Annotated in this window: 50 protein-coding genes (1 of these 50 cut by a window edge); 31 read left to right on the top strand and 19 right to left on the bottom strand. The window is 72.1% G+C overall.

Annotated features, from left to right (window positions below; translation table 11 throughout):
- The 5 genes in view from ptsP to E0493_RS13660 are tightly spaced (at most 33 nt apart) and all read right to left on the bottom strand, a layout consistent with a single transcriptional unit that may run on beyond the window.
- Window positions 1–719, bottom strand: partial view of a phosphoenolpyruvate--protein phosphotransferase gene (ptsP, locus tag E0493_RS13680; RefSeq protein ID WP_160937538.1) — the 5' portion only. Its footprint begins 1,126 nt before the window's first position; only the first 719 of its 1,845 coding nucleotides appear in the window; it begins with the start codon at window positions 717–719; its stop codon lies off the left edge, out of view.
- Window positions 709–1,077 (bottom strand): HPr family phosphocarrier protein, encoded by a 369-nt coding sequence (locus E0493_RS13675; RefSeq protein ID WP_160937537.1) that lies wholly within the window; start codon window positions 1,075–1,077, stop codon window positions 709–711. Before E0493_RS13675 ends, ptsP begins: the two co-directional genes overlap by 11 nt.
- Window positions 1,078–1,110: 33 nt before the next feature.
- Complete coding sequence (locus E0493_RS13670) at window positions 1,111–1,554, bottom strand: PTS sugar transporter subunit IIA (RefSeq protein ID WP_160937536.1); 444 nt, start codon at window positions 1,552–1,554, stop codon at window positions 1,111–1,113.
- Between the two features lie 13 nt (window positions 1,555–1,567).
- Entirely contained in the window at window positions 1,568–2,536 is a 969-nt protein-coding gene (gene rapZ, locus E0493_RS13665; RefSeq protein WP_367614515.1) for an RNase adapter RapZ, read from the bottom strand.
- The gene (locus E0493_RS13660; RefSeq protein WP_160937535.1) at window positions 2,533–2,979 is read right to left on the bottom strand and encodes an HPr kinase/phosphorylase; all 447 of its coding nucleotides are present in this window, start codon (window positions 2,977–2,979) and stop codon (window positions 2,533–2,535) included. The genes rapZ and E0493_RS13660 overlap by 4 nt, the downstream gene beginning before the upstream one ends.
- Before the next feature lie 137 nt (window positions 2,980–3,116).
- Between E0493_RS13660 and E0493_RS13655 the strand changes: the two genes are divergently transcribed.
- Complete coding sequence (locus E0493_RS13655; RefSeq protein WP_160937534.1) at window positions 3,117–4,082, top strand: threonine/serine dehydratase; 966 nt, start codon at window positions 3,117–3,119, stop codon at window positions 4,080–4,082.
- 469 nt (window positions 4,083–4,551) lie between these two features.
- On the opposite strand, the gene E0493_RS13650 is transcribed toward E0493_RS13655, so the two are convergent.
- Window positions 4,552–6,246 (bottom strand): stimulus-sensing domain-containing protein, encoded by a 1,695-nt coding sequence (locus E0493_RS13650; protein WP_160937533.1) that lies wholly within the window; start codon window positions 6,244–6,246, stop codon window positions 4,552–4,554.
- Window positions 6,246–6,947, bottom strand: coding sequence for a response regulator transcription factor (locus tag E0493_RS13645; RefSeq protein WP_160937532.1), 702 nt, complete (start codon window positions 6,945–6,947; stop codon window positions 6,246–6,248). Before E0493_RS13645 ends, E0493_RS13650 begins: the two co-directional genes overlap by 1 nt.
- Window positions 6,948–7,153: 206 nt before the next feature.
- On the opposite strand from E0493_RS13645, the gene E0493_RS13640 reads away from it, so the two are divergent.
- From E0493_RS13640 to E0493_RS13615, 6 genes are all read left to right on the top strand, one after another.
- Complete coding sequence (locus E0493_RS13640; RefSeq protein WP_160937531.1) at window positions 7,154–7,888, top strand: HugZ family pyridoxamine 5'-phosphate oxidase; 735 nt, start codon at window positions 7,154–7,156, stop codon at window positions 7,886–7,888.
- Between the two features lie 221 nt (window positions 7,889–8,109).
- Window positions 8,110–9,723, top strand: a complete 1,614-nt coding sequence (locus tag E0493_RS13635) for a phosphoenolpyruvate carboxykinase (protein WP_160937530.1) — start codon at window positions 8,110–8,112, stop codon at window positions 9,721–9,723.
- A gap of 982 nt (window positions 9,724–10,705) precedes the next feature.
- Window positions 10,706–11,326: a hypothetical protein gene (locus E0493_RS13630; protein ID WP_160937529.1), complete on the top strand. Its 621-nt coding sequence runs from the start codon at window positions 10,706–10,708 to the stop codon at window positions 11,324–11,326.
- 473 nt (window positions 11,327–11,799) lie between these two features.
- Window positions 11,800–14,004: a polyribonucleotide nucleotidyltransferase gene (pnp, locus tag E0493_RS13625; RefSeq protein ID WP_160937528.1), complete on the top strand. Its 2,205-nt coding sequence runs from the start codon at window positions 11,800–11,802 to the stop codon at window positions 14,002–14,004.
- 142 nt (window positions 14,005–14,146) lie between these two features.
- Complete coding sequence (locus E0493_RS13620) at window positions 14,147–15,547, top strand: NAD(P)H-dependent flavin oxidoreductase (RefSeq protein ID WP_160937527.1); 1,401 nt, start codon at window positions 14,147–14,149, stop codon at window positions 15,545–15,547.
- 132 nt (window positions 15,548–15,679) lie between these two features.
- Complete coding sequence (locus E0493_RS13615; RefSeq protein ID WP_160937526.1) at window positions 15,680–16,123, top strand: DoxX family protein; 444 nt, start codon at window positions 15,680–15,682, stop codon at window positions 16,121–16,123.
- 145 nt (window positions 16,124–16,268) lie between these two features.
- Here the strand turns inward: E0493_RS13615 and E0493_RS13610 are convergent, their stop codons facing one another.
- A complete protein-coding gene (locus E0493_RS13610) occupies window positions 16,269–16,778 on the bottom strand; it encodes a cupin domain-containing protein (RefSeq protein ID WP_160937525.1) in 510 nt (169 codons plus the stop codon).
- A gap of 174 nt (window positions 16,779–16,952) precedes the next feature.
- Between E0493_RS13610 and pehA the strand changes: the two genes are divergently transcribed.
- From pehA to E0493_RS13575, 7 genes are all read left to right on the top strand, one after another.
- A complete protein-coding gene (gene pehA, locus E0493_RS13605) occupies window positions 16,953–18,485 on the top strand; it encodes a phosphoric/sulfuric ester hydrolase PehA (protein ID WP_160937524.1) in 1,533 nt (510 codons plus the stop codon).
- Window positions 18,482–20,134, top strand: a complete 1,653-nt coding sequence (locus E0493_RS13600) for an ABC transporter substrate-binding protein (protein WP_160937522.1) — start codon at window positions 18,482–18,484, stop codon at window positions 20,132–20,134. The genes pehA and E0493_RS13600 overlap by 4 nt, the downstream gene beginning before the upstream one ends.
- Before the next feature lie 3 nt (window positions 20,135–20,137).
- Window positions 20,138–21,133, top strand: coding sequence for an ABC transporter ATP-binding protein (locus tag E0493_RS13595; protein ID WP_160937520.1), 996 nt, complete (start codon window positions 20,138–20,140; stop codon window positions 21,131–21,133).
- Window positions 21,130–22,137 carry an ABC transporter ATP-binding protein gene (locus E0493_RS13590; RefSeq protein ID WP_160937518.1) on the top strand — a complete coding sequence of 336 codons (1,008 nt, stop codon included), beginning with the start codon at window positions 21,130–21,132 and terminating at the stop codon, window positions 22,135–22,137. Before E0493_RS13595 ends, E0493_RS13590 begins: the two co-directional genes overlap by 4 nt.
- Window positions 22,138–22,905, top strand: coding sequence for an ABC transporter permease (locus E0493_RS13585; protein WP_160937517.1), 768 nt, complete (start codon window positions 22,138–22,140; stop codon window positions 22,903–22,905).
- A complete protein-coding gene (locus E0493_RS13580; protein ID WP_202397123.1) occupies window positions 22,905–23,792 on the top strand; it encodes an ABC transporter permease in 888 nt (295 codons plus the stop codon). Before E0493_RS13585 ends, E0493_RS13580 begins: the two co-directional genes overlap by 1 nt.
- Before the next feature lie 144 nt (window positions 23,793–23,936).
- Window positions 23,937–26,360 (top strand): recombinase, encoded by a 2,424-nt coding sequence (locus tag E0493_RS13575; protein WP_160937515.1) that lies wholly within the window; start codon window positions 23,937–23,939, stop codon window positions 26,358–26,360.
- A gap of 181 nt (window positions 26,361–26,541) precedes the next feature.
- Here the strand turns inward: E0493_RS13575 and E0493_RS13570 are convergent, their stop codons facing one another.
- Both E0493_RS13570 and E0493_RS13565 read right to left on the bottom strand, forming a co-directional pair.
- Window positions 26,542–26,979, bottom strand: coding sequence for a SprT family zinc-dependent metalloprotease (locus tag E0493_RS13570; protein WP_160937514.1), 438 nt, complete (start codon window positions 26,977–26,979; stop codon window positions 26,542–26,544).
- Window positions 26,976–27,698 (bottom strand): DUF7168 domain-containing protein, encoded by a 723-nt coding sequence (locus E0493_RS13565; protein ID WP_160937512.1) that lies wholly within the window; start codon window positions 27,696–27,698, stop codon window positions 26,976–26,978. Before E0493_RS13565 ends, E0493_RS13570 begins: the two co-directional genes overlap by 4 nt.
- A gap of 302 nt (window positions 27,699–28,000) precedes the next feature.
- Here E0493_RS13565 and E0493_RS13560 point away from each other — a divergent pair, with 302 nt between their 5' ends.
- The 3 genes from E0493_RS13560 (at window position 28,001) to rpoD (ending at window position 30,709) form a co-directional block, all read left to right on the top strand.
- Complete coding sequence (locus E0493_RS13560) at window positions 28,001–28,273, top strand: CopG family ribbon-helix-helix protein (protein WP_160937511.1); 273 nt, start codon at window positions 28,001–28,003, stop codon at window positions 28,271–28,273.
- A 13-nt stretch (window positions 28,274–28,286) separates the two neighbouring features.
- Entirely contained in the window at window positions 28,287–28,577 is a 291-nt protein-coding gene (locus E0493_RS13555; protein ID WP_160937509.1) for a type II toxin-antitoxin system RelE/ParE family toxin, read from the top strand.
- 308 nt (window positions 28,578–28,885) lie between these two features.
- Complete coding sequence (gene rpoD / locus E0493_RS13550; RefSeq protein ID WP_160937508.1) at window positions 28,886–30,709, top strand: RNA polymerase sigma factor RpoD; 1,824 nt, start codon at window positions 28,886–28,888, stop codon at window positions 30,707–30,709.
- Window positions 30,710–30,846: 137 nt separating this feature from the next.
- On the opposite strand, the gene E0493_RS13545 is transcribed toward rpoD, so the two are convergent.
- Complete coding sequence (locus E0493_RS13545) at window positions 30,847–31,599, bottom strand: 2-keto-4-pentenoate hydratase (RefSeq protein WP_160937506.1); 753 nt, start codon at window positions 31,597–31,599, stop codon at window positions 30,847–30,849.
- A 131-nt stretch (window positions 31,600–31,730) separates the two neighbouring features.
- Here E0493_RS13545 and E0493_RS13540 point away from each other — a divergent pair, with 131 nt between their 5' ends.
- The 8 genes from E0493_RS13540 (at window position 31,731) to E0493_RS13505 (ending at window position 43,064) form a co-directional block, all read left to right on the top strand.
- Complete coding sequence (locus E0493_RS13540) at window positions 31,731–32,246, top strand: chemotaxis protein CheW (RefSeq protein WP_160937505.1); 516 nt, start codon at window positions 31,731–31,733, stop codon at window positions 32,244–32,246.
- On the top strand, window positions 32,246–33,700 hold the full coding sequence (locus tag E0493_RS13535; protein WP_235913774.1) for a CheR family methyltransferase: 1,455 nt from the start codon (window positions 32,246–32,248) through the stop codon (window positions 33,698–33,700). Before E0493_RS13540 ends, E0493_RS13535 begins: the two co-directional genes overlap by 1 nt.
- A complete protein-coding gene (locus E0493_RS13530; RefSeq protein ID WP_160937502.1) occupies window positions 33,700–34,254 on the top strand; it encodes a chemotaxis protein CheW in 555 nt (184 codons plus the stop codon). Before E0493_RS13535 ends, E0493_RS13530 begins: the two co-directional genes overlap by 1 nt.
- 5 nt (window positions 34,255–34,259) lie before the next feature.
- Window positions 34,260–35,927 (top strand): methyl-accepting chemotaxis protein, encoded by a 1,668-nt coding sequence (locus tag E0493_RS13525; RefSeq protein ID WP_202397122.1) that lies wholly within the window; start codon window positions 34,260–34,262, stop codon window positions 35,925–35,927.
- A gap of 213 nt (window positions 35,928–36,140) precedes the next feature.
- A complete protein-coding gene (locus E0493_RS13520; protein WP_160937501.1) occupies window positions 36,141–38,357 on the top strand; it encodes a hybrid sensor histidine kinase/response regulator in 2,217 nt (738 codons plus the stop codon).
- Window positions 38,358–38,383: 26 nt separating this feature from the next.
- Window positions 38,384–39,415 (top strand): chemotaxis-specific protein-glutamate methyltransferase CheB, encoded by a 1,032-nt coding sequence (gene cheB, locus E0493_RS13515; RefSeq protein WP_160937667.1) that lies wholly within the window; start codon window positions 38,384–38,386, stop codon window positions 39,413–39,415.
- Window positions 39,412–41,163 (top strand): response regulator, encoded by a 1,752-nt coding sequence (locus E0493_RS13510; RefSeq protein ID WP_160937499.1) that lies wholly within the window; start codon window positions 39,412–39,414, stop codon window positions 41,161–41,163. The genes cheB and E0493_RS13510 overlap by 4 nt, the downstream gene beginning before the upstream one ends.
- A 5-nt stretch (window positions 41,164–41,168) precedes the next feature.
- The gene (locus tag E0493_RS13505; RefSeq protein ID WP_235913773.1) at window positions 41,169–43,064 is read left to right on the top strand and encodes a response regulator; all 1,896 of its coding nucleotides are present in this window, start codon (window positions 41,169–41,171) and stop codon (window positions 43,062–43,064) included.
- Between the two features lie 67 nt (window positions 43,065–43,131).
- Here E0493_RS13505 and E0493_RS13500 read toward each other — a convergent pair whose 3' ends face one another.
- Window positions 43,132–43,443 (bottom strand): HU family DNA-binding protein, encoded by a 312-nt coding sequence (locus tag E0493_RS13500; protein WP_160937498.1) that lies wholly within the window; start codon window positions 43,441–43,443, stop codon window positions 43,132–43,134.
- Between the two features lie 127 nt (window positions 43,444–43,570).
- Between E0493_RS13500 and E0493_RS13495 the strand changes: the two genes are divergently transcribed.
- Both E0493_RS13495 and E0493_RS13490 read left to right on the top strand, forming a co-directional pair.
- Window positions 43,571–44,095 (top strand): PRC-barrel domain-containing protein, encoded by a 525-nt coding sequence (locus E0493_RS13495; protein ID WP_160937497.1) that lies wholly within the window; start codon window positions 43,571–43,573, stop codon window positions 44,093–44,095.
- Window positions 44,096–44,101: 6 nt separating this feature from the next.
- On the top strand, window positions 44,102–45,316 hold the full coding sequence (locus E0493_RS13490; protein ID WP_160937496.1) for an MFS transporter: 1,215 nt from the start codon (window positions 44,102–44,104) through the stop codon (window positions 45,314–45,316).
- A 228-nt stretch (window positions 45,317–45,544) separates the two neighbouring features.
- On the opposite strand, the gene E0493_RS13485 is transcribed toward E0493_RS13490, so the two are convergent.
- From E0493_RS13485 to E0493_RS13475, 3 genes are all read right to left on the bottom strand, one after another.
- Complete coding sequence (locus E0493_RS13485; protein ID WP_160937495.1) at window positions 45,545–45,745, bottom strand: hypothetical protein; 201 nt, start codon at window positions 45,743–45,745, stop codon at window positions 45,545–45,547.
- Between the two features lie 107 nt (window positions 45,746–45,852).
- Entirely contained in the window at window positions 45,853–46,797 is a 945-nt protein-coding gene (locus E0493_RS13480) for an alpha/beta hydrolase (RefSeq protein WP_160937494.1), read from the bottom strand.
- A 206-nt stretch (window positions 46,798–47,003) separates the two neighbouring features.
- A complete protein-coding gene (locus tag E0493_RS13475) occupies window positions 47,004–47,963 on the bottom strand; it encodes a LysR family transcriptional regulator (RefSeq protein ID WP_160937493.1) in 960 nt (319 codons plus the stop codon).
- A 102-nt stretch (window positions 47,964–48,065) separates the two neighbouring features.
- Between E0493_RS13475 and wrbA the strand changes: the two genes are divergently transcribed.
- The 4 genes from wrbA (at window position 48,066) to E0493_RS13455 (ending at window position 51,441) form a co-directional block, all read left to right on the top strand.
- A complete protein-coding gene (gene wrbA / locus E0493_RS13470) occupies window positions 48,066–48,677 on the top strand; it encodes an NAD(P)H:quinone oxidoreductase (RefSeq protein ID WP_160937492.1) in 612 nt (203 codons plus the stop codon).
- Window positions 48,678–48,839: 162 nt separating this feature from the next.
- Entirely contained in the window at window positions 48,840–49,784 is a 945-nt protein-coding gene (locus E0493_RS13465) for a ring-cleaving dioxygenase (RefSeq protein WP_160937491.1), read from the top strand.
- The gene (locus E0493_RS13460) at window positions 49,781–50,428 is read left to right on the top strand and encodes an alpha/beta hydrolase (protein ID WP_160937490.1); all 648 of its coding nucleotides are present in this window, start codon (window positions 49,781–49,783) and stop codon (window positions 50,426–50,428) included. The genes E0493_RS13465 and E0493_RS13460 overlap by 4 nt, the downstream gene beginning before the upstream one ends.
- 74 nt (window positions 50,429–50,502) lie before the next feature.
- Window positions 50,503–51,441, top strand: coding sequence for a dihydrodipicolinate synthase family protein (locus tag E0493_RS13455; RefSeq protein ID WP_160937489.1), 939 nt, complete (start codon window positions 50,503–50,505; stop codon window positions 51,439–51,441).
- A gap of 63 nt (window positions 51,442–51,504) precedes the next feature.
- On the opposite strand, the gene E0493_RS23910 is transcribed toward E0493_RS13455, so the two are convergent.
- From E0493_RS23910 to E0493_RS13435, 4 genes are all read right to left on the bottom strand, one after another.
- Window positions 51,505–53,631 carry an HWE histidine kinase domain-containing protein gene (locus E0493_RS23910; RefSeq protein ID WP_160937488.1) on the bottom strand — a complete coding sequence of 709 codons (2,127 nt, stop codon included), beginning with the start codon at window positions 53,629–53,631 and terminating at the stop codon, window positions 51,505–51,507.
- Between the two features lie 133 nt (window positions 53,632–53,764).
- On the bottom strand, window positions 53,765–54,505 hold the full coding sequence (locus E0493_RS13445) for a pyridoxine 5'-phosphate synthase (RefSeq protein WP_160937487.1): 741 nt from the start codon (window positions 54,503–54,505) through the stop codon (window positions 53,765–53,767).
- Window positions 54,502–55,491 (bottom strand): 4-hydroxythreonine-4-phosphate dehydrogenase PdxA, encoded by a 990-nt coding sequence (pdxA, locus tag E0493_RS13440; protein ID WP_160937485.1) that lies wholly within the window; start codon window positions 55,489–55,491, stop codon window positions 54,502–54,504. Before pdxA ends, E0493_RS13445 begins: the two co-directional genes overlap by 4 nt.
- Window positions 55,492–55,654: 163 nt before the next feature.
- Window positions 55,655–55,867 (bottom strand): hypothetical protein (locus tag E0493_RS13435; RefSeq protein WP_235913772.1); only part of this gene is annotated, 213 nt, incomplete at its 5' end.

The following is a 55,867-nucleotide window of genomic DNA, read 5'->3' as shown; positions in this document are numbered from 1 at the left end:
GGGCAGCCGAGCACGCTCGGGATGCCGAGCGCCCGCAGCATGATGGCGGTATGGCCGTCGGCGCCGCCCTCCTCGGTGGCGACGCCGGCGATCCTGGTGGGGTCGAGCAGGGCGGCGTCGGCCGGCGTCAGCTCCTCGGCCACCAGGATGGCGCCGGGCGGGACGCCTTTCAGGCTGCGGAACGGCATGGCGGTCAGGTTGCGGGTGAGGCGGCGGGCGATCTCGCGCACCTCGCCGGCGCGGCGCCGCAGGCCGGGCTTGTCGTCGTCCTTGGCGGCGAGGATGGTGCCGGCGATCGATTCCGCCTCGTCCTGCACCGCCGTCTCGGCGGCCAGCAGCTCCTCGGCGATTCGGCGGCGGGCGCCACGCAGCAGGCGGCTGTCGCCCAGCATCATCGAATAGGCGTCGAGCAGCGGCTCCAGCTCGTCCTGCGCCTCCTCGGGCAGGACCGCGAGGCGGCCCTTGAGCTTGCCGACCTGCTTGCGGCTGGCGACCACGGCGGCGGCGAGGCGGGCCTTCTCCGCCTCTACCTGCCCGGCCGGGACGCTGCGGCGCGGCGCCTCGGTCGGCGCCTCGCTGGTGTCATAGACGGCGCCGATGGCGACGCCGGGGCTGATGGCGATGCCGCGGATGGCGACCTCGCGCGTCTTCCGCCCGGCGCGGCGCGGCGGCTCGGCGGACTTGGCGGCTTCGGTCCTCTCGCTCTTCTCAGTCTTCATGGAAACCGGCCTCGATCAGGCCGGCCACAGCATCAAGCGCCTCCCTGGCGTCCCACCCTTCGGCTTCCACCACGACCTCGCTGCCCTTTCCGGCTCCCAGCATCATCAGCCCCATGATGGAGCAGGCAGGCACCTTCTCGCCATCACGGGAGACGGTCACGCAGGCGGAAAACCGCTCGGCGCAGGACACCAGCTTGGCGGCGGCGCGGGCGTGCAGCCCGCGGCTGTTGGGCACCACGACCACCCGGCGCAGCAGCAGCGGGTTGCCTGCCTCGGCCGAGGCCTGCGCCGCCGCCTGGGCCCGGAACACGTCGGAGGGGGCGCGCAGCGGCACGGTGCGGTGGAACAGCAGGGTCATCGGTAGCCTCCGTTGGGTGCGCCCGGCGCCGGGTCAGGCAGGCTTGTCCGGGACGGCTCCCGCGGGGGGAGCGCAGTTCATATGGGTGGGGCAGGCGATATATTTGCGTCCCGCCGCCAGCGCGTGCTCGACGGCCGGGCCCAGCGTCTCGGCGCCGCGGATGCGCGCCAGCTTGACCAGCAGCGGCAGGTTCAGCCCGGCGATTACCTCCACCATGCGCTCGGGAGCCGCGCCCTGCGCCACGGCGGTGGCCAGGTTGGAGGGGGTGCCGCCGATCATGTCGGTCAGGATCACCACGCCGTCGCCGCGGTCAACCGCCACGATGCGGCCGAGGATGTCGCGCTTGCGCGCCTCCAGGTCGTCCTCCGGCCCGATGCAGACCGTCTCGACCTGGGGTTGCGGCCCGACGACGTGCTCCATCGCCAGGCGGAACTCCTCCGCCAGGTGGCCGTGGCTGACCAGCACGAGCCCGATCATGAGAGATAAGCCATCATAGTTTGCAAGAAGGGGCCTCCCGACCCGGTAGGGAATGCGGCGCGCCCGGCGATGCGGCGCCGCGTTGCGCACCCGCGAGGCCGCGGGTGGCGGTCAGTTCACGATGCGTCAGGTCAACCCGCCAGCCCTGCGCCGCCAAATGGGCAGTGAGCATCTCGGCCAGCAGGACGGAGCGATGCCTGCCGCCGGTGCAGCCGAAGGCCACGGTGAGGTATTTCTTGCCCTCCGCCGCGTAGCGGGGCAACAGCGGGTCCAGCAGCGCCGTCATGCGCTGCCAGAATGGGGCGAAGTCTTGATCCTCGCGGATAAAGGCAGCCACCGCCGCTTCCTGCCCGGTCAGTGGCCGCAGCGCGGGGTCGTAGTGCGGGTTGCGCAGGAAGCGCAGGTCGAACACCAGTTCCGCCTCGCGCGGCAGGCCGCGCGGAAAGGCGAAGGACAGCACGGCGACGCCCAGGCCATGCCCCTCCGCCTGCCGGAAGCGGCGCTCCACCATCCGGCGCAGCTCGGGCAGCGGCAGCTCGGTGGTGTCCACCACCCAGTCCGCCGCGTCGCGCAGCGGGGCGAGCAGCGCCTCCTCCCGCGCGACGCCGTCGGCCACCGAGCCGCCGAGCGAGCCGCCCGGCGCCAGCGGGTGCCGCCGCCGCGTCTCGGAGAAGCGGCGCAGCAGCACCGTCTCCTCCGCCGTCACGTAGAGGAGCTGCGGCGCCACGCCGGGAACGTTGTGCAGCCGGTCCATCAGCGCCAGCAGGCCGCCGGCGTCGAAGCCACGGGTGCGGGCGTCCACGCCGACGGCGAGCGGCACGCCGCCGGCCTCGCGCACCACTTCCTCCAGCACCGAGAGCGGCGGGTTGTCGACGCTTTCAAAGCCCAGATCCTCCATGGCGCGCAGGATGGAGGCCTTGCCGGCGCCGGAGAGGCCGGTGACCACCACCACCGGACGCGCCGAGGGAGCGGGCGTGCTCACGCGACGAAGGCTCCGGCGCGCTGCGCCAGCCGTGCCTGCGCGGCGGCGAGGGCCAGCTCCAGCTTGGCGGGAGCGGAAGCTTCAAAGGCATGCAGCGCCAGGCGGGGCAGCGGGCCGCCGGGGGCGGCGAAGCGGCGCGGCTCCGGCAGGCGCGGCACCGCGGCCTGGGGGGCGAGGTCCACCACCAGCCGCAGCGGCGCGGGGCCATGCGGCAGGCCCTGGAAGATGCCGACGCCACGGACCTCCAGCAGCCCGGCCAGCGGCGGCGGCGCCTCGGCCTCGGTGCCCGCGTTGTCCCCGCGCAGCACCACCTGGTCGTCGGCGACCAGCTGCCAGCCCCGCTGCATCAGCCGCAGCACCAGATCGGACTTTCCGGATCCCGGAGGACCCAGGAACAACACGCCTGCGCCTTGCGACGCCGCGCAGCTCCCATGCAGCAACATTTCTGCTCCTGGCCTCCCCGGAACCGGGGCGCTCTGAAACCTGCTGAAATATGGCATTCTGAAGGCGGGTGTGAAAGCTCCCCCCCTCCACGCTGCCAGGTTGCGGCTCCGGGCGGGTGATGCCACCGTTCGCCGCCATGACCCAATCCGCCTCTCCCGCTCCGGGGCCCGTTCCACCGGACGCGGCCGCCATCCGCGCCGCCGCGGCGCGCATCGCCTCCAGGATCCGCCGCACGCCGCTGCTGCGGCTGAGCGCCGCCGACCTCGGCACGCCATGCGACGTGACGCTGAAGCTCGAACTTCTGCAGGCCAGCGGCTCCTTCAAGCCGCGCGGCGCCTTCAATCGCCTGCTTTCCGGCCCATTGCCGGCCTCGGGGGTGATTGCCGCCTCCGGTGGAAACCATGGCGCCGCGGTTGCCTATGCCGCGCGGGCGCTGGGGGTGAAGGCCGAGATCTTTGTGCCCGAAATCACCGGCCCGGCCAAGCTGGCCCGTATTCGCGCCTATGGCGCCACCCTGGTGCAGGGTGGCGCCAGCTACGACGAGGCCCGCCAGGCCTGCGAGGCCCGCGCCGCCGAGACCGGCGCCCTGATGGTGCACGCCTATGACCAGCCCGAGGTGCTGGCCGGCCAGGGCACGGTGGCGCTGGAGCTGGAGGAGCAGGCGCCGGAGCTGACGCATGTGCTGGTGGCCACCGGTGGCGGCGGGCTGATCGGCGGCATGGCCGCCTGGTACGGCGAGCGCGCCGAGGTGGTGAGCGTGGAGCCGGAAGGCTGCCCGACGCTCTACACCGCCCTGCGCGAGGGGCACCCGGTGTCGGCGCCCGTCGGCGGCGTGGCGGCCGACAGCTTGGGCGCGCGGCAGGTCGGCGCGCTGATGTTCGAGGTGGCCCGCCAGCATATCGGCACCGCCGTGCTGGTGCCGGACGACGCGATCCGCGCGGCGCGGCAGGCGCTGTGGGAAGCCTGCCGCATCGTCGCCGAGCCGGGCGGCGCCACCGCCCTGGCGGCGCTGCTCTGCGGCGCCTTCGTGCCGCCGGATGGCGCGCGGGTGGGCGTCCTGGTGTGCGGGGGGAACACCGACCCGGCGTCGCTCAACGGCTGAAAGGTGAAACGGCTGGGGGAAGGAATTCCCGCAGACCCCCATCTTCCTTCTTCGAGTCCGCAGGCTTGGAGGGGTGATCCTCTTGGGGGCAATGGCGGCGCAGCTGGAAGATGCCTTCCGCTGACTGATGCCACCGACCCGAGCCAGGCCCGAAGGGTGTGGCCTCGGCCTCGGCCTCGTCGCGGCGCGGCAGGGTTCCGCCGCAAGGCCGGGCCGGAGCCACTGAGGGAAGGTCCAGGAAACTCAGTTTCCTGGCCGGAGAGCGCGAGAGGGCGGAGCTCTCTCGCAATTTTCTCCTGGCCGGAGAGCGCGAGAGGGCGGAGCTCTCTCGCAATTTCCTCCTGGTCGGAGCGCGAGAGGGCGGAGCTCTCTCGCAACTTCCTCCTGGCCGGAGCGCGAGAGGGCGGAGCTCTCTCGCAATTTTCTCCTGGTCGGAGCACGAGGGGGTGGGGCCCTCTCCCGGCTCGCCTCAGCCCAGCGGCAGCCGGACCACGAAGCGCGCGCCGATCACCTTGCCGCTCTCGTCGCGCCGGTTCTCGGCGCTGATGCGCCCGCCGAGGCCCTCGACGATCTGCCGGCTGATCGAGAGCCCGAGGCCGGAATGCTGGCCGAACTGCTCGCCATGCGGCCGTTCGCTGTAGAAGCGGGCGAAGATGCCTTCCAGCTTGGCCTCGGGAATGCCGGGGCCCTCGTCCTCCACGGTGAACTCCATCATGGCGCCGGTCGGCCGCGCCCGCATGCGCACATGGCCGCCGGGCGGCGAGAAGGAGATGGCGTTGCCCAGCAGGTTGCGGAACACCTGCACCAGCCGCCCCTCCACGCCGCGCACCACCAGCGGCCCGGACGGCATTTCCAGCTCCACCACGGGCGCGTCCGGCTTGCGGGTGGCGTTGTGCAGCTCGGTCAGCGCCGGCAGGATGGGGGCGATGTCCACCGGCTCGGAGGCGGTGCGGGAAAGCTCCGCGTCCACCCGCGAGGAGTCGGCGATGTCGGCGATCAGCCGGTCCATCCGCACGGCGTCGTCGGCGATGATGGCGAGCAGGCGCCTCTGGTGCTCCGGGTTCTCGATGCGGCGCAGCGTCTCGATGGCGGAGCGCACGCTGGTCAGCGGGTTGCGCAGCTCGTGCGCCACGTCGGCGGCGAACCGCTCGTTCTGGTCGATGCGGGCCCAGAGGGCGGTGGCGGAGGATTGCAGGTCGCGCGCCAGCACGCCGATCTCGTCCTCCCGCTCCAGCAGAGGTGGCGGCACCGAGCCGGCGCGGCCCTTGCCCTGGCGCATGGCCGCCGCGGCGCCGGCGAGCGCCAGGATGGGCGAGGCGATGGTGCGCGACAGGTAGAGCGAGGCGGCGACGGTCAGCAGCAGCGCCAGCAGGAACAGGCCGAGGACGGAGGAGCGGATCTCCAGCAGCCGCTCGTCCACCTGCCGCGCCTCGCGGGTCAGCAGCACGATGCCGATGCTCTGGTTGCCGCGGCGGGCGGGCTCGGCCACCGAGACCAGCAGCCGGCCGTCCGGGGTGCGGCGGATATAAGGGCGCACGCCGCCTTCCAGCGCCAGGCGCAGCTCCTCGCGCCGGTCGGGGCCGAGGGCGGGCTGCCAGTCGAAGGAGCCGGCATTCGGGCCGACATCCACGAAAACGTCGTCATCGGCGCTGCGCGGGCCGAAGACGCTGCGCGGCAGCAGGGCGAGAATGCGGTCGTAGAGGCCGCCGATGGTGCCGGCGAGAAGGCTGCGGTGCTCGGGCGGCGGCAGCGGCTCGGTTACAATGGCGCCGCCCTGGCCCTCGCGCACGCGGCTGTCGGCCACCAGCAGGCCGGTGGTGTCGAACAGCTTGGCCTGGGTGTTGGGGCTGGGCTCGACGAGGCGCCGGAGCAGCGGGCGGGCGGTGTCGGGCACCAGCACGGCGCGGTCGTCCTGGATGCGCACCGCCGCCTCGGCGATGCCGCCGGCATAGATGCGGGCCTGGGTGCGCAGCGCCTCCACCTCGGCGGCGATCAGCCCGTTCTGGTACTGGTCGAGGTAGAGCAGGGCGGCGGCCAACAGGGCGGGCGCCATCATGTTCAGCAGCAGGATGCGGCGCAGCAGCGGCGAGACCCGCTTGCGCGGGTGCCGCTCCTTCGGGGCCGGGGCGCGGGCCTCGGCGGCGGGGCCGCTGGCGTCGGGCATCAGGCTTCCTTGTAGCGGTAGCCGATCCCGTAGAGCGTCTCGATCATCGAGAAATCCTCGTCCACCTGGCGGAACTTCTTGCGCACCCGCTTCACGTGGCTGTCGATGGTGCGGTCGTCCACGTAGAGGTTCTCGCCATAGGCGGCGTCGATCAGCTGGTCGCGGTTCTTCACCATGCCCGGGCGCTGCGCCAGCGCCTTGACCAGCAGGAACTCGGTGACGGTGAGCTGCACCGGCTGGCCCTTCCAGGTGCAGGTGTGCTTGGTCTCGTCCAGCACCAGGTCGCCGCGGGTGATGACGCCGGAGGGCGGCGCGCCGGAGCCCTCGGCGCGGCTGGCCTCGTTGCGGCGCAGCAGGGCGCGGATGCGCTCCAGCAGCAGGCGCTGGGAGAAGGGCTTGGTGATGTAGTCGTCGGCGCCGAGGCGCAGGCCCATCAGCTGGTCCAGCTCGTCGTCCTTGCTGGTCAGGAAGATGACGGGGACGGAGGAGCGCTGGCGCAGGCGCTGCAGCAGCTCCATGCCATCCATGCGCGGCATCTTGATGTCCAGCACGGCGAGGTCCACGGGGCGGGTGAGCATGCCCTGCAGGGCGCTCTCGCCATCCGTGAAGGTGCGCACCTGGAAGCCCTCCGCCTCCAGCGTCATGGAGACGGAGGTGAGGATGTTGCGGTCGTCGTCGACCAGGGCGATCGTGGCAGGCATGGGCGCGGAGCTCCTGAGGCGTCCACTCGGGTTGTGTCCAACGGGCATAGGTCCACTGGGCATCGGGCCACTGGGCATAGGTCCATTCGGCATATAGGTCCGGCGGAGCGCGGTTCCGTGGGGCGAGGGGCCCCCTGGCACCCTGATGGCCGGAGATTGTGGCGCAAGCCGGGCCGCCGGATGCGCATTAGGGCTTCGGAGGGATGATGGACAAGGCCGAACCGGTTCGCCAGGCGCGCGCATTGCTGCGTGGCGCGCGCGCCGCCACGCTGGCCACCCAGCAGGAGGGCCAGCCCTTCGCCAGCCTGGTGACCCCTGCCGCCGCGCCGGACCTTTCGCTGCTGCTCTGGCTCTCCAGCCTTTCCGAACACACCCGCCAGCTGCTGCGGGAGCCGCGCTGCGCCCTGCTGGTGCAGGGAGACGCGCCCGAGGCGAACCCGCAGACCGCTCCTCGCGTGACAGTGACCGGCGTGGCGGAGCGGGTGGAGGGCGATCAAAAGGCCGCGCTGAAGGCACGCTGGCTGGCCCTGCACCCCTATGCAGCGCCGTATGCCGGATTCGCGGACTTCGCCCTTTGGCGCGTCCGACCCGTGGCGGCGTTGCTGGTGGGCGGTTTCGCGGCGGCCACGCGGCTGCGGGCGAGTGAGCTTCTGCCAACCCCCGGGGAGGTGGCGGCGATCGCTGCGGCGGAGGCGGGAGTTTGCGCGCACATGAACGAGGATCATGCCGAAGCCGTTGAAAACATTGTGGTCAACCTGCTGGGGCAGGCGCATGGCGAATGGCGGATGGTGAGCCTGGACGTGGATGGCTGCGACTTCGTGGCGGAGGAGCGCCGCTGCCGGCTCGACTTCCCGGCGCCCGCCGGGGAGGTGCAGGAGGTCCGGGAGGCGCTGGTGCAGGCGGCCCGGCAGGCGCGGGCTTCGTCTCTAAAACGTGAATGATCGCGTGCCGCGAGATGCCTCTGTCGTCGTATAATATGACGAGTGCACGAACGTTGACCGCGTCCTCGGCGCTGCCCTAGGGTCCATTCGCCTGCGCCGGCCATGCCCATGCGGTACGTTGTTGTACGAGATGCGGATCCCGGCCTGGGCAATTCAATGGCCACTACCCCGGCGGAATCACTCCCCGGAGGCATAGCGCCTTGACTGGAGAACAGACTCGTATGACTGCGCCGAATGCCGCGTCCACCGGAGCCCTCGCCGGAACCGGCGTGACCTCCACCGCCGACATCCACGCCAACCTGACCGCCGCCGGGCTCTATGCGCATGCGCTGCGGCGCGGCGAGGGCCGGCTCTCGGCGGACGGCGCCTTCATCGCCGTGACCGGCCAGCACACCGGCCGCTCCGTGCAGGACAAGTTCGTGGCGGAGGACCCGGAGGTCTCCCAGGAGATCTGGTGGGGCAAGGTCAACCAGAAGCTCGACCCGGCCAAGTTCGACGCCTTCACCGGCCGCGTGCGCAACTGGCTGGGCCAGCAGCCCGAGCTGTTCACCGAGGACCTCTATGCCGGCGCCGACCCGGCGCACCGCATCAAGGTGCGCCTGGTGACGACCCACGCCTGGCACGCCCTTTTCGCCCGCAACATGTTCATCCGCCCGCCCGTCGAGGAGCTGGGCAGCTTCGAGCCGGACTTCGTGATCCTGCACGCGCCGGGCATGGAAGCCGACCCCGAGGTGGATGGCGGCCGCGCCGGCTCGCCGACCATGATCGCGCTCTCCTTCGCCAGGAAGGTGATCGCCATCGCCGGCACCAGCTACGCGGGCGAGATCAAGAAGAGCATCTTCACCGTGATGAACTGGCTGCTGCCGGCCAAGGGCGTGCTGCCGATGCACTGCTCGGCCAATGTCGGCAAGGATGGTGACACGGCGCTGTTCTTCGGCCTCTCCGGCACCGGCAAGACCACCCTCTCCTCCGACCCCGAGCGCGCGCTGATCGGCGACGACGAGCATGGCTGGTCGGACAAGGGCGTCTTCAACTTCGAGGGCGGCTGCTACGCCAAGGTCATCAAGCTCAGCCAGGAGGCCGAGCCGCAGATCTGGGACGCCTCCCACCGCTTCGGCGCCGTGCTGGAGAACGTGATCGCCGATGCGCGCGGCAACCTCGACCTCAACGACGGCTCGCTGACCGAGAACACCCGCTCCTGCTACCCGATCGAGTTCATCCCGAACACGGTCGAGGGCGGCATGGCCGGCCTGCCGAAGAACGTGGTGATGCTGACGGCCGACGCCTTCGGCGTGCTGCCGCCGATCGCCCGGCTGACGCCGGCCCAGGCGATGTACCACTTCCTTTCCGGCTACACCGCCAAGGTGGCGGGCACCGAGAAGGGGCTGGGCAAGGAGCCGCAGGCGACCTTCTCCACCTGCTTCGGCGCCCCCTTCCTGCCGCGCCATCCCGAGGTCTATGGCAAGATGCTGGCCGAGCTGATCGCCAAGCACGGCGCCCAGGTGTGGCTGGTGAACACCGGCTGGACCGGCGGCGCCTATGGCACGGGGAGCCGCATGTCGATCAAGCACACCCGCGCCCTGCTGCGCGCGGCGCTGGACGGCTCGCTGAACAACGCGACCTTCGCGACCGACCCGTTCTTCGGCCTCGCCGTGCCGCAGGACGTGCCGGGCATCCCGGCCAACGTGCTGAACCCGCGCGACGCCTGGGCCGACAAGGCCGCCTACGACAAGACCGCCAAGCACCTGGTCTCGCTGTTCGAGAAGAACTTCGAGACCTTCGCCGGCGCGGTCAGCGACGACGTGAAGGCCGCGGCCCTGCGCGCCGCCGCCTGACCGGCAGCATCCTTCGCGATTGAAGAGGGCGGGGCCGGATACGGCTCCGCCCTTTTTCTTTGGGCACCCCTGGGGAAGGCGCCGCCTTCCCCAGGCCCCATCCGCCGGGGTGGCAGGGCCACCCCGGACCCCGCCTCGAACGGCTCTGGCACAGGCAGCGCCGGCACGGTGTGAGCCTGAGCTTGGCTTTTGAGCCGAAATAGGAATAAAGTCCGCAAGACAGGAGGTGGCGCAGGAACCTTGTTCCCGTCACCGAGGCCGGCCTCAAGCCTGCCATGGCGGAAAAGCGCCATTGGCAGAGCGGACATCCGGAGCGCCCCGCCTATGTCGGCTGGGTCACGGAAGGCTGGCAGGCTCTAGGATCATCATCCCATGGCGGTGGAACCGGCGGGCTGGTTTTCGTCCGGGCCTATGACCGCAGCCGGAATGGGAAGGCGGAGCATGTCTCCGCCTATGTGCGAGGCGCGGGAACGTCCGGCAGGGGGACGAGCCAGCCCGCTGCCGTGCTTCCGGTTGCCGCGGGGCGCTATCCCGGCAGTGGCCGGAGCGCCCTCGATGGTCCACCTGGGCCGGAGGATCTCGATGCAGGCGGCGGCGGGTTCCGGCCCTCACCGCCGCCGGTCACGCTGCCGCTCAGAGCACCCAGCGCTGCCGGCCCGCTGCGGCCCTCGCCCGGCACCGTGGAGGAACTGACGGCGGCCACGCCGCGCGTGCAGGCGCGAGCCGGGGGTCGGTACACAGGAACGCCTGAATACGACCGAGGCGGCGGTGTGGCGCAGCGACAGGCCGACTTGGAGGGACTTGCCGGCCGTTTCGAACGAGAGGTTGGACAAGGATATCAGATGTATTCTCTGCCGGACGGGCGATGGGCCCTGATCCGCCCAGGTACTCTAAGCAAGGAATTAGCGATGGAGATCCAGGTTCCAAAGCCGGATGGCCGAGGCGGCATCCGAACCCATAAATTCCGTTATGGACCGGTTGAATGACCCAGTCTCCCAGCGGATTACGGGCCCTCGATCCCGATCTGGATCGCCATGTTCCCCGGGCAGGCGATGACGCAGAACAGCGCCGTCTTGGGCTTCTGGCGTGGGAAATGGCGGAAATCTGGACGGTTCCGCCGCCACATGGCGAACGCGCGACACGCTTCTCGGCGGATTGGCTGCGGCATAAAGGTTGGTGTGTGGCCTTTGTCTCAGATCAGTTGTCCGCAACAGATGAGGCTAGATTATTCCAAGCTGTACGCAGCCGGGGTCACAACGGATGGTTCGGTACGGCAGTCGATCCTAGAGGGGCAGAACTGACCGCCGTGTGGAAGTGGGGATTTGCCGAAGGCGATTTCGGCTGGTTTCACACTGCGCATAGCGGCGTCTGGGTGATGGGCTTCACAGCGGAACGGGACTTCGCCTTCATCGGCGATGGCGACGGGCTCGTTACACTGGCCGGCCCAATGGCGTTTCTGTGTGAAGCTCTGGGCGATCTCCGGAAACGGTGGACAGACTTCGAGGAAGAAGTTCGGATTCCACAATCCGAACGGTACCCTCCCGCCAAGGCCTATTTTGACGCCTTCATGGCCCACTACGAACCCATCATCGCCCATGCGTGAGGCTGGTGCCCTCTGATGTCGGGGTCCGGGGTGGTTCAACCACCCCGGCGGGGGCGTTTCAGAGGGGGCGGCGCCCCCTCTGGCCCAGGCTTGGCCTTGAGAAGCCGACGAAAAAACCCGTGGCGTCCTGGCCCGGTGCGGTCCATAAGGCGCACCGGGCGGCCTGCAAGCCGGGCGCCCGGACCCGCGAGCGTGCGGGATGTCAGCGTCTGCACCGGGCGCCTCCCGAGACTGCCCTGGGGTGTTCCCCCGGGGATCGGGGCGGCGGGGCGGCGTTTCCGGCCACATGGTGCGACCCGCGGTGCTCCCGCGGCCAGCCATGCCGCCCGAGACGCCGGTGGGCCTCCTTCACGGGGCCTTCACATCCGGTCTGGGCCTGGGCGTCCCGTGCCGCTCTTTCGGCCTCCGGCCAAGCCGGGGAGAGCAGGGCCCGCCGCCAGGGATGGCGTGGGCCGCGATGCCAAGGACGATCCATGTTCGACAATTACTTCCGCAAGGACATCGCCTGGGGTGGCAAGACCCTGACGCTGGAGACGGGCAAGGTGGCCCGCCAGGCGGATGGCGCGGTGATGGCGCGGCTCGGCGACACCATTGTGCTCTGCACGGTGGTCGGCGCCCGCTCGGTGAAGCCGGGGCAGGACTTCTTCCCGCTCACCGTGAACTACCAGGAGAAGGCCTTCGCGGCCGGCAAGATCCCGGGCGGCTTCTTCAAGCGCGAGGGCCGGCCCTCCGAGGCGGAGACGCTGATCTCCCGCCTGATCGACCGGCCGATCCGCCCGCTCTTCCCCGAGGGCTTCCGCAACGAGGTGCAGGTCATCGCGACGGTGCTGTCGCATGACATGGAGAACAGCCCGGACATCGTCGCGCTGGTCGGCTGCTCGGCCGCGCTGACGCTCTCGGGCATCCCGTTCTTCGGCCCGGTGGGCGCGGCGCGCGTCGGCCTGATCGAGGGCGCCTATGTGCTGAACCCGACGCTGGAGCAGATGAAGTCCAGCAAGCTCGACCTGGTTGTCGCCGGCACCGCCGAGGGCGTGCTGATGGTCGAGTCGGAGGCGCATGAGCTGTCCGAGGACGACATGCTCGGCGCCGTGACCTTCGGCCATCAGGGCTTCCAGCCGGTGATCGAGGGCATCATCGAGCTCGCCGAGCGCGCCGCCAAGGAGCCCTGGGACCTGCCGGAGCCCTCCTCGGAGGAGGCCGCGCTGAAGGCCAAGCTGGCCGAGCTGGGCAGCGCCCCGATCGCCGAGGCCTACAAGGAGACCCAGAAGCTCGTCCGCCAGGGCAAGGTGGGCGAGGCCAAGAAGGCGATCCTGGCGCAGCTGACGCCGGAGGAGGCCGAGAAGGCCAAGGGCCTGCTGAAGGAGCTGGAGGCGGACGTCGTCCGCAACGCCATCCTCGACACCGGCATGCGCATCGACGGGCGCGACACCAAGACCGTGCGGCCGATCCTGGCCGAGGTCGGCGTGCTGCCGCGCGCGCATGGCTCGGCGCTGTTCACCCGTGGCGAGACGCAGGCCTTCTGCGTGGCGACGCTCGGCACCGGGCAGGATGAGCAGATCATCGACCAGCTCGCGGGCGAGTACCGCGAGAACTTCATGCTGCACTACAACTTCCCGCCCTACTCGGTGAACGAGACGGGCCGGATGGGCTCGCCCGGCCGCCGCGAGGTCGGCCATGGCAAGCTGGCCTGGCGCGCCCTGCACCCGCTGCTGCCGGAGAAGTCGACCTTCCCCTACACGCTGCGCGTGGTCTCCGAGATCACGGAGTCGAACGGCTCCTCCTCGATGGCGACGGTCTGCGGCACCTCGCTCTCCCTGATGGACGCCGGCGTGCCGCTGAAGCGCCCCTGCGCCGGCATCGCCATGGGCCTGATCAAGGAGGAGAAGGGCTTCGCCGTGCTGTCCGACATCCTCGGCGACGAGGACCATCTCGGCGACATGGACTTCAAGGTGGCCGGCACCGAGCAGGGCATCACCGCCCTGCAGATGGACATCAAGATCACCTCCATCACGCCGGAGATCATGAAGATCGCCCTGGAGCAGGCTAAGGGCGGCCGGCTTCACATCCTCGGCGAGATGGCCAAGGGCCTGACCGGCGCCCGCAGCGACGTGGCCGCCAACGCGCCCAAGATCACTGTGATCAACGTCCCCAAGGACAAGATCCGCGAGGTGATCGGCACGGGCGGCAAGGTGATCCGCGACATCGTCGAGACCACCGGCACCAAGATCGACATCGAGGATGACGGGACGATCAAGATCGCCTCGACCAGCCCCGAGGCGACCCAGGCGGCAATCGACCGCATCCGCGGCATCACCGCCGAGCCCGAGATCGGCGTGATCTACAACGGCACCGTGGTGAAGACCGCCGATTTCGGCGCCTTCGTGAACTTCCTCGGCGCCAAGGACGGCCTCGTGCACATCAGCGAGCTGGCCAACGAGCGCGTCGCCAAGACCACCGACGTGGTCAAGCAGGGCGACAAGGTGAAGGTGAAGGTGCTCGGCTTCGACGACCGCGGCAAGGTGAAGCTCTCCATGCGGGTTGTGGACCAGGCCACGGGTGCCGATATCAGCGAGCAGGTCGGCGCCCGCCGGCCGCGCGAGCAGGGTGAGAACGGCGGCGAGGGCGAGGAGCGGCGTGACCGCCGCCCGCGCCGCGACCGCGGCCACGCCGCGGATTGACGCAGGCTTGAGGGGGCGGCGGAAACCCACCGCCCCCTCACGGCGTATTTCCGTAAATTTCAGGGCTGGCCCTAAGAAGCTGGTATTGCCGGCCCTAAATGACGATACTGTGAAACTCGGTTCCTGAGGGCGGTAGGCTGCGGTGAAGGCAATCAACGCGATTCGGATGGGCGGTGTGGACGTGCTTCCGCTGGTGGAAGGCGGCAAGGGTGTTGCCGTTTCCACGGGGACGTCCTGCGGGGAATGGGCGGGTGCCGGCGGCATCGGCACCTTCTCCGGCGTCAATGCCGACAGCTACGACGCCGAAGGCAACCTCGTCGATCAGGTCTATCACGGCCGCACGCGCCGCGAGCGGCACGAGGAGCTGGTGGCCTACGGCATCGCCGGCGGCATCGCCCAGGCGCGCGAGGCCTATGAGCGGGCCGATGGCCAGGGCCGCATCCACATGAACGTGCTGTGGGAGATGGGCGGCGCCGAGCGCGTGCTGCGCGGCGTGCTGGAAGGCGCGCGGGGGCTGATCAACGGCGTCACCTGCGGCGCCGGCATGCCCTACAAGCTCGCCGAGATCGCCCGCGAGTTCAACGTCTTCTACTACCCGATCGTCTCCTCCGGCCGCGCCTTCACGGCGCTGTGGAAGCGCAGCTACTCCAAGGTTTCGGAGTTGCTGGGAGGGGTGGTCTACGAGGATCCCTGGCTCGCCGGCGGCCATAACGGCCTTTCCAACTCCGAGGACCCGAACAAGCCTGAGGCGCCCTATGCGCGGGTGCTGAAGCTGCGCGAGCAGATGCGCCAGTTCGGCCTCGGCGACGTCCCCATCATCATGGCCGGCGGCGTCTGGTGGCTGGAGGAGTGGGAGGACTGGATCGACAACCCGGAACTGGGCCCGATCGCCTTCCAGTTCGGCACCCGCCCGCTGGTGACCAAGGAAAGCCCGATCAGCGAGGCCTGGAAGCAGAAGCTGCTTTCGCTCCAGCCCGGCGACGTGCTGCTGCAGCCCTTCTCGCCCACCGGCTTCTATTCCTCGGCCGTGCGCAACGAGTTCCTGCGGGACCTGGAGGCGCGCAACGAGCGGCAGGTGGCGGTCAGCCCCGAGCCGGTCGGCGAGCACACCGCCGAGTATGGCGTCGGGCCGCGCAAGCGGCTGGTCTGGCTGGCGCCGGGCGACCTGGAGCGCGTGCATCACTGGGAGGCGCAGGGCTTCACCGAGGCGCTGCGCACGCCGGACAGCACGCTGGTCTTCGTCACGCCCGAAAGCGCGAAGCTGATCCTGAAGGACCAGACGGACTGCATGGGCTGCCTCAGCCATTGCCGCTTCTCCAACTGGACGCAGCACGGGCCGGACTACACCAACGGCAAGAAGGCCGATCCGCGCTCCTTCTGCATCCAGAAGACGCTGCGGGACATCGCGCATGACGGCGACATCGACCACAACCTGATGTTCGCCGGACACAACGCCTATCGCTTCGGCGCCGATCCCTTCTACTCGAACGGCTTCATCCCGACGGTGAAGCAACTGGTCGAGCGGATCATGTCGGGCCGCTGAGGCCGCCCTGGCGCGCCCCGGCCCGGGGGCGCGCACCTTCCCGCGCGCATATTTCCTAGCGCATATTTCCTCCGGCATCGAAACGAGTTAAGCCATGGCGTGGCGCTTCGCGCGCCGTTGGAGGGGAAGACCATGGCCCGCGCAATCGAGACTTTTCTGTGCCAGCCGGCGGTGGAAGTCATCGCCCGCATCCTGCTGACCTTTCCCTTCTGGGGCAGCGGGCTGGCGAAGCTCATCGACTTCCAGGGCGGGGTGGCGGAAATGGCCATGTTCGGGCTCAACCCGCCCGCCGCCTTCAACGCCGCCGTCATCATCACCCAGCTCGGCGGCTCGGCGCTGATCATCCTGGGCCGCCATACCTGGCTGGGCGCCGGGGCGCTCGGCGTGTTCACCGCGCTGACCATCCCGCTGGTGCACCATTTCTGGAGCCTGGAGGGCGAGCGCGGCATCGTCGCCTTCCATACCGCGACCGAGCATGTCGGCATGATCGGCGCGCTGGTGGTGGTCTCGATCCTGGCGGCGCGGCGCGACCGCGGCCGCAGCGGGGCGCGGATGATGGGCGTGCCCGCCGAGTAGCCGGCGCGAGGCCGGGGAAAGGAGGGCCTGTCCTCCGATCCGCCCAGGGGCGGGAGCATGGGCAGGCAGGGGGGAGTTCTCTCCCCCGGCCTCCGCTTCAGTCAGGGGTCCGAGGGCGCGCTCGTGTCCCCCCGACTTTTTTACCTCAGGCGCCCGGCGCCTTGTGGATCGGGTCCACCCAGGGGACGTTCTCCGGCTTCTCCACCGGCTCGATGTCGAGGTTGACCACCACCGCCTCGTTGTCGCTGCGCACCAGCACGCATTCCAGCGTCTCGTCGGTGGAAGCGTTGATCTCCTGGTGCGGCACGTAGGGCGGCACGTAGATGAAGTCGCCCGGCCCGGCCTCGGCGGTGAACTCCAGGTGCTCGCCCCAGCGCATGCGGGCGCGCCCCTTCAGCACGTAGATCACGCTTTCCAGCGGCCCGTGGTGGTGCGCGCCGGTCTTGGCGTTGGCATGGATGTGCACGGTGCCGGCCCAGATCTTCTGCGCGCCGACGCGGGCCAGGTTGATCGCCGCCTGGCGGTTCATGCCCGGCGTCTGCGCCGTGTTGGCGTCGAGCTGGTCGCCCGGGATGACCCGGACGCCGCTGTGCTTCCAGCCATCCTGCGGGGTGCCGGCCGGCAGGTCGGAATGGTCGTGGCCGTCATGCGGCATGGGCGGTTCTCCCCTTCTGGCGCGTGCGATGCCGGATCATGTCGCGCCGTTGTCCGGACGCGTCAAGCGAGGAGGGGCGGCGCGGTTGTCATCGCCCCGCCATGCAAGCGTCATCGGCCTGTCGCCGCCGCGGACTAAGCCGTCGCGCCATCAAGGCCGGAAGACGGGATGCCCATGGCGCGCCGGAAGAACGTATTGCTGATCGTGGTGGACCAGTGGCGGGCGGACTTCGTGCCGGCGCTGGGCGCGGATTTCCTGCGCACGCCGAACCTGGACCGGCTCTGCCGGGAGGGCGTGACCTTCCGCAACCACGTCACCACCACCGTGCCCTGCGGCCCGGCGCGGGCCAGCCTGCTGACCGGCCTCTACCTGATGAACCACCGCGCCGTGCAGAACACGGTGCCGCTGGATGCCCGGCACATGAACCTGGGCAAGGCGCTGCGGCAGATCGGCTATGACCCGGCGCTGATCGGCTACACCACCACCACGCCCGACCCGCGCACATCGGGCGCGCGCGACCCGCGCTTCACCACGCTGGGCGACCTGATGGAGGGCTTCCGCGCCGTCGGCGCTTTCGAGCCCAGCATGGACGGCTATTTCGGCTGGCTGGCGCAGAAGGGCTACGAACTGCCGGCGAACCGCGAGAACATCTGGCTGCCGGAGGGCGAGGATTCGGTGCCCGGCGCCACGGACCGCCCGAGCCGCATCCCCGCCGCGCTGTCGGACACCGCTTACTTCACCGAGCGGGCGCTCACCTACCTGAAGGGCAAGGGCGGGAAGCCCTGGTTCCTGCATCTCGGCTACTGGCGGCCGCACCCGCCCTTCATCGCGCCCGCGCCCTACAACACCCTGTACAGCCCGGCCGCGATGCCGGCGCTGCGCCGGCGCGAGACCTGGCAGCAGGAGGCGGCGCAGCACCCGCTGCTCGACTTCTACCTGAAGGGCATCAGCCAGGGCTCCTTCTTCCACGGGGCGGGCGGCGCCGCCTCGGAGCTGGACGAGGCCGCCATCCGGCAGATGCGCGCCACCTATGCCGGGCTGATCACCGAGGTGGACGCGGCGCTCGGCCAGGTCTTCGCCCATCTCGACGAGACCGGGCAGTGGGACGACACGCTGGTCATCTTCACCTCCGACCATGGCGAGCAGCTCGGCGACCACTACCTGCTTGGCAAGATCGGCTACCACGACGAGAGCTTCCGCATCCCGCTGGTGGTGAAGGACCCGGAGAGCAGGCTCGGCGCCGGCCGCATCGAGGACAGCTTCACCGAGAGCGTGGACGTGCTGCCGACCATCCTGGACTGGCTCGGCGGCGCGCCGCCGCGCGCCTGCGACGGCCATTCCCTGGTGCCGCTGGTGCAGGGCCGGAAGCCCGCCGGCTGGCGCGACCATCTCTTCTACGAATACGACTTCCGCGACGTGCACTACTCGCAGCCCGAGACGGCGCTCGGCCTCTCGATGGACGAGAGCGCGCTCTGCGTGGTGCAGGACGCGCGCTGGAAATACGTCCATTTCGCCGCCCTTCCGCCGCTGCTCTTCGACCTGGAGCGCGATCCGGACCAGTTCACCAACCTCGCCGAAGACCCGGCCCATGCCGCCGTGGTGGCCGAATACGCGCGGAAGGCGCTCTCCCACCGCATGCGCCACGCCGAACGCACCCTGACGCATTTCCGCGCCACGCCGCGCGGCCTCGAGGAGCGCACGCCATGATTCTCGCCCCCCCTCCTTCCCTGCAGCGCCGTTCCCTGCTGCTCGGCGCCGGCGGCACGCTGGGCCTTTCCGCCCTGCCGCGCTTCGCCATCGCGCAGGCGGACCAGCGCCCCGCGATCACCATCGCCGTGCAGAAGATCAGCAACAGCAACACGCTGGAGGTGTTGCGCGAGCAGTCTAACGTCGGCGAGCGCGCCTTCTCGATGCTCTGGGAAGGGCTGATCGGGCGTGACCTGCTGGGCGGGCTGAAGCCCATCCCGCGCCTCGCCACCGCCTGGCGCCGCGTCAGCGACAGCGTGGTCGAGCTGGACCTGCGGCGCGGCGTGAAGTTCCACAACGGCGACGAGATGACCGCCGAGGACGTCGTCTTCTCCTTCGGCCCCGAGCGGATGTTCGGCGACACCCGCCCGACCGCGCAGGGCCGCACCATCGAGATCGGCGGCGACCGCATCCCGACCCGCGCCGGGCGCGACCTGCCCCCCGAGGTGCCGGCCGTCGCCCGCCGCTCCTGGCCGGCGCTGGAGCGCGTCGAGATCGTCGACAAGTACAAGCTGCGGTTCCACAACGCGACGCCCGATGTCACGCTGGAAGGCCGCCTTTCGCGCTATGGCAGCGAGATCATCAGCAAGCGCGCCTTCATCGAGGCGGAGACCTGGTTCGACTGGGCGCGCAGGCCCGTGCTCACCGGCCCCTACAAGGTGGTGGAGTTCACCGCCGACCAGTCCCTCCTGCTCGCCGCGCATGACGAGTACTGGGGCGAGCGGCCGCCGCTGAAGTCGGTCCGGCTGATCGAGATCCCCGAGGTCTCCTCGCGCATCAACATGCTCCGCTCGGGCGAGGTGCAGTTCGCCTGCGACATCCCGCCGGACCAGATCGGCACGGTGGAGGGCGACAAGCGCCTGCAGGTGCAGGGCGGCACCATCCTCAACCACCGCCTGACCTGCTTCGACAAGACGCACCCGCAGCTCGCCGACGCGCGCGTGCGCCGCGCCTTCACCCATGCGATCGACCGGCAGGCCATCGTGGACAGCCTCTGGGCCGGCCGCACCGAGGTGCCGAAGGGCCTGCAATGGCCCTACTACGACGACATGTTCGTAGCCGACTGGTCGGTGCCGGAATACGACCCGGCCGAGGCGCAGCGCCTGCTGAAGGCGGCCGGCTACAAGGGCGACCCGATCCCCTATCGCCTGCTCAACAACTACTACACCAACCAGGTGCCGACGGCGCAGGTCCTGGTCGAGATGTGGAAGCAGGTCGGCCTGAACGTGCAGATCGAGATGAAGGAGAACTGGTCGCAGATCCTCTCGCGCGAGCCGGGCCGGGCGGTGCGCGACTGGTCGAACAGCGCGCCCTTCAACGATCCCGTCTCCTCCATCGTCAACCAGCACGGGCCGAACGGCCAGCAGCAGCAGGTCGGCGAATGGAGCAACGAGGAGATGAACAAGCTCTCCGTGGAGATGGAGACCTCGACCGACCACGCCCGTCGCAAGCAGATCTTCCGCCGCATGCTGGCGATCTGCGAGCGGGAGGACCCGGCCTACACGGTGCTGCACCAGAACGCGACCTTCACCGCGCTGCCGCGCCGCCTCGGCTGGAAGGCGGCGCCGGCCTTCGCGATGGAGTTCCGCGCGCACAACTGGAAGGCCTGAGGCATGGCGGGGCCCCTCGTCGAGATCCGCGGCCTCGCCGTCAGCTTCGACGGCGTGCCGGCGCTGCGCGGCGTGGACCTTGCGGTCGGGCGCGGCGAGGCGGTGGCGCTGGTCGGCGAATCCGGTTGCGGCAAGTCGGTCACCTGGCTGGCCGCGCTGGGGCTGCTGCCCGCCAGGGCGCGGGTTTCCGGCAGCGTGCGGCTGGAGGGCGCCGAGCTGCTCGGCGCCGCCCCCGCCACCCTGGACAAGGTGCGCGGCGGCCGCGTGGCGATGATCTTCCAGGACCCCGCCAGCAGCCTCAACCCGGTGCACCGCATCGGCCGGCAGATCGTGGAGGCGCTGCGGCTGCATCGCGGGCTGGACGGCGCCGCCGCGCGCGAGGCGGCGCGGCGCCTGCTCGACCAGGTCGGCATGCCGGATGCCCGGCGGCGGCTGGAGGCCTATCCGCACGAGCTCTCGGGCGGGCAGAACCAGCGCGTGATGATCGCCATGGCCCTGGCGGGACAACCCGAGCTGCTGGTGGCGGACGAGCCGACCACCGCGCTCGACGTCACCATCCAGGCGCAGATCCTGGAGCTGCTGTCGGAGATCCGGCGCGACACCGGCATGGCGCTGGTGCTGGTCAGCCACGATCTCGGCGTGGTGGCGGAGACCTGTGACCGGGTTTGCGTCATGTATGCCGGCCGCATCGTCGAGGAGACGGCGGCCGACCGGCTGTTCAGCGGCCCGGCGCATCCTTATGCGCAAGGCCTGCTCGCCGCGCTGCCGCCGATGCAGGGGCCGCGCCGCCCGCTGGCCGCGATTCCCGGCGGCGTGCCGGAACCCTGGGCGATGCCGCCCGGCTGCGCCTTCGCGCCGCGCTGCCCCAAGGCCAGCAGCGCCTGCGAGGCCGGCGTGCCGGGCCTCGCCACCGTCTCGCCCGGCCACCGCGCCGCCTGCATCCGCCCCTTCGCCCCGGCCGTGGCGGCGGCGCGGGCGCCTGAGCTGCAGCCGGCATGAGCGCGCCGCTGCTGCAGGCCGAAGGGCTGGTGCGCCGCTACGCCATGCGGCGCGGCTGGCTCGGCCGGCCGGTCGCGGTACGGGCGCTGGACGGCGTCTCCCTCACCCTGGAGCGTGGCCGGACCCTCGGCCTGGTCGGCGAATCCGGCTGCGGCAAGTCCACCACCGGGCGGCTGGTGCTGGGCGCCGAGACGCCCGACGAAGGCAGCGTCCGCTTCGAGGGCGCGCCGCTGCCGCCGCCCGGCACCGCCGCCTGGCGGGCGCAGCGGGCGCGGATGCAGATGGTCTACCAGGACCCGCTCGGCGCGCTGGACCGGCGGCTGACCATCGGCGCGCAGGTCGCCGAGCCGCTGGAGATCCACCGCCTCGGCGCCGGCGCGGAGAAGGTCGCGGCGCTGTTGCGCGCGGTCGGGCTGCGGCCGGACCAGGCGGCGCGCTACCCGCACGAGCTGTCCGGCGGCCAGCGGCAGCGCGCCGTGTTGGCCCGCGCGCTCGCCACCGACCCCGCGCTGCTGGTCTGCGACGAGCCGATCAGCGCGCTCGACGTCTCCATCCAGGCGCAGGTGATGAACCTGCTGGCCGAGGTGCAGGCGGCGCGCGGCGTCGCGCTGCTGTTCATCAGCCACGACCTGCGCGCGGTGCGGCAGGTCAGCCACCGCGTGGCGGTGATGTATCTCGGCCGCATCGTCGAGGAGGGCGAGCCGGACGCGGTGCTGCACGATCCGGCCCACCCCTATGCCCGGGCGCTGGTCTCGGCCATCCCGCATCCCGGCCGGCGCGGGCGGCGCATCGTGCTGCAGGGCGACCCGCCCAACCCCGCCGCGCGGCCGACCGGCTGCGCCTTCCACCCGCGCTGCCCGGTGGCCAGCCGCCGCTGCGCCGCCGAAAGCCCGGCCTTGAAGCCGCGCCCCGGCGACGGCCGCCTTGTTGCCTGCCACGTGGCCCAGGGGGAGATCCCGGCCGGGCAGGGCATCGCCACCCCGTCCATCCGGGAAGCCGCCTGAATGCTGCGTTTCCTCGCCTTCCGCCTGGCCCGCGCGCTGCTGACCCTGGTGCTGGTGGTGACCTTCGCCTTTGTCGTGCTGCGGCTTTCCGGCGATCCGGCGCAGATCATCATGTCGCCCGACGCGCCGCCCGAGGCGGTGGCCGCCTTCCGCCGCGCCTGGGGCCTCGATGACCCGCTCTGGATGCAGTACCTCCGCTACTTCACCGCCATCCTGCACGGCGACCTCGGCAACTCGATGCGCGACGGGCGCAGCGCCATCGCGCTCGTCGCCGAGCGCATCCCGGCCACCCTGGCGCTCACCCTGCCGGCGCTGGCGCTGAAGCTCGGCCTCGGCATCCCGGCGGGCATCTACGCGGCGCTGCACCGCAACTCCTTCGCCGACCGCGCGGTGATGCTGCTGGCGGTCGCCGGCTTCACCGTGCCCTCCTTCGTGCTCGGCCTGCTGCTGGTGCTGGTGTTCGCGGTGCAGCTGGGCTGGCTTCCCTCGGGCGGGCAGGACAGCTGGATGCACGCCATTCCCACCGTCACCATCATCGGCTTCATGGTCGGCTCGCTGCTGGCGGGCGCGGTGGTGGTGGAGAGCGTCTTTTCCTGGCCCGGCGTCGGGCGGCTGCTGGTGGTGGCCGTCGCCAACCGCGACCTGGCCGTCGTGCAGTGCATCCTGCTGCTGGTGGCCGCCACCATGATCACCGCCAACCTGGTGGTGGACCTGCTCTATGGCGTGCTGGACCCGCGGCTGCGGCTCGGCGCGCGGGAGGCCGCGTGATGTCCGGCGCCACCGCCGCCACGCCGCCGCCGGCCGTCGTCGCCGCGCCGCTGGCCCGCAAGGGCGGGCGCGTGCCGCCAATGGTCGCCTTCGCGCTGTGCTGGATCGCGCTGATGCTGGGCATCGCCCTGCTGGCGGACTGGATCACGCCGTTCTCCCCCACCGCGCTCGACCTGCGGGCGCGCCTCGCGCCGCCGGCCTTCATGGGCGGCTCCTGGCTGCACCCGCTGGGCAGCGACGAGCTGGGGCGGGACGTGCTGAGCCGCCTGATCGTCTCCATCCGCATGTCGCTGCTGATCGCCTTCGGGGCGGCCATCATCGGCGCGGTGCTGGGCGTCACGCTGGGCTTCCTGGCGGCGCATTTCCGCGGGCTGGTCGAGCAGGCGGTGATGGCGCTGGCGGATTTCCAGGCCTCGATGCCCTTCCTGATCCTGGCGCTTTCCGTCCTCGCCTTTTTCGGCAACGCGCTGCCGCTTTTCGTCTGCCTGCTCGGGCTGCATGGCTGGGAGCGCTATGCCCGCATCGCCCGCGGCCTGGCGATCAGCGCCGGCAGCCAGGGCTATGCCGCCGCCGTGCGGCAGCTCGGCGCCACGCCCTGGCGGACCTATGCCCGGCACGTGCTGCCCAACATCGCCTCCACCCTGATCGTCTCCATGACGCTGGCCTTCCCGGAGATCATCCTGCTGGAAAGCGGCCTTTCCTTTCTGGGCCTGGGCGTGCAGCCGCCGGACAGCTCGCTCGGCAACATGGTGGGCTATGGGCGGGAATACCTGACGCGGGCGCCCTGGATCCTGCTGGCGCCCTCCCTGGTGATCGTGCTGACCACCCTCTCGGTCAGCCTGCTGGGCGACTGGCTGCGCGACCGCCTCGACCCGACGCTGCGCTGAGGCGGCGGGGCAGGGCAGCAGCTTGGTCATGGCCACGGGAAAACGAGGTCTGGTGTTACGAAGCGAAGCTCCATACCATATCTGGTAGTGGCGCCGGCCGATTCGCAGGGCTGGCGCCGGCACGCCTTGCCCACCGGAGCCTGCATGGACGGATACAGCCACCCCTTGCCCCGCCTCCTCCGCGCGGAGGCCGATGCCCCGCCGGGCGCGAGCTTCGGCGAGGCGCCGCTGCCCGCGCGCCCGCTGGATGCCGGCATGGGCCTGGCGGTGGGCCGCCGCACCGTGTTCCGCCCGGAGGATGGCGAGAGCTTCGGGCGCGTGGCGGACCGGGTGGCGGAGGGCAACCTCGGGCTGCTCGGCGCCGGGCCGGAAGGGGAGCGGGCGCGGCTGCGCAACGCCATCGCCACTGGGGCGCTGCTCACCTCGGGGCGCCACCTGCAGCACGGCGATGCCGGGCAGGGCGGGCGCAACCTGGAGGTCTTCACCAACTGCGCCACGGCGATCGCCTCCTTCGCCAAGTTCTACCTGCTGCTGAACGGTTCCGGCGTCGGCCGCGCCTATGACGACGCGCTGGCCACGGTGGACTGGGGGCGGGCGCCGGCGCTGCGCCTGCACCTTTCCCCGGAGCATCCGGACTACCCGAGGGACCGCGCCGCCCTGCGCCGCTTCGGCACCGAGATGGGCCTGCTGCCCTGGGACAGCACCGGGGAGAGCTTCGACGCCGCCGCCGAGGCCGGGCTGCGCGGCTTCCTGGCCCGCGAACTGGTGGCCGATCTCGCGGAACTGCCGGCGACGGCCGTGCTGCACCGCGTGGCCGACAGCCGCGAGGGCTGGGCCAAGGCGGTCGAGGTGCTGGAGGCGATGGCCTTCCGCGGCGAGGCCGACCGCGTGCTGGTGCTGGACCTTTCCGCCATCCGCCCGGCCGGCAGCCCGATCCGCGGCATGCAGGGGCGGCCTTCCTCCGGCCCCATCTCGCTGCTGCGCGGCCTGCTGAACATCCGCCGCCATGTGATCGAGCCGGCCCGCGCGCGCGACTCCGAGGGCGAGGCGCTGCAGCCCTGGGAGCAGGCGCTGCTGGTGGACCACTACCTTTCCGTCGAGGTGCAGGTGGGCGGCGCCCGCCGCGCCGCGCGCATGGCCACCAAGTCCTGGCGCGACCCGGGCATCCGCCGCTTCATCCGCGCCAAGTCGGAGGGTGGGCTGTGGACGGCCAATCATTCCGTCATGGTGGACCGCACCTTCTGGGCGCTGGTGCGCGGCGAAGCGGAGGGGCCGCTGGCTCGGCATGCCCGCATGGTGTTCGAGGAAGTCACGGCCTGCGCCTACATCAACGGCGAGCCGGGCTTCATCAACGGCGACCTGCTGGAGGACCACCGCACCGGCAGCGCCTGGGACAAGCCCGTCCACGAGGATGGCCGCGACTTCCGCAGCGACCGCTACCAGGTGGACGCCGCCGCCGGGCTGCTGGCCGAGGCCTCCCGCCGGGCCGCCGGGGCGCGCTTCCCGGTGACCACCAACCCCTGCGGCGAGATCACGCTGCACGTCACCGGCGGCTATTGCGTGATCGCCGATTTCGCCCCGCTGCTGGCCTGCCCGGCGGCCTTCGACAGCTTCGCCCCCGGCGCGGCGCCGGAGGCGGTGGCCGATCTCTGGGACCGCCGGGTGGAGGACGCGGTGCGGCTCGGCGTGCGCTTCCTGGTGCGCGCCAACCGGATGGACGCGCTCTATGGCGAGGAGGTCGCGCGCACCAATCGCATCGGCATCGGCCCGACCGGCTTGCACGAATGGGCCTGGATGCGCTTCGGCCTGGGCTTCCGCGACCTGCTGGACGAGAGGCGCGCGGCGCCCTTCTGGGCCGCGCTGCGCCGCCTTTCCGCCGCCGCCAAGGACGAGGCCGACCGCTATGCCGACGAGCTGGGCGTCGCCCGCCCGGTGACGGTGACCACGGTGAAGCCCGCCGGCACCACCAGCAAGCTTTTCGGCCTCACCGAGGGCGCGCATCTTCCCGCCCGCCGGCAGTACCTGCGCTGGGTGCAGTTCAAGGGCACCCGCGACCCCGGCACCGGCGAATGGCACCGCGGCTCCGACCCGCTGCTGGCTGACTACGCCGCGCGCGGCTACCCGCTGCGCGAGCTGCGCAGCTTCCCCGGCATGACGGTTGTCGGCTTCCCCACCGTGCCGCTGGCGCAGCGGCTGGGGATGGCGGAGAAGCTGGTCACCGCGCCGGAGGCGACGCCGGAGGAGCAGTACCAGTGGCTGCGGCTGCTGGAGCGGCACTGGATCGGCGCCGAGCGCGGCAACCAGGTCAGCTACACGCTGAAGGTCTATACCGACCGGCACGACCTGGACGCCTTCCGCGCCATCGTCGCCGCGCACCAGCCGGAGGTCCGCTGCTGCAGCGTGCTGCCCAGCCTGCCGGACGGCAAGCTCGGCTATGAGTACCTGCCGGAGGAGGAGGTCTCGGCCGGGCGCTTCGCCGCGCTGGTGGAGGGCATCGCCGACGAGGCCAGCCGCGAGGCGGTGGACTGGGCGCATCTGCAATGCGCCAGCGGGGTTTGCCCGATCTGAGGGCGCAGGTCGGGGGAGAATGAATTCTCCCCCGGGCCCCCTCTTCTTTTTTTCTTTCAGTTTCATCGCGCTGGTGGCGCGCGCTCGCGCCGGGGCTGGAGCAGCCCCGGCGACTGCGGCCGGACCCTCAACGGACAAAAAGAAGAAGGGGGTCTGGGGGAATTTCTTTCCCCGGCCTTTTTCAGCCGACGAACACGGGCCTGGCCGAAAGCTCCGCGCGCAGCCCGGCTTCCGCCAGCGAGGCGGCGAGCCTGTCCGCCGGCAGGCGCAGGTAGCGTTCCAGCAGCTGCACATAGAGCCCGGCGAAGACAGGGCCATGCCCGTCGGAGGCGCCGTCCTGCGTGCTGCTGAGCGCATGGGCCAGCTCGTGCAGCAGCACCCAGGGCGGGAACGCGGCGGGCAGGCGCAGGCGCAGGCGGTTGGCATCGGCCATGCGGCGGGTGGCCTGCCGGGGCAGGGGCTCGACGCGGGGCGGGTAGCGCAGGCCCAGCTCGGCCCAGATGGCGTCCACCATGCCCTGGGCGGCGGCGAAGGGGAGCGGGGTGCCGCCATGCGGGGCCACCACGCGGTCTTCCCAGGCGTAGAGGCGCTGGCGCTGGCTGTCGCGCCCGCGCTTCATTCGATCAGGCCGGGGGCGCGGCCATGCACGGGGCGGTTCAGGTTGACGCGGTCCCCGGCGGCATAGCCGTGGTGGTAGGCGCCATCGGCCCGCACCGCCTGGCGCCGGCTGGAAACCAGCCGGATGGCGGCTTCCCGGAAGGCCTCCTCGACCACCTGCCGCTTGGCGACCACCAGCGCCGTGCCGGTGGCGGGCCGGGCCGCCATGCCGGCCTGCCGCTCGCGGACCATGGCTTCCAGGCGCTCGGCGAGGCGGCCGGCCATGCCCTGCTGGAAGCTGGTGGAGGCACGGCGCAGCGACAGGCCGCGCAGCGCCGGGCGGGCGGCGCGGAAGCCGGCGAGTTCCGTGCCGATGCTGCGCTCCACCACGGCGAAGAGGTAGGAAGCCAGGGCTGTGTCCGGCTCCAGGCCGAAGAAGACGTAGTGCGGGCCCTTGGCCTCGCGGGCCAGCCAGACCTTGCAGTCGCAGAAGCGGGCGATGGCCGGCACGCAGGCGTCCACCGGGCGGCGCCGCCGGCCGGCAAGCGGCACCTCGACCTGGATGCAGCGGGCCTCGCGCAGCTCCACCTCGTCCATGCTGAGGGCATAGCGCTCCAGCAGCCGGCCCACCATCTCGGCCGCGGCCAGCGCCTCCGCCTCGGTGCAGCCGTTGGAGACGGTCTTTTCCGTCAGGGCGCGGATGCGGGCCTTCACCCGCGCCAGTTCGGCAGCCTGGTTCATCGCATTCCTTTGTCCATGGGCGGTCCATAGCATGCGGAGGCGGCGGCCGGCAGCGGCCCGGCCAGCGCTCTGGCGCCCCGGATCGTCTCGTGCGGTGAGAAAAACAACAGGGCAAGGCTGGGACTCGGGGGATTTCCCTTCCCATCCGGGTGCCGGAGGGGAGTAGAACGTCGCCCCTGCGCGCTTTCCGGCGCTTCCGCACCGCCGCGCCTGCGGCAGGGCTGCCCTTTGGAGATTTCATCCCTGTGACAGGCCCGTGCGGTATAGAGAGGTATGACCGATCACCACCGCCGGAGCCTGTGTTGTCGAGCAGCCTCGCGCTCAAGCTGGATGAAGCGACGCGTCAGCGGCTCCAGGCGCTTGGCCGGGCGCGCGACCGCTCGCCGCACTGGCTGATGAAGAAGGCCGTGCTCGAGTTCCTGGCTCGCGAAGAAGGCTATGAGCAGGAAAGGCGGGAGGATCTGGCGCGCTGGGAGCGGTTCCGCCTTTCGGAGGAGGCTGTGGCCCAGCAGGCCGTCGAGGAATGGCTCGACAGTTTCGGCACGGAAGGCAGCCGCCCCCTTCCGGGGCGGTGATCGGCCGGATCCCATGGCAAAGCTGGTATGGCTGCCCGAGGCGGTGGCCGATCTCGACCGTCTTCTCGATGACCTGCGCGCCCGCAGCCCGGAGGCCGCGCGCCGCGCCGCGCAGGCGGTCATCCGCGTGACACGGCGCCTCGCGGAGGAGGCGATGCTGGGCCGCCCGATGGGCGACGGCACCGGGCGGCGCGAGCTGCTCGTGCCGCTCGCCGGGATCGGCCTGGTGCTGCGCTACGCCCTGGATGAGGCCGGCCGGGTGGCGCTGATCCGCATCGGCGGGGGCGGGGAGCAACGGGCATGACGGTGCTGCTGCGCTTCTTCCCCTCCGCCGGCTCGCGGCAAGCCGCCTCCGGCCAGCTCGAGCTTCGTTACGGCCTCTCCCCTTGAGGCGGCAACGCGCCGCCCCGGCAAAGGGCGGCAGGGGGGGTGTTTCAAAGGCGCTACACTCCCTAAATCATGCGGCGGCCACCTGGCGGTGACGCCAATCCCCTAGCCTGTCCCTCGCTCGCTCCGCGCTTTCCGGCGTGGTGCGGGGCTCTTTGTGGGGCAAGGACGAGGGCAGGGTTCCGGGACCTGTGCGGTCCCCCAGAATGAAGTGCAGGTGAATCAATGGACGGGATGTTTACCTACGGCACGGCGGATCAGGGCGAGTCGGAGAACGCCACGCTTAAGGCGCGGGCGGGGTTCGGCGACATTCTGACCCAGGATGGCCAGGACAATACGGACCGCCTCGATTCCAACGGCAGCCCCAGCCATGCCTGGCGCCAGAAGTTCGCAGAGGAGTTCGACGGCTTGGAGGAGGAGACCCGCCCGGCCGCCGAGGAGGACGAGAGGGAGGACGGCGAGCGCGCCGAGGCTTCCGAGTCCGACGAGGAGCGCGAGGAGTCCGAGGAGGAGGGCGGCAACGTCAACGGTGCCAGCCTGGCCCGTTCGGACGATCCCGTCCGCATGTTCCTGCGCGAGATGAGCGGCACCGAGCTGCTTTCGCGCGAGCAGGAGATCGCGCTGGCGCAGCGGATCGAGGCCGGGCGCGACGCCATGCTGGCCGGGCTGTGCGAGAGCCCGATGAGCTTCGCTCACCTCGCCCAGTGGAAGGCCGCGCTGGAGCAGGGGCAGATGCCGCTGCGCGACGTGGTGGAGCTGGAGGCGATGGCGGCCGATGCCTCCTCGGAGCCCGAGGAGACGGAGGAAGGCGGCGGCGAGGCGGCGCCGCATGCGACGCTGGACGAGAAGATGAAGCCGGAGGTGCTCGCCTCCTTCACCGCCGCGCTGGACGCCTTCGCGCGGCTGCGCGCGCTGCCGCCCGGCGGCAAGGAGGCGATGGCGGAGCGGCAGGAGATGGTGGGGCTGTTCGGCGCCCTGCGCCTGCGCCCGGCGCGCCTTGACCTGCTGGTGGCGCAGGTGCGCGAGACGAGCCGCCGCCTGCTGGCGCTGGACGGCCAGGCGCTGCGCCTGGCCGTGGCGGCCCGCATGGAGCGCGAGGACGTGCTGCGCCTTTGGGACGGCAGCGAGAACGGTGCCGATGCGCTGCTGGTGGCGGCGCAGAAGGTCCGCACCTCCTCGGCGCGCCGCGAGGCGGCGCTGCGCGAGCTGGCCGAGAAGCTGCCCGGCATCCGCGCCGCGATCGCGAAGCTGGAGGTGGAGAGCGGCCTGGTCGCCGTGCAGCTGCGCCGTGTCTGCGCCGAGGTCGCGCAGGGCGAGCGCGACATGCGCAAGGCGAAGGAGGAGCTGACCCGGGCCAACCTGCGGCTGGTGGTGCACATCGCCAAGCGCTACCGCAACCGTGGCCTGATGTTCGGCGACCTGATCCAGGAGGGCAACATCGGGCTGATGCGCGCGGTGGACAAGTTCGACTGGCGCCGCGGCTTCAAGTTCGCGACCTACGCCACCTGGTGGGTGCGGCAGGCGATCACCCGCTCGCTGGCCGACCAGGCGCGCACCATCCGCGTTCCCGTGCACATGACGGAAACGGTGGGCAAGGTGGCGCGCATGAGCCGCCGCTTCGCGCAGAAGGCCGGCCGCGAGCCGACGCCGGACGAGCTGGCGGCGGAGCTGGGCATGTCGGTGGACAAGGTGCGCGCCGTGCAGCGGCTGGCGCGCGAGCCGGTCAGCCTGGAGAACCCGGTGGGCGACGACGATGACGGGCGCCTCGGCGACTTCATCGAGGACGAGAACGCGGTGATGCCGTTCGACGCGGCGGCGCGCTCCTCGATGCGCGAGGCGACCATGCGCATCCTCTCCGACCTGACGCCGCGCGAGGAGCGCATCCTGCGCATGCGCTTCGGCATCGGCGGCGAGAACGACCACACGCTGGAGGAGGTCGGCAAGACCTTCAACGTGACGCGCGAGCGCATCCGCCAGATCGAGGCGAAGGCGCTGAAGAAGCTGCAGGGCTCGAAGCGCGGCAAGTCGCTGCGCAGCTTCCTGGCCTGAGGAAAGAGTTTGGGGGGCAGGAATTCCCCCCGAGCCCCCCATCTTCCTTTTGCCAGTTGGGGCTGCGCTTCCCGCCCGCGCGGGAAACGCGAAGAGAAAAGATGGGGGTCCGGGGGAATTCCTTCCCCCGGGCTTTTTTACTGGATCTCGGTTTCCACGCTGCCGACGCCCTGGAACTCCGCCCGCACCCTGGTGCCTGGCGGGACCAGGATGTTGCCCGTGCAGCTTCCGGTGGTGATCACCATGCCGGCCTTGAGCCCGCCGTAGCGCCGGGCGCCGGTGTTGGCGAGCCACTGCACCAGCCGGATCGGCTCGCCGGCGGAGTTGCCGCCGGTGTGCTCCACCGCCACCTCGCCGTTGAAGGTCAGCCGCACCGGCACGGCGGGCGGGTCGATGCGCTGCCAGTAGGCCAGCGCCGGGCCGACCACCAGGGCGCCGTGGCTGGTCTGGTCCGCCGAATGGCTCAGCGGGTCGAGGCCCAGGCTGACGAAGCGCGTGTCCACGATCTCGATGGTGGGGTGCATGGTGGCGATGGCGGCCATCACCTCCTCGCGCGAGTAGGGCGCGTCGCGCGGCGGCAGGTCGGCCCCCATGCGGTAGCCGATCTCGGCCTCGATGCCGGTGATGTTGAAGTCGGCGGCGCGGAAGGGCGTGGCGTCGAAGCGGAGGTTCTGCGCGTGCAGCGGCGCGCAGCCCGGCTCGGCGTCCGGGCTGGCGGCGCCGACCTTCCAGCCCGCGAGGGGGCCCAGCTCCGCCGCCACCAGGGCCTGGATGGCCTGGACCTCCTCCATGTCGGCCGGCCGGGCGCCTTCGGGAAGGGCCTCCAGCCAGATGCGGGTCCGGCGGGCCTGTAGCAGGGCGGCGGCGGCGGCGGCGGCGTCAAAAGCCATGGGGCGGGTCCTCCGGGAACTGGCGCGCCATCCTGGCGAGGCCCGGCGGCGGCGTCGAGAGGGGCGGCCCGGATGGCTGGCGGCTCTCTTGCGGCGGTGATAACCAGGACGCCGTCCAGGATTCGTCGACCGTGAGCCTCGCCGTCCCTTCCGCCGAACCTTACCTGTTGCTGCGGCTTGGCAGCCGGACCTGCGCGCTGCCGGGCGCCGAGGTGCGGGAGATCCTGCCGCTGCCCCGGCTGTGGCGGCCGCCCGGCCTGCCGCGCCCGCTCGCCGGCTTCCTGAACCTCGGCGGCGGGGCGCTGCCGGTGCTCGACCTGATGCGGCTGTTCGGGCTCGCGGCGGAAGGCGCGGAGGGGGAGGCGGCGCTGTACCGGCATGTTGTGGTGGCGGCGGGGCGGGAAGGGCCCCTCGGCCTGCTGGTGGACCGCGCGCTCGACCTCCAGCGCATCCCGCGGGGGCAGCTCCGGCCGCTGGCGCCGGAGGCCACGCCCAATGGCTGCGCCGTGGCCGAGATCGAGATGCCGGAAGGCTTCGTGCACCTGCTGGCGGTGGAGCGCATCCTGCTGGCGCAGGAAAAGGCCGCCCTGGAGGCCCTGCGGGAGAACGCCCAGGCCCGGCTCGCCGAATGGGCCGGCGCGGGCTGATGCCCCGCGCGCCCGGTCCCTTCACCCCGGCCTTCATCCCGGACGCGGATTTCCTGCGCCTGAAGTCGATGGTGATCGCCCGTACCGGGCATTTCTACTACCAGGACAAGGACACGCTGCTCTGGGAACGGGTGCGGCGCCGGCTGCGCGAAACCGGCCTTCCCGGCACCGCGGCTTATGTCGAGCGGCTGAAGGACCCCGTCGCCGGCGAGGAGGAATGGGCGGCGCTGGTTGCGGCGATCACCATCGGCGAGACCTTCTTCTTTCGCTATGCCGAGCAGTTCGCGGCGCTGCAGGGAACCATCCTGCCCGACATCATCGCGCGCAACGCGGCGACGCGCCGCCTGCGGATCTGGAGCGCCGGCTGCGCCAGCGGGGCGGAGCCCTATTCCGTCGCCATCCTGCTGCGCCGCCTGCTGGGCGAGGCGCTGCCGCAATGGCGGATCAGCCTGACCGGCACCGACCTGAACGAGGCGGTGCTGCAGGTGGCCCGGCGTGGCCTGTACAGCCGCTGGGCGCTGCGCAGCCTGCCGCCCGAGGAGGTGGCGCGCGACTTCACCCCCGATACCGATGGCCGCCACTGGGCGCTGCGCCCGCAGCACCGCGCGATGGTGCGTTTCGAGCGGCACAACCTGCTGAGCCTGCTCGACGCCGGCGCGCCGCTGCAGCTCACCGAGTTCGACCTGATCCTGTGCCGCAACGTCCTCATCTACTTCCATCCCGAGGTGGTGGAGCGGCTGGTGCACGCCCTGGCGGAGCGGCTGAACGCGGGCGGCTGGATGCTGCTTGGCCATGCCGAGCCCAACCCGGCCTTCACGCGGTTCCTGGAGGTGGTGAACCTGCCGGGCACCATCGCCTACCGGCGTGGCGGGGGGGCGCTGCCATCCTCCCCGCCTGCCGCGGCGCCGCTGGCCGCCTCGCCCGTCGCGCCGCCTTTCGCGCCGCCCGTCGCGCCGTCTGTCTGGGCTCCCCTGGCGGTCCCGCCCGTCCCGCACCCCTTGCCGCCCCGGCCTGCCGCGCCGCAGCCGGCGGCGGCGCCCGCGGTCGGGGCGCTGCTGGAGGAGGCGCGCCTCCGGGCCGACCGGGGGGATCTGGCCGGCGCCCAGGAGGCCTGCCGCGCCGGGCTGGCCGTCGAGCCGACGCATCCCGCGCTGCACTACTACGAGGGTCTGGTGGCGCGTGCCCTTGGCCGGCCGGCGGCGGCGGAGCAGGCCTTCCGCCGCGCCCTCTACCTGCGCGGCGACTTCATCATGGCGCATTACCAGCTTGGGCTGTTGTTGCTAGATGAGGGCCGCGCCGCCGCGGGCCGCAGGGCCCTGGCGGTGGCGTCGCGCATCGCCATGAGCCTGCCGGGCGATGCGGCGCTGGAGGAGGGAGATGGAATGACGGCGCAGGAGCTTCGCACCGCGGCGCGGCTGCACCTTGAGACGCTTGGCCCGGTGCGGAATTCCTGATGCCGAACCGCGGCGTCATCGTTCCTCCCCAGCGGGCGGCGCGCATCCTGGAGCAGCGCACGCGGCTGCTCGCCGCGCGCGGGGCGGCAGCCCCGGCCGGGACCCGGCTGCGGGTGCTGGCCTGCCAGCTCGGCGACGAGTTCTACGGCCTGCCGCTGGAGGCGGTCGCGCAGGTGCTGCCGCCGGTGGCCTGGGCGCCGGTGGCCGGCGCGCTGCCCGCGGTGCTCGGCCTGTTCAGCCATGCCGGGCAGATGGTCTGCCTGCTCGACCTGGCGCTGGCGCTCGGCCGCGCGGCACCGCAAGCGGAGGGCGGCCATGTGCTGCTGCTGCGCGCGGCCGGCTCCCGCCGCTTCGCCCTGCGGGTGGAGCGCGTGGCCGCCGTGGCGGAGGTCGCGCCGCTGCCGGACCCCGGCCGCCCGGTCGAGCGGGCCGTCACCGGCCATGCCCTTGCCCCTCCCGAACTGGCCGGCGGCCGGCACGCCCTGCTCGGGCTGATCGACCCCCACCGGCTGCTGCAACCCTTCATGGCGCCTGCCGTACCCTCCGGAGCGTGACGAACTTGAGCATCGCCAACCGAATCCTCGCCGGCTTCATGGCCATCACGCTGCTGCTCATCGGGCTCGGCCTGTACAGCCTGAACCAGATCAGCGTCGTCACCCAGGCCACCGAGACCATCGTCACGCGGGACCTGGGAATGCTGCGCCACCTGATGGAGCTGCGCGACGCCGAGAGCGCCATGCAGGACAGCCGCAGCCGCAACCTGTCGCGCTTCCTGCTGCGCGGGCTCGGCCGCGAGGTGCCGGCGGACGACCTGTCGCAATCCTGGGCGCGCGCCGCGGCGGAAGGCGAGACGATCCTGCAGCAGATGCAGGCGGCCGCCAGCCGCAACGCCGCGCAGGCGGTCTCCAGCGACCGGGGGGGCGGCTGGCAACGCATCGGCCAGCAGCTGAACCAGGCGGCCGCGGCGCTGCGGCAGATCCGCGACCACACGCAGACGCAGCTCCAGGCCATCCGCGCCAATGACCTGGCCGCCGCCGTCGCCGCCGGGGAGGCCATCGTCGCCAGCCGCACCGCCTTCGACCGCCTGACCGAGGCCGTGCAGGAGACGCTGAACGCCGTGATCGCCGACGGCCAGGCGCGCGGGCGGGAGATCTACCAGGACAGCCGCTTCTCCGTGATCCTGGTGCTGATCGGGGCGGTGGTGCTCGGCATCGCCATCACCCTGCTGATCCGCCGCTCGATCACCCAGCCGCTGGCCACCTTCATGAGCTTCGTCGAGCGCATCGGGCGCGGCGACCTGACCGGCGAGGCGGCGGTGACCGGGCCGGACGAGCTGGGACGGCTCGGCGTCACGCTCAACGCCATGGTCGAGGGGCTGCGCCAGCTCGCCCGGCAGAGCCGCGAGGCGACCGAGAACCTCAACGCCTCGGCCGCCGAGATCCGCGCCAGCACGCAGGAGCAGGCGGCGAGCGTCGAGGAGCAGCTCGCCGCCGTGCAGGAGACCGCCGCCACGGTGGACGAGATCACCCATTCCGGCGTGCAGATCGGCAAGCGCGCGCAGGAGGTGATCGCCTCCGCCCAGGCCACCGCGCAGACCTCCACCGCCGGCCTGAAGGCGGTGGACGAGACGGTGCGGGCGATGGAGCAGATCCGCGAGCAGGCGGAGGCGGTGGCCAGCAACATCGTCGCGCTCTCGGAGAAGACCCAGGCGATCGGCGAGATCATCGCCACGGTGAACGACATCTCGGAGCGCAGCCACCTGCTGGCGCTGAACGCGGCGATCGAGGCCGCCGCCGCCGGCGAGCAGGGGCGCAGCTTCGCCGTGGTCGCCGCCGAGATGAAGACGCTGGCCGACCAGGCCAAGGAGGCCACCGGGCAGGTGCGCTCGATCCTGGGCGACATCCAGCGCGGCATCAATTCCTCCGTCATGCTCACCGAGGAGGCGGTGAAGCGCGTGGCGGCGGGGCGGCGGCGCACCGACACCACCCACACCACGATCACCGAGATCACCGGCCGCATCCAGGAGAGCGTGCAGACCTTCCAGCAGATCGTCGCCAGCACCAACCAGCAGCAGCTCGGCATCGAGCAGGTGATGAGCGCGCTGCAGAACATCCGTCAGGCAAGCCAGCAGACGGCCGCCGGCACGCGGCAGCTCGACACCGCGGCGGCCAACCTGTCGCAGCTTTCCGAGCGGCTGGTCGGGCTGGCCGACCGCTACCGCTTCTGAACCGCCCCATGCGCCGCCCCATGCGCCGCCGCCCCGCCATGGCCCCGATGCCCGCCGCCCCCCGCCCGGTGCGGCATGGCCGGTTGGGGCATGGCCGGTTGGGGCATGGCCGGTTGGCATATGGCCGGTTGGGATATGGCCGGTTGGGATATGGCGGGTTGGGGCATGGCCGGTTGGGATATGGCCTCGGCGGCATGGCCCGGAGGGTTGCCCATGAGCGATGACCTGCGCCAGGAGTTGCTGGCCGCCTTCGGCATCGAGCATCAGGAGCACCTGCAGGCCATCCGCGCCGCGCTGGCGGCGGTGGAGAGCGGCCAGCCCTTCGACCTGCGGGACGTGTTCCGCCGCGCGCACAGCCTGAAGGGCGCGGCGCGGGCGGTGGACCTGCCGGCCGTGGAGGAAATGGCGCACCGGCTGGAGACGGTGTTCAGCCGCGTCGGCGAGGGCGGGCTGACGCTGGGTCCGGAAACGCTGGCGGCGATCCAGCTCGGGCTGGACGGCATCGAGGGCCATGTGGCGGCGTTGCAGGGCGGCGCGCCTTCCGAACCGCCCCGGGCGGCCGAGCAGGCGCTGGACCGGCTGCTCGGCCGCGAGGAGGCCCCGCCGGAGCAAGCCGTGCCCGCGGCGCCGGCGCCCCTGCCGGTTTCGCCCCTGCCGGAGGCGCCGGCCGCCGCGGAGGCGGGCGGCGCCGCGGTGGAATACCTGCGGGTGAATGCCGGGCAGGTGGAAAGCCTGGCGGGGGCCGTGCAGGCGCTGGCCGAGGCGCTGGAGGGGCAGGCGGTGCTCGGCGGTGAGCTGCGCGCGCTGGAGGCGGAGATCCGTGGTCTCCGGCGTGCCTGGGAGGCCCGGCCGCGCGAGGCGGCGGCCGGTGGCCGGGCGCGCGACTTCGAGCGGGACCTCACGCGCCTGCAGCGCCACGTGACCCGGCTCGGGCGGGAGCAGCGCGGCCGCGCCTGGGACGTGGAGGCTGCCCTCGGCGCCCTGCGGCAGCGGGTGGAGCGCATCACCCTGGTTCCCGCCGAGGCGGTGCTCGGCTCGCTCGGCCGCATGGCTCGCGAGCTGGTGCGCGAGGCCGGGCGGGAGGCCGCGGTGCGGCTCGAAGGGCTTGACCTGCAGGTTGACCGCCGGGTGCTGCAGGCGCTGAAGGACCCGGCCACCCACCTTCTGCGCAACGCTGTCAGCCACGGGCTGGACGGGCCGGAGGAGCGCGCCGCCCGGAGCAAGCCGGCGGAGGCCGAGATCGGCCTGCGGCTGGCCACGCGCGGCGGCCTGCTGGTGCTGACGGTGTTCGACGACGGCCATGGCCCGGACCTGGAGCGCATCGAGGCGGTGGCGGTGCAGCGCGGCCTGTTGCCGCCGCGCACCGCCGACCAGCCGCCGCCGCCGCCCGACCGCGTGCTGTCGCTGGTGTTCGAGCCGGGCTTCTCCACCAGCCTGGCGGTGGACCGGCTTTCCGGCCGCGGCATGGGGCTTTCGGTGGTGGCGGAGACGGCGCGCCGCCTGCGCGGCAGCGCCACGCTGCGCCCGCGCCGCCCCTGGGGCGCCGAGATCGAGATCGCCGTGCCGCTTTCCGCCGCCCGCGAGCCGGTGCTGCTGTTCGGCGCGGGCGGGCAGACCTACGGGCTGCCAAGCCGCGGGATCGAGCGCCTGTTGCGCCTGCGCACGACGGCGGTGGAAACCGTCGAGGGCAAGCCTGTTCTGCGCATCGAAGCGGGGGGACGCGACGTTATCGCCCCGATGATCGCTCTGCCAAACCTGCTCGGCCAGGCCGCAAGCCCCATCCCGGTGGAGGATGCGCATGTCACCGCCGTGCTGCTGCGCAGCGGCGAGCGCCGCTGCGCGCTGGCGGTGGACGCGCTGTACGACGTGCGCACGCTGATGGTGGATGCGGTGGATGCCCCCGGGCTGGAGGGCGACCTCGTGGTGGGCGCCGTGCCGCTGGGAACGGCGGCGCCGGCCCTGGTGCTGAGCCCGGAAGGGCTGGTGGGCCGCTGGCTGCGCGACGAGGGGCGGCTCGCCGCCGCCGGGCTCGGCCTGCTGCCGGCGCAGGAGACGCGAGAGGCGGCCACGATCCTGGTGGTGGACGATTCGATCACCACCCGCACGCTGGAGAAGAGCATCCTGGAGGCGCAGGGCTTCCGCGTGCTGCTCAGCGTGGACGGGCTGGACGCGCTGAACCGGCTGCGCGGCGGCGAGGCGCTGGTGGACCTGATCGTCGCCGATGTCGAGATGCCGCGCATGGACGGCTTCAGCCTGCTGCAGGCGCTGAAGAACGACCCGCGGCTGGCGCCGATCCCGGTCATCCTGATGACCTCGCGAGCCAGTTCCGAGGACATGCGGCGCGGCCTTGAACTGGGCGCCGGCGCCTACATCACCAAGCAGAAGTTCGACCAGCGCGAGTTGCTCGCAACCATTGGCCAGATGCTGTGACACTTCCGACCGATCCTGTCCGTGTCATGATCGTCGAGGATTCGCTGGTGGTGCGGCGGCTGCTCGCCCACATCGTCTCGCGCGATCCGCGCCTGACGCTGGTGGCCGCCGTCGCCTCGGCCGAGGAGGCGCTGCGCGAGCTGCCGCGCGTCCGCCCCGACGTCATCTCGATGGATATCCGCCTGCCCGGCATGGACGGGCTGGAGGCGACGCGGCGGATCATGGCCGAGCAGCCGACGCCGATCGTCGTCATCGCCGACAGCGTCGAGGACGCCTCGCTGCGCATCTCGATGAACGCGCTGCGCGCCGGCGCGCTGTCGGTGGTGGAGAAGCCGGTCGGCATGGAGACCGGCGGCCACGAGCGCATCGCCGGCACCATCTGCACGCAGCTCTACATCATGAGCCAGGTGCCGGTGATCCGCCAGCGCAGCCTGGGGGCGGCGCGGCCGCCGCAGGCGGCGCGGCCGGAGGCGCTGGCGGCGCCGCAGCCGCCGGCCCTGCTGGCGATCGCCGCCTCCACCGGCGGGCCGCCGGCGCTGGCGCAGGTGCTGGGCGCGCTGCCGGCCGACTTCCCGCTGCCGGTGCTGCTGGTGCAGCACATGGGCAGCGCCTTCATGGAGGGCTTCGCCGCCTGGCTGGACGGGCTGGTGCCGCTTGCCGTCGGCATCGCGCAGGAGGGCGAGGCGCCGCGCCCGGGGCGGGTCTATGTCGCGCCGGGGGACCGCCACCTGCTGATCGGGCCGGGCGGCCTGCTGCGGATCAGCGGCGAGCGGCCGCTGGCCAGCCAGCGCCCCGCCGCCACCCTGCTGTTCCGCTCGGTGGCCGAGGTGGTGGGGCCGCAGGGCCTTGGCGTGCTGCTCACCGGCATGGGCGAGGATGGCGCGGCGGGGCTGGCCGAGCTGCGCCGGGCCGGCGGCCTGACCATCACCGAGCATGAGAGCACCGCCGTGGTCTATGGCATGCCGGCGGCGGCCGTGCGCATGGGCGGCTCCAGCCTCAGCCTGCCGCTGCCGCTGATCGGGCCGCGCCTGGTGCAGCTCGCGGGCCGGCGGCCATGAACAGCGCCACCCTGCCGAACAGCGCCAGCTTTCCACCGGGGCCGCCGGTCCTGCTGGTCGAGGACTCCGACACCCAGGCCCTGCAGATGCAGCGCCTGCTGGAGCGGCAAGGCTTCGCCGCCGCCCGCGCGGCGACGGCGGAACTGGCGCTGGAGGCGCTGAACCGCACGCTGCCCGCCCTGGTGATCGCCGACTACCACCTGCCCGGGATGAACGGCGACGAGCTGGTGCGGCAGATCCGCCTCAACAGCCGCACCCGCGCCATTCCCGTGCTGATGCTGACCGAGGCGCAGGAAGGCGACCTGGAGCGCCAGGGGCTGGAGAGCGGCGCCGACGCCTATGTGCCGAAATCCGCCGGGCACGACCTGCTGCTGCTGCGCATCCGCGCGCTGCTGCGCAGCCGCACGGCGGCGGCGCCGGGCGAGCAGGCGCCAGGGGTGCTGGCCTTCCGCCGGGCGCAGGTGCTGGTGGTGGACGACAGCCTGACCTACCGCACCTATCTCACCGGACTGCTCGGGCGCGACGGCTACCGGCTGGAGGCGGCGGAAAGCGCCGAGGCGGCGCTGGCCGCCGTCACCGCCGAGCCGCTGGCCTGGGACTGCGTCGTGCTGAACGCCTTCAGCGCGGGTTTCGACGGCGCCGCGCTCTGCGCCCGGCTCAACGCGCTCCGCGGCGCCGGCACGCCGGGCGGGGAGGGGGCGAGCTTCCAGATCGTGGCGCTGGGCACCGACAGCCCGGTGGGGCGGGGAACGCTGGCCAGCGTCTTCGAGGCGGGCGCGGACGACCTGATCCCCGCCACGGCGGAACCCAAGGTGCTGAGCGTGCGCATCCGCGCCGCGCTGCGCCGCAAGCTGCTGCAGGACGAGGACCGGCGCGTCGCCGCCGAGCTGCGCGCGCGCGAGCTTTCCATGCAGCGCGCCCAGGCCGAGGCCGCCGCCGCGCAGGCCAAGGCAGCGCTGGCCGAGGCGCTGGCGCGCGCCAATGGCGAGCTGGAGGAAGCCAACCGCCAGCTCCGCGAGACCCAGACCAAGCTGGTGCAGGCCGCCAAGATGGCCTCGCTCGGCGAGCTGGTGGCCGGCATCGCGCACGAGATCAACAACCCGCTGGCCTTCATCCTGGCGCATCAGGGCACGGTGGCGCGGCTGCTCGGCCAGGTGGAGGGGATGCTGGAGCAGAACGCGGCCGCCCGACCGCTGGTCGCCAAGTGCCGCGAGCGCTCCGGCTCGATGGCGCTCGGGCTGCGGCGCATCCAGGACCTGGTGCTGAAGCTGCGCAAGTTCTCCCGCCAGGACGACGCCTTCCAGCGCGTCAACGTGCCGGATGCGCTGGACACCGTGCTGACCCTGCTGGCACACAAGCTCGGCGACCGCATCACCGTCGAGCGGCGCTACGAGGCGGTGCCCGAGCTGCGCTGCTCCCCCGCGCTGCTGAACCAGGTGGTGATGAACATCGTCAGCAACGCGGCGGACGCCATCCCGGCCGAGGGCACCATCACCATCGAGACCTCGAACGATGCGGGCATCTACCGCATCGCGATCAGCGACTCCGGCCCCGGCGTGCCGCCGGGCTTGCAGGAGCGGATCTTCGAGCCGTTCTTCACCACCAAGCCGGTGGGTTCCGGCACCGGCCTGGGGCTGGCCATCGCCTACAACGTGATCCAGGCGCATGATGGCACGATCTCCGTCGGCAACGGGCCGGCCGGTGGCGCATCCTTCGTGATCAGCGTACCAATGCAGGCGGAACGCTGAGCACGATGGACCCCATGCCCGAGCTGTCGCCGGCGACGCTGCTGCTGGTGGACGATGAACCGGAGATCCTGGTCGCCCTCGCCGACCTGTTCGAGGGCGAGTTCCGCGTCCTGACCGCCCCCTGCGGAGCCGACGGGCTGGCGCTGCTGGCGCGCGAGCCGGCGGTGGACGTGATCGTCTCGGACCAGCGGATGCCCGGGATGACGGGGGACGCCTTCCTCGCCCGCGCGCGCGAGGTGTCCGGCGCCGAGGCGCTGCTGCTCAGCGGTTACGCCGACCTGGAGGCGGTGATCAGCGCGGTGAACAACGGGCGCATCGCCGGCTACGCGCCGAAGCCCTGGGAACCGGCGGCATTGCTCAGCATGGTGCGCAACGCCGTCGAGCGCCGCCGCCTGGCCCGCGCGCTGGACACCGAGCGGGCGCTGCTGCGCGGGCTGCTCGAGTCCTCGACGGATGCGCTGAGCTTCAAGGACGTTGGCGGCCGCTTCGTGCGGCTGAACGCGGTGAAGGCCTCGGCGCTCGGCCGGACGGTGGCCGAGTGCGCCGGCCGCGCCGAGGCGGGGCTGCTGCCGCCCGGGGCCGGCGCGGCGCTGCTGGCGGCTGAGCGGACGGTGATGGAGAGCGGCCGGCCCGCCGAGGTGACGGAGCAGCGCAGCGCCGAGGGCGCCCCGCCGCGCTGGGTGCGGGTCAACCGCATCCCGATCTTCGACGGCGCCGGGCGGGTGACCCATCTCGCGACCATTGAGCACGACACCACCGAGCAGCGCGGGCTGGAGGAGCGCCTGCACCAGGCGGAGAAGATGCAGGCGCTCGGCACCATGGCCGGCGGCGTGGCGCACGACTTCAACAACCTGCTGACCGCCATCCTGGGCAGCCTGGACCTGCTGACGCATACCGGGCTCGCGGAGCCGCGGCAGCAGCGGCTGGTGCGCAACGCCATCACCGCGGCGGAGCGGGGCTCCACCCTGACGCAGCGGCTCCTGAGCTTCAGCCGCAAGCGCGAGCTGCAGTTGCGCGCCAGCGACATCAACCAGCTCGTGCGCGAGATGGACGACCTGCTGCTGCGCAGCCTGGGGGAGGGCATCGAGCTGCGGCACCAGCTGGAGGCGGAGCTCTGGCCGGCGCTGGTGGATCCGGAGCAGCTCGGCCTCGCCCTGCTCAACCTCTGCATCAACAGCCGCGACGCCATGCCGGAAGGCGGCGCCATCAGCATCATCACCCGCAACCTCGCGGTCGGCGAGGACATGGTGCACGACCTCGCCGCCGGGGACTATGTGTCGGTGGCGGTGGCCGACACCGGCAGCGGCATGCCGCCGGCCGTGCTGGCGCAGGCCTTCGAGCCCTTCTTCACCACCAAGGAGGTGGGGCGCGGCACCGGGCTCGGCCTCTCGATGGTCTATGGGCTGACCCGCCAGTCCGGCGGCACGGCCACCATCGTCAGCGCGCCGGGCGAGGGCACCACCGTGGAACTGCTCCTGCCGCGCGCGCAACAGGAGGTGGACCGAACGCCGGAATGCCGCGGCGCGGCGGCGCCCCTGGTGGCGCCGGTCAGCGTGCTGGTGGTGGATGACGATCCCGGCGTGCGGGGCGTGACCGAGACCTTCCTGACCAATCTGGGCCACCGCGCCGTGGCGGTGGCGGATGGCGAGGCGGCGCTGCAGATGCTGGAGAAGAGCGACGATATCCGTGTGGTGGTCACGGATCTGGCGATGCCGCGCATGACGGGGCGCGAGCTGGCGGGGCGCGCACAGGCGCTGCGCCCCGGCCTGCCGGTCCTGCTGCTGACCGGCTATGCCGATCCCGAAGTGGTGCCGGAAGGCTTTCCGGTGCTGCGCAAGCCCTTCCGCCAGGCGGATCTGGCGCGTTGCATCGCGCTGCTGCTGAAGCCACCCTCCGCCTGAAGGCCAGGGGATGGCGTTGCCTGTTTCGCGGCGGCGCCCCGCCGGCGCGGCCGGCGGGGCTGCGCAATCAGGCCTTGGCGGCCTTGCGCTTGCTCTTCTTCATGGCCGCGAAGGCGGCCTCGCGCAGCGCCGGGGAAGGCTTGAAGCGCACGGTGGCGCCGGCCTTCACGGCCACCTTCTCGCCGGTGCGCGGGTTCATGGCGGTGCGCTTCGGCGTCTCGCGCACCATGAAGGCGCCGAACTCGGGGATGGTGAAGCGGCCGGTGCGGATGATCTCGGCCTTCATGGCCTCGATGATGTCGCCGGCCAGGGCATTGGCGCCGACGCCGGTGATCTCGATGGAATTCTGGATCGTGTCGGCGAGGAACTTCTTTGACATGGTCTTGCCTTTCGAGCGATTCCTTAGGCAAAGCACAGCCAGAGCCCGGCGTGAAGTCCCTCGCATTGCTGTGGTTGCAAGAAGCCGCTGCGATTTGCAGGAAAGCCGCAGTTGCGCGCGGCAAGAGATGCGTGGCGCCCGCGGCGGCGCAAGCCTCGCCGGCGCGCCCGGCCACCCGATCCAGGAGGAGGACACCGTGCCCATCGCCCATGCCATTTCCGGACGCAGATCCCGTGTGACATTGCCGGCCCTGCTCCTGCTGTGCGCGGGCCTTTCGGCTCCGGCGCTGGCCGCGGCGGACGACGAGGAGGCGGCCGAGGCCGCGCCAACGCCCCTCGCCAACCAGGAGCCCCTGCCGAAGGACTCCACCTTCCGGGTGCTGGGCTCGGATGTGAAGGGGCCGACCGGCATCGTCGTCGGCCAGGTGGTGAACGTGCTGGTGGACGACGGCGGCAACCCGCGCGCCGTGGTGCTGGACTATGGCGGCTTTCTCGGCGTGGGCAAGCGGCGCGTCGCCGTCGCCTGGCCGATGGTGCGGTTCGGCGCCAAGGGCGCGCTGCTGTCCCTGACGCGCGAGCAGCTCAAGGGCTTCCCGGAATATCGCGATGGTGAGGACGCGGTGATGGCGACCACCGTGGCGCAGCCGCATTAGGCCGGCATGACAATCTCACGGCAAAGCCAGCGCGGGCTCGATTGGCTCAACTTCTTCGTCGCCGACGTGCAGACCGGCTTCGGCCCCTTTGTCGCGGTCTACCTGACCACGCAGGCCTGGACGGAGGTGCAGATCGGCTTCGCGCTCAGCCTGGGCACGATGACGGCGATGCTCAGCCAGGTGCCGGCCGGCGCGCTGGTGGATGCCACGCGGCACAAGCGGCGGGCGGCGATGGGAGGGCTGCTCGGCATCCTGCTGGCCGCGATCCTGCTGGCGGCCTGGCCGGCGACCCTGCCGGTGCTGCTCTCCGAGGTGCTGCACGGCTTCGCCAGTTGCGTGCTGACGCCTTCCATCGCGGCCATCAGCCTGGCCCTGGTGGGGCGCGCCGCGCTGGGCGAGCGGCTCGGGCGCAACACCCGCTTCGCCTCGCTGGGCGGCGCCATCGCGGCCGGGGTGATGGGGCTGATCGGCACCTATCTCGCGCCGGCGGCGGTGTTCTGGCTGACCGCGGCGCTGACCGTGCCGAGCCTGCTGGCCCTGCTGAGCATCCGCGAGAGCGACATGGCGGCGAATGTCGCGGCGCTGCAGTCGCAGGCGCATGCGCCGCGCGGCAGGCTGCGCGACCTGATGCTCGACCGCGGCATCCTGGTCTTCGCCGGCTGCGCCCTGCTGTTCACCCTCTCCAACGCCGCCATGCTGCCGCTGGCCGGCACGGCGGTGACGCGGGCGGCGGGGGACGAGGCCAACCTCATCATCGCCGGCTGCATCGTCGTGCCGCAGCTCATCGTGGCCGGCATCTCGCCCTGGGTGGGGCGGCTGGCGCAGGACCAGGGGCGCCGCGTGGTGCTGCTGATGGGCTTCAGCATGCTGCCCCTGCGCGGCCTGCTGCTGGCGGTGGTGCAGGAGCCCTACATGCTGCTGCTGGTGCAGGCGCTGGACGGTGTCAGCGCCGCCACGCTGAACGTGATGCTGCCGCTCACCGCCGCCGACCTGACGCGCGGCACCAACCGCTTCAACCTCTGCATGGGCTTCTTCGGGCTGGCCGTGGGCGTGGGCGGCACCATCAGCACGGGGCTGGCAGGCTCGGTGGCGAGCTGGGCAAGCCCGGAGATGGCCTTCATGATGCTGGGCGGGATCGGCCTGCTCTGCGTGCTGCTGACCCTGTTGGCCATGCCGGAGACGCGGCCTTCGCTTCCGGCGGACGCGCTTGCGGCGGATTAGAGCAGATCCCGTTCCGATGGCATCATCGGGACGGGTGAAGATGCTCGTCGAAACAAACGGCTAGAGCGTTTTCCGTGAGCCAGAGCGAACGGAAAACGCTCTAACGCGGCTTCCGCCCGCCTTGGCTCGCTGCAAACGCCGCGGCTTCCTGGCTTGACGCGCCTCTCAACCCGATCAGGCGAGGCCGCCTGATCGGGATCTCGCTCCGGCCGCGCCGCCGGAGGGCGGTCAGCCCTCCTCCTCGCGCTGGTTCTTGAGCAGGTTGCCCATGTCGCCGGGGCCGGTGGTCTTGTTGCCGGGCCGGGTGGTCTCGGCGTCGCGGGTCGAATGCCCCGTCATCATGCCGGTGAGGGTGCCGAGCTTCGTGCTGTCGTCCGGGGTGCCGTCCTGCTTGCGGGCATCCTGCCGCTTCTTGGCGTCGTTGGTCATCGGGTTCCCTTTCTCCAGCGAGTTCTCCCGGGGGAACGGGGCTGCCGCGCAGGGGTTGCGGTCTGCCCCTGCCGCCGCCCCGGCGCCAACCGGCGGGAGGCCCTTGCCTAGCCGAGCGCCCGCCGCAGCGCCGCCACCACTTCCGCCCGGGCCGCGCGCGCCTTCTCCAGCACGGCGGTCTGTCCGATGAAGCCGTGCGGCACGCCGGGATAGACCGTCATCGCGTGCGGCACGCCGGCGGCGGTGAGGCGCCGGTCGAGGTTCAGCGTGTCGTCCAGCAGCGGATCGAGCGCCGCCGCCTGCAGCAGCATCTCAGGCAGGCCGGCGAGCTCGGCGTGCAGCGGCGCCGCGGCCGGATCCTGGCGCAGGGCGGCATCCGGCAGGTAGCGCGTCCAGAACCAGTCGAGCTTGGCGGTGGAGAGGCCGAAGCGGCCGTCGCCGAGCTCGCGGTGGGACGGCGTGTCGTGCGCGGCGGACAGCATGCCGTAGATGATGGCGCCGAGGCGTGGCCCGGCCTCGCCGGCGTCGCGCAGGCGGAGCAGCGCGCCCAGCGCCAGGTTGCCGCCGGCGGAATCGCCGCCCACCGCCAGGCGGCGGCCATCCACGCCGAACTCGGTGGCTCCGTCGCGCAGCCAGCGCAGCGCGGCGAGAACCTGGTCGATGGCGGCGGGGTAGGGGTGCTCGGGGGCCAGGGCGTAGTCCAGCCCGACCACGATCATGCCGGCCTCGGCGGCGATCTCGCGCTTCCAGCGGTCGAGCGCGTCCAGGCTGCCGAGCGCGAAGCCGCCGCCATGGATGTGCAGGTAGGTCGGCAGCGGCCCCTCGGCCGCGGGGCGGTAGATCCGCAGTTGCAATGGCGGCGTGGTGCCGAGCACATGCTCGGTGACGCTCGCCACCTGCGGGCCGCCCTGGTTCAGCCAGGCCTGGAAGCGGCGCGTCGCGGCGCGCGCCTCCTCCACCGGCTGGGTCAGCACGTCGCCGGCGGCGAGGCCCTCGCGCTGGAATTGCTCCTGGGCGGCGAGAACCTCGGGATCGGGCTTGGCGTTCGTCATGGGCGTCGCTCCCTGCTGGACGAGGGTTCAGCGTGCCGGAAAAGACTGGGGGAATGAATTCCCCCAGGCCCCCTTCTTTTTTCTGTCAGTTTTTTCGGCTTCGCCTGGGACAAAGGCACCCCTGATGATCCGCCTGGCAGCAGTCGCCGGGGCTGCACGCGCCTCAAACCGACAGAAAAGAAGGAAGAGGGGGGCCGGGGGAGAATTCATTCTCCCCCAACACTGCCTCCGGGCTTCAGGAAACGCTCGAAAGGCTCATCCCAGGCGAAGGGCTCGCGGATGGCGCCGGCCAGGTGCTCGATCAGCGCCCGCACCTTGAGTGGCATGGCCGGAGTCGGCGGATAGACGAGCTGGATGGTGTCCGGCACCGGCTCCCAGCCCGGGATGCGCAGCGGGATGAGGTCTCCGGCGCGCACGGCCTCGGCCACCAGGAAGGTGGGCAGCACGACGAGGCCGATTCCGGCGCGGGCGGCGTCCAGCAATGCCTCGCCGCTGTTGGCGACCATCCGGCCGCGCAGCACTAGGGAGCGCGGCTCGCCGCCGCCGACGGGAGCGAAGCGCCAGATATGCCCGGCGGCGGCATTGGCGTAGCCGAGGCAGGAATGCGCGGCGAGCGCCTCCAGGCTCGGGGGCGGGCCGTGCCGGGCGGCGTAGTCGGGGCTGCAGCACAGCGCCCGGTTGCTGGTGCCGAGGCGGCGCGTGCGCAGCTCGGAATCGCCGAGCCGGCCGCTGCGCAGCGCCAGGTCGTAGCCGCCGCTGAACAGGTCCACATGCCGGTCGTCGAGGTCCAGCACCACCTCGATGCCCTCGTAGCGCCGCATGAAGTCGGCGATCAGCGGGCCGAGGTAGCGGATGCCGAAGCTGAGCGGCGCGGCGAGGCGGATCATGCCCTGCAGCGCGCCGGAGCGGGCCATCACCTCGTCGGCGACGGTGTCGAGCTGGCCCAGCAGGGCGCGTGCGCGCTCATAGAGCAGGCTGCCCGCCTCGGTGGGCGTCACCCGGCGCGGGGCGCGGTGCAACAGCCTGGCGGAAAGCTGCGTTTCCAGCACCGCCACGCGCTTGCTGACCACGGATTTCGCCAGGCCGAGCCGCGCCGCGGCGGCGGTGATGGTGCCGCTGTCCACCACCTGGACGAAGGTGGCCAGCGCCTCGATGTCAGGCCGCATCGTTCGCGTCTAGCGAACGATGCGTTTCTCCGCAACGTGTTGCGCATCGGCCGCCGAGAACGCACCTTCCCCGCATCGCTTCCCCGAGCAAGGAACCGCCCCATGAGCAAGATCCTGGTCCTCTACTATTCGAGCTATGGCCATATCGAGACGCTGGCCAGGGCCATCGCCGAGGGCGCCGGGCAGGTGGCCGGCGCCGAGGTCACCGTGAAGCGCGTGCCGGAGCTGGTGCCGGAGGAGGTGGCGAGGAAGAGCCACTTCAAGCTCGACCAGGCGGCCCCCATCGCCACGGTGAACGAGCTGGTGGACTACGACGCCATCATCATCGGCACGCCGACGCGCTACGGCCGCATGACCGCGCAGATGGCCAACTTCCTCGACCAGACCGGCGGTCTGTGGTTCCAGGACAAGCTGGTCGGCAAGGTGGGCTCGGTCTTCACCTCCACCGCCAGCCAGCATGGTGGGCAGGAGACGACGATTACCTCCACCATCGTCAACCTCATGCACTTCGGCATGATCATCGTCGGCCTGCCCTACAGCGAGAAGCGGCTGACCGACATCAGCGCGGTGAGCGGCGGCACGCCCTATGGCGCCTCGACCATCGCCAATGGCGACGGCTCCCGCCAGCCGAGCGAGGCGGAGCTGGAGATGGCGAAGTACCAGGGCCGCCACGTGGCCGAGGTGACCGCCGCGCTGGTGCGCGGGCGCGGCTGAGGCGCCCCGGCGCCAACCATGCTTGCCCGGTCGCCGCCGCCGATCCTCGGCGGCGGCGCGAACCGGGCCTGACAGAGACGAGGCTGGAGGCGCAAGCCCCGCCGCGGAGGGCCGGTGCCCGCCGCGCCGGCCGCGCCATGCGGCCCGCGAAAGGAGGCAGCCATGCAGCTGCACGGAATTCACCACCTCACCGCCGTCTCCGCCGATGCGCGGGGCAACCACGACTTCTACACCCGCGTGCTGGGCATGCGGCTGGTGAAGAAGACGGTGAACCAGGACGACACCAGCGCCTATCACCTGTTCTACGCCGATGGCGAGGCCAGCCCCGGCACCGACCTGACCTTCTTCGACTGGCCGGTGGAGCGCGAGCGGCGCGGCACCCACAGCATCACCCGCACCGCGCTGCGCGTGAACGGCGAGGCGGCGCTGCGCTTCTGGGCCGAGCGGCTGGCGGCCGAGGGCGTCAGCGCCGAGCCGGTGCGCGAGATCGACGGCCGGCTGCAGCTCCTCTTCGAGGACCCGGAGGGGCAGCGGCTCGCGCTGGTGGACGATGGCGGCGCCGGCGAGGCGCATCCCTGGGCGCGCAGCCCGGTGCCGGCGGCGCAGCAGGTCCGCGGCCTCGGCCCGATCACCATGAGCGTGCCCGACCTGCGCCGCTCGGACGCCTTCGTCACCGAGGTGATGGCGATGCGGCGCGGCCGCAGCTACCGCAGCGATGAGCCGAGGCCGGTGGACGTCCAGGTCTACGAGATGGGCGAGGGCGGGCCGGCGGCCGAGCTGCACATGCGGGTCGAGCCGCATCTCGCGGCGCACCAGCCCGGCGCCGGCAGCGTGCACCACGTCGCCTTCCGCGTGCGGGACGAGGAGTACGGCTATTGGGTGGACCGCTTCAACCAGTTCCGCCTGCGCTCCAGCGGCCCGGTGGACCGCTACTACTTCCGCTCGCTCTACGTGCGGGAGCCGAACGGCATCCTCTACGAGATCGCGACGGACGGCCCCGGCTTCGACGCCGACGAGCCGAAGGACCAGCTCGGCGAGCGCCTCGCCCTGCCGCCCTTCCTGGAGCCGCGGCGCGAGGCCATCGAGCGCGGGCTGAAGCCGCTGTGAGCGGGCTGCGGACCGGCGGGGCGGGACCGCATGCCGGCCGCCCCGTCGCCCAGGCCGGCACCCCGCTGGAGAGCGCGCGGGCGGCGCTGATCCTGGTGCATGGGCGTGGCGGCGGCGCGGCCGACATGCTCGGCCTCGCGCGCCACGTCGCGGCGCCGGGCATGGCCTGGCTGGCGCCGGAGGCGGCGGGCAACACCTGGTACCCGCACCGCTTCCTGGAGCCGGTGGCGCGCAACGAGCCCTTCCTCTCCTCGGCGCTCGCCGTGCTGGAGGACCTGGTGGCGGGCAGCGGCCTGCCGCCGGAGCGGGTGGCGCTGCTCGGCTTCTCGCAGGGCGCCTGCCTGGCGCTGGAGTTCCTGGCGCGGCGGCGGGCGCCGCTGGGCGCGGTGATCGGCCTCAGCGGCGGGCTGATCGGCGACCGGCTGCCGGCGCCGGAGACGGTGGATGCGCTGGGCGGCACCCCGGTGCTGCTCGGCTGCGGCCGGCGGGATGCGCATATCCCCGAGCCGCGCGTGCTGGAGACGGAGGCGGTGCTGCGCGGCCTCGGCGCGGCGGTCACCACCCGGCTCTACGAGGGCGACTTCCACGGGGTGAACGCCGAGGAGGTCGAACTGGCCCAGGCGATGCTGGAAGGGCTGGCCTGAGCCGGCAAAGGCCGCCGGTTCCCGCCCGGCGGCTTCTCCGGTAAAGCAGGGCGTCGCGTCAGCCGGAGGAAGCCATGCCGCTCGACCACACCGCCCGGGGCGTCTACCCCATCGCCCCCACGCCCTTCCATGCCGATGGCCGGATCGACTTCGACTCGATCGACCGCATGACCGACTTCTACCGCGAGGTCGGCAGCACCGGCATGACGGTGCTCGGCGTCATGGGCGAGGCGCCCAAGCTCGACCAGGCCGAGGCGCTGGAGATCGCCACCCGCTTCATCCGCCGCGCCGGGGGACTGCCGGTGATCGTCGGCGTCTCCGCCCCGGGCTTCGCCGCCATGCGCGGCCTCGCCCGCGCCGCGATGGACAAGGGCGCCGCCGGGGTGATGATCGCGCCGCCCAACACGCTGCGCACCGACGACCAGATCGCCACCTACTACCGCCAGGCGGCGGAGGCGGTCGGCGAGGACGTGCCCTTCGTCATCCAGGACTTCCCGCAGACCTTCTCCGTGGTGATGACGCCGGCGGTGATCCGCAGGATCGTGCAGGAGAGCCCCTCCTGCGTGATGCTGAAGCACGAGGACTGGCCGGGGCTGGAGAAGATCTCCACGCTGCGCGGCTTCCAGGCGGACGGCTCGATGCGCCCGATCTCCATCCTCTGCGGCAATGGCGGCCTGTTCCTCGACTTCGAGGTGGAGCGCGGCGCCGACGGCGCGATGACCGGCTACGCCTTCCCCGACATGCTCTGCGACGTGGTGCGCCTGCAGGCCGAGGGGCAGCGGGACGCGGCGCACGACCTGTTCGACGCGCACCTGCCGCTGCTGCGCTACGAGCAGCAGCAGGGCCCGACCGGGCTCGCGGTGCGGAAGTATGTGATGGCGAAGCGCGGCATCATCGCCTCCGACGCGCAGCGCAAGCCGGGCGCGGCGCTGACCGCCAAGGCGAGGAGCGAGGTGGAGTACCTGCTCGCCCGCGTGGCGCGGAAGGACCCGCGGGCCGGCAAGCTGCGCTGAGCGGCGCGGCAGACGGAAGCCGGGGGAGAATGGCTTCTCCCGCGGCTTCCTGATGCCCCGGCCTCAGGCCCGCAGCGGCAGCAGCCCCGGCGGCAGCATGGGCGGCGCGGCGAGGTCACCCTCCTGCAGCAGGCGGGTTGCCTCGAAGTGCAGGCGGCAATCGAGCCCTTCCGCCTCCCAGTGGATCTCCACCGTGCCGCCGAGCTGCCGCCGCACCGTGTTCTCCACCACCCTCAGCCCGAAGCCCTGGCGGGCGGGCTGGCGCGCCGGCGGGCCGCCCCGTTCGTGCCAGCAGAAGAGCAGGCTTTCCCGCTGGCGCGTCCATGACAGCCGGACCTGCCCCCGCTCCTCCGAGAGCGCGCCATGATGCGCCGCGTTGCTGACCAGCTCATGCAGCAGCAGGGCAAGGGGCTGCACGGCATGGGGCGCGATGGTCAGCGGCGGCCCCTGCAGCGCGATCCGCCCGCCCGCCTGGCAGGTTCCCGCCGCCTCCCGCGCGAGGTCGTGGAACGCGATGCCGAGCCACTGCGCGTTGGCCAGCAGGGTATGGGCCCGCGCCAGCGCCGTCACGCGGCCCTTCACCGCATCGACGAAGCGCGCGGGATTGTCGGCGCGGCTCATCTGGAGCACGGACTGCACCACGCTCAGCACGTTGCGCGTGCGGTGATCCACCTCGCTGGCGAGCCGCCGCTCGCGCAGGGCGGCCTCCCGCGCCGCGGTGACGTCCATCACCACGCCGCTCACCCGCAACGGGGTGCCATCGGGCAGGCGCTCCACCACCGCACCCTGCCGGCGCAGCCAGCGCACCTGCCCGTCCGGCCAAAGGACGCGGAACAGCGCGTCGTAATGCCCGGGGCCGGCCGGATCGAGCGCCGCCGTGACGGCCTGGTGCAGCCGGGGACGGTCCTCCGAGAGAATCACGGCCTCCATGGCCGCATGCGTCGGCAGACTGCCCTCGGACAGGCCGTAGAGGGCTTCCCGCCCCACCGAGCCGGTAAGCCGGCCGCTCGGCACCTCCCATTCCCAGGTGCCGACCTGCGCCGCTTCCAGGGCGCGCGCCAGGCGGCTTTCGCTCTCGGCCAGGGCCTGCTCGCGGAGCCGCAGGGTGACACTGGCCTCCGCCATGGCCGCCCCGACCGCCGAAACCTCCTCGATCGAGGTCGGCGGAGGCTCCACCGGCTCGCCCCGGCCGAGCCGGTGCGCGGCGCGCACCAGGCGCTGCACGGGGCGCGCGATGCGCCGGGCGAACACGATCGCCAGGCCGAGCGCCAGCGTTCCCAGCAGCCCCGCGCCCAGGCCCAGCAGCAGCAGGGAGCGGCGCAGCGGCCCCTCGGCGACACGCGTCGGCACCAGCACGCCGGCGCGCCAGCCCAGCGGCGAGGACAGCGCCGAGGCGATCAGCACCGGCTCGCCCTCGAAGCTGTGCGCGGACCAGAAGTTGGAGGTGGCGCTGCTGGCCTCCTGCGCCTCCTCTGAGATGAGCCGGCCCTGGAACTCCTGCTGCCTCGACGAGCGGGCCATGAGGTGCCGCTGGCCATCGACCAGCAGCGCCATCCAGCCCTCCGGCAGCCGCACCTCGCGCAGCCGCTGCAGCAGCCGCTCCGGGTTGAGGTTCAGGCTGAGCAGGTAGGCGACCTCCTCGTTCCGCAGGACGGGCACCGTGACCACCACCAGGAAAGGCTCGCCCGGCGCCTGCTGCACGAGGCCGGAAACGGTGGGCGAGCGGTTGCGCCGCGCCTCGGCGAAGCTGTGGACCGGAACGGGCGGCGCCAGCGCGGGAACGCCGCCCGGCCGATGCAGCGTAACCTCGCCGCCGAGCGCGGGCCCGGCCTCCCTGGCCAGCGCGGCGAGATGGGGAAAGCCGGCGGATTCGAGCGGCAGGCTGGCGGCCAGCACCTGGAGGGCGGCGACCTGCCCCTCCATGTCGCGCTCCACCAGCGTCATGATGTTGCGCGCGCAGGACAGGGCCTCCTGCCGCAGCGCGTTGCGTTCGGTGGACAGGTAGAGGCGGCCCAGGCCCCCCGACAGCAGCAGCACGGGCAGCAGCAGCACCATGCAAAGCAGGGCCAGGTGGGCCGCCAGCGGCCATTGGCGCCGCCCCCTGGCGCCCCTGATCCCGCCGCCGGAGTCGTGCCCGCCGCTGAAGCCCGAAGAGGTGAGCACCGCCAACCAGGCAGGGAGCCTCTTCACAAGCACATCGTTCCTCCAGCATCCGGACCTGCAAACTGCACCGCGAAGCCACCCCTGCGCAATGTTCGGGGGGAATTTTGATCGCGATGCGTGCAGGCTGGAGGGCGGCCAGGCGGCAGCCGGGCGTGGGCGCCTAGTTCCTCCCGCCGCCGCGCCCGGCCGCGATGGCGGCGCGCATCCCGGACACCGCGGCCGGGAGGCCCTGGAACACGGCGGCGCCGATCAGGAAATGCCCGATGCTGACCTCCACCACCTCCGGGATGGCGGCGACGCCGCGCACCGTCTCGAAATCCAGCCCGTGGCCGGCATGGCAGGCGAGGCCGAGCCGCCCGGCCTCCGCCGCCGCCATGCGCAGCCGCGCCAGCAGCGGGCCGCGCGCGGCTTCGGGCGCATCGGCATAGGTGCCGGTGTGCAGTTCCACCGCCTGAGCGCCGAGCGCGGCGGCGGCGGCGATCTGCGCCGGGTCGGGCTCGACGAACAGCGCGACCTCGATGCCGGCGGCAGCCAGGCGGCGCACCGCCTCGCCGAGGAAGGGCCCGGCGCCGCGCGCGTCCAGCCCGCCCTCGGTGGTCAGCTCGGCGCGCTTCTCCGGCACGATGCAGCAGGCGGCGGGGCGCAGGCCCTCGGCGATGCCCACCATCTCCCCGGTCGCCGCCATCTCGAAGTTCAGCCGCAGGCCGGGCTCGGCGCCGAGGCGGCGGACGTCCTCGTCGCGGATGTGGCGGCGATCCTCGCGGAGATGCACGGTGATGCCGTCCGCGCCGGCGGCGAGGCAGGCGCGTGCCGCCTCGACGGGACAGGGGAAGCGGCCGCCGCGCGCGTTGCGCAGGGTGGCGACGTGGTCGACGTTGACCGAGAGGCGCAGCGGGGTCATGCGGCTTGGTTCCTGCGGTGGTCGGCGAGTTGCGCGGCGAGGCGCAGCGCGGCGATCAGGCTGCCGGGATCGGCCCGGTTCTGGCCCGCGATGTCGAGCGCGGTGCCGTGGTCCGGGCTGGTGCGCACCACCGCGAGGTTCAGCGTGACGTTGACGCCGCCGGCCATGTCCAGCGTCTTCACCGGGATCAGCGCCTGGTCGTGGTACATGCCGAGCGCCACGTCGTAGCCGGCGCGGGCATGGGGCGTGAACAGCGTGTCGGCCGGGAAGGGGCCGCGCGCGTCGATGCCCTCGGCGCGCAGGGTGGCGATGGCGGGGGCGATGATGTCGCGGTCCTCGGTGCCCATGGTGCCATCCTCGCCCGCATGCGGGTTCAGCCCGGCGAGGGCGAGGCGCGGCGCGGCGATGCCGAAGTCCCGCCGCAGCCCGGCGGCGGTGGCGCGGGCGATGCGGCAGATCAGCGCCGCGTCCAGCCGCGCGATGGCGCTGCGCAGCGACTGGTGGATGGTGACGGGCACGGCGCGCAGCCCGGCGGCGGCCAGCAGCATCACCGGCGGGCCTTCGCCCGGCGCCAGCTCGGCGAGGAATTCGGTATGGCCGGGATGGCGGAAGCCGGCGGCGGTGAGCACCGACTTCTGGATCGGGTTGGTGACGACGCCGCCCGCTGCGCCGCTGCGCGCCAGCGCCACGGCCTGCTCGATGGCGGCGATCACCGGAGCGGCGTTGCGTGCGTCCGGCCGGCCAGGGGTGACGGGCGCGGGAAGGTCCAGCGGCAGCACCGGCACCGCTTCGGGAAACACCGCGGCGGCCTCGGCGGGGCTCGCGATGCGCCGGTGCGGCACGCCGGGCAGCAGCGCGGGGTCGCCGAGGAAGAAAAAGGCCGGGCCTTCCTGGCGCAGCACGCTCCAGGCCTTGGCGGCGATCTCGCCGCCGATGCCGGCGGGTTCGCCCATCGTCAGGGCCAGGGGTGGGCGCTGCGTGTCCATGGGCCTGCTATAACGCAGGCCGTGTTCGCCGTCATGGCGGGGTTCCAGAGGGCGCCGCCCCTCCCGGCCTCGCCCCGCCGGGGGCATTGAATGCCCCCGGACTCCCCCCTCCATTGCCCGGCGGGCGGCAGGCTCCGGCACAGCGGAGCGCCGCCGCGTGCCGTCAGGCCAGCACCAGCTCCGCCGCCGTAATCGTCGGCGCCACGAACCCGGCCGGCACGGGCCACATGCCCGCGGCAAGGGACGGCCCCTCCGCGACAGGCGGGTGCTCGGCGATGAGCTGGATCTCCTCCGCTCCGGCCCCCGGCAGCGCGCCTTCAGGGGCGGCCACCGCTTCATCCGAGGCAGCGCTGCCTGTTGCCTCGAAGCTGACGTT

The organism is Teichococcus coralli, assembly GCF_009829925.1.
In the GTDB taxonomy this organism is placed as follows: domain Bacteria; phylum Pseudomonadota; class Alphaproteobacteria; order Acetobacterales; family Acetobacteraceae; genus Pseudoroseomonas; species Pseudoroseomonas coralli.
Note: the sequence above shows the minus strand (reverse complement) of the source record. Positions and strands in the feature narration are given on the sequence as shown.

What these genes read in the sequence shown, in the direction of transcription:
- E0493_RS13465 (WP_160937491.1), top strand. Translation starts at nt 48,840, where the DNA reads ATGCAGCTGCACGGAATTCACCACCTCACCGCCGTCTCCGCCGATGCG.
- E0493_RS13660 (WP_160937535.1), bottom strand. Translation starts at nt 2,979, where the DNA reads ATGTTGCTGCATGGGAGCTGCGCGGCGTCGCAAGGCGCAGGCGTGTTG.
- E0493_RS13500 (WP_160937498.1), bottom strand. Translation starts at nt 43,443, where the DNA reads ATGTCAAAGAAGTTCCTCGCCGACACGATCCAGAATTCCATCGAGATC.
- E0493_RS13655 (WP_160937534.1), top strand. Translation starts at nt 3,117, where the DNA reads ATGACCCAATCCGCCTCTCCCGCTCCGGGGCCCGTTCCACCGGACGCG.
- E0493_RS13510 (WP_160937499.1), top strand. Translation starts at nt 39,412, where the DNA reads ATGAACAGCGCCACCCTGCCGAACAGCGCCAGCTTTCCACCGGGGCCG.
- E0493_RS13490 (WP_160937496.1), top strand. Translation starts at nt 44,102, where the DNA reads ATGACAATCTCACGGCAAAGCCAGCGCGGGCTCGATTGGCTCAACTTC.
- E0493_RS13495 (WP_160937497.1), top strand. Translation starts at nt 43,571, where the DNA reads ATGCGTGGCGCCCGCGGCGGCGCAAGCCTCGCCGGCGCGCCCGGCCAC.
- E0493_RS13640 (WP_160937531.1), top strand. Translation starts at nt 7,154, where the DNA reads ATGGACAAGGCCGAACCGGTTCGCCAGGCGCGCGCATTGCTGCGTGGC.
- E0493_RS13585 (WP_160937517.1), top strand. Translation starts at nt 22,138, where the DNA reads ATGCTGCGTTTCCTCGCCTTCCGCCTGGCCCGCGCGCTGCTGACCCTG.
- wrbA (WP_160937492.1), top strand. Translation starts at nt 48,066, where the DNA reads ATGAGCAAGATCCTGGTCCTCTACTATTCGAGCTATGGCCATATCGAG.
- E0493_RS13670 (WP_160937536.1), bottom strand. Translation starts at nt 1,554, where the DNA reads ATGATCGGGCTCGTGCTGGTCAGCCACGGCCACCTGGCGGAGGAGTTC.
- E0493_RS13575 (WP_160937515.1), top strand. Translation starts at nt 23,937, where the DNA reads ATGGACGGATACAGCCACCCCTTGCCCCGCCTCCTCCGCGCGGAGGCC.
- E0493_RS13610 (WP_160937525.1), bottom strand. Translation starts at nt 16,778, where the DNA reads ATGCCGCATGACGGCCACGACCATTCCGACCTGCCGGCCGGCACCCCG.
- E0493_RS13635 (WP_160937530.1), top strand. Translation starts at nt 8,110, where the DNA reads ATGACTGCGCCGAATGCCGCGTCCACCGGAGCCCTCGCCGGAACCGGC.
- E0493_RS13645 (WP_160937532.1), bottom strand. Translation starts at nt 6,947, where the DNA reads ATGCCTGCCACGATCGCCCTGGTCGACGACGACCGCAACATCCTCACC.
- E0493_RS13570 (WP_160937514.1), bottom strand. Translation starts at nt 26,979, where the DNA reads ATGAAGCGCGGGCGCGACAGCCAGCGCCAGCGCCTCTACGCCTGGGAA.
- E0493_RS13615 (WP_160937526.1), top strand. Translation starts at nt 15,680, where the DNA reads ATGGCCCGCGCAATCGAGACTTTTCTGTGCCAGCCGGCGGTGGAAGTC.
- cheB (WP_160937667.1), top strand. Translation starts at nt 38,384, where the DNA reads ATGATCGTCGAGGATTCGCTGGTGGTGCGGCGGCTGCTCGCCCACATC.
- pnp (WP_160937528.1), top strand. Translation starts at nt 11,800, where the DNA reads ATGTTCGACAATTACTTCCGCAAGGACATCGCCTGGGGTGGCAAGACC.
- E0493_RS13565 (WP_160937512.1), bottom strand. Translation starts at nt 27,698, where the DNA reads ATGAACCAGGCTGCCGAACTGGCGCGGGTGAAGGCCCGCATCCGCGCC.
- E0493_RS13445 (WP_160937487.1), bottom strand. Translation starts at nt 54,505, where the DNA reads ATGACCCCGCTGCGCCTCTCGGTCAACGTCGACCACGTCGCCACCCTG.
- E0493_RS13505 (WP_235913773.1), top strand. Translation starts at nt 41,169, where the DNA reads ATGGACCCCATGCCCGAGCTGTCGCCGGCGACGCTGCTGCTGGTGGAC.
- E0493_RS13480 (WP_160937494.1), bottom strand. Translation starts at nt 46,797, where the DNA reads ATGACGAACGCCAAGCCCGATCCCGAGGTTCTCGCCGCCCAGGAGCAA.
- E0493_RS13535 (WP_235913774.1), top strand. Translation starts at nt 32,246, where the DNA reads ATGCCCCGCGCGCCCGGTCCCTTCACCCCGGCCTTCATCCCGGACGCG.
- E0493_RS13520 (WP_160937501.1), top strand. Translation starts at nt 36,141, where the DNA reads ATGAGCGATGACCTGCGCCAGGAGTTGCTGGCCGCCTTCGGCATCGAG.
- E0493_RS13455 (WP_160937489.1), top strand. Translation starts at nt 50,503, where the DNA reads ATGCCGCTCGACCACACCGCCCGGGGCGTCTACCCCATCGCCCCCACG.
- E0493_RS13590 (WP_160937518.1), top strand. Translation starts at nt 21,130, where the DNA reads ATGAGCGCGCCGCTGCTGCAGGCCGAAGGGCTGGTGCGCCGCTACGCC.
- E0493_RS13545 (WP_160937506.1), bottom strand. Translation starts at nt 31,599, where the DNA reads ATGGCTTTTGACGCCGCCGCCGCCGCCGCCGCCCTGCTACAGGCCCGC.
- E0493_RS13580 (WP_202397123.1), top strand. Translation starts at nt 22,905, where the DNA reads ATGTCCGGCGCCACCGCCGCCACGCCGCCGCCGGCCGTCGTCGCCGCG.
- E0493_RS13630 (WP_160937529.1), top strand. Translation starts at nt 10,706, where the DNA reads ATGACCCAGTCTCCCAGCGGATTACGGGCCCTCGATCCCGATCTGGAT.
- E0493_RS13595 (WP_160937520.1), top strand. Translation starts at nt 20,138, where the DNA reads ATGGCGGGGCCCCTCGTCGAGATCCGCGGCCTCGCCGTCAGCTTCGAC.
- E0493_RS13475 (WP_160937493.1), bottom strand. Translation starts at nt 47,963, where the DNA reads ATGCGGCCTGACATCGAGGCGCTGGCCACCTTCGTCCAGGTGGTGGAC.
- E0493_RS13650 (WP_160937533.1), bottom strand. Translation starts at nt 6,246, where the DNA reads ATGCCCGACGCCAGCGGCCCCGCCGCCGAGGCCCGCGCCCCGGCCCCG.
- E0493_RS13600 (WP_160937522.1), top strand. Translation starts at nt 18,482, where the DNA reads ATGATTCTCGCCCCCCCTCCTTCCCTGCAGCGCCGTTCCCTGCTGCTC.
- E0493_RS13555 (WP_160937509.1), top strand. Translation starts at nt 28,287, where the DNA reads ATGGCAAAGCTGGTATGGCTGCCCGAGGCGGTGGCCGATCTCGACCGT.
- rpoD (WP_160937508.1), top strand. Translation starts at nt 28,886, where the DNA reads ATGGACGGGATGTTTACCTACGGCACGGCGGATCAGGGCGAGTCGGAG.
- E0493_RS13675 (WP_160937537.1), bottom strand. Translation starts at nt 1,077, where the DNA reads ATGACCCTGCTGTTCCACCGCACCGTGCCGCTGCGCGCCCCCTCCGAC.
- pehA (WP_160937524.1), top strand. Translation starts at nt 16,953, where the DNA reads ATGGCGCGCCGGAAGAACGTATTGCTGATCGTGGTGGACCAGTGGCGG.
- E0493_RS13530 (WP_160937502.1), top strand. Translation starts at nt 33,700, where the DNA reads ATGCCGAACCGCGGCGTCATCGTTCCTCCCCAGCGGGCGGCGCGCATC.
- pdxA (WP_160937485.1), bottom strand. Translation starts at nt 55,491, where the DNA reads ATGGACACGCAGCGCCCACCCCTGGCCCTGACGATGGGCGAACCCGCC.
- E0493_RS13485 (WP_160937495.1), bottom strand. Translation starts at nt 45,745, where the DNA reads ATGACCAACGACGCCAAGAAGCGGCAGGATGCCCGCAAGCAGGACGGC.